Origin of the sequence: Rhodococcus sp. WS3 (assembly GCF_003797085.1) — a bacterium.
Classification (GTDB): domain Bacteria; phylum Actinomycetota; class Actinomycetes; order Mycobacteriales; family Mycobacteriaceae; genus Rhodococcus_F; species Rhodococcus_F globerula.
The window spans coordinates 173,015-229,002 of the sequence record NZ_RKMA01000001.1 but is presented as its reverse complement, the minus strand read 5'-3'; the positions used below and the strand labels follow the sequence as shown (position 1 = coordinate 229,002).

Here is a 55,988-nt window from a genome sequence, read left to right as displayed (position 1 = left end):
GACTTCATACCTTTCTGGACCGCAGCCATGTTCACGAAGTCTTGTGGCAGGACGGTTCGCCAGGCCGGATCCTCCGGCGGGGTGAACTCCCATTCGGTTTCCGGTTCCTCGCCTGCGGGGAAGAGTTCGTAGACAGCGGCCTCGAAGATGCACTTGTTCGGATCGTCGCCGTATGGCCGGGCGCTGTAGCAGAGCATGTTGTTCAGGGCGTGCCCGATCTGGAAGTTCGGGAAGATCTGCCACGCCGTGCCACTTGCGGCGACAACCTGTGGGTCGACGGTCGGCCAGATCACGCCACGCGCTTCGTCGTCGCGCCTGGCCGAATCCAGCCAGTGACGCAGAACCTGATCCGATGGGGTGCCCTCGGGGAGTTCGTCGATCAGTCGCTGGGCCGCATCGACGAGGGTCCGAGTTGTATTGGTGTTTGCATTTTCCCACGTGAAGTTCTGCATTTCGATGGTCGACTTACGGGGGTCCGCGCCGCTGCCGATGCGCAGTTTTGCCTGGTTTTCTTCCATGCCCTTCGGTGCGTCGTAGCCGATGTTGCTGTGCTTACCTTGGGCGCGCGACCAACCGAGAAAATTCCCGAAGTTCATGAACTCCGGGTGGGTGTACGGAACATGGTAGGTCTCCATGAACGCTTCGAGCGCAACCTTCCAGTTGCAGTCGAAGACAAGCCATTTGCGCCAGCGGTACCGCATGTTCTCGAGGTGGAAATGATCGAGAAGAGAAGCCGCGGGCTCGAGATAGTCACGTAGAGGTTCGCAGCCCGGATCCATGTTGATCCAGATCCATCCACCCCAGGTGTCCACTGTGACACCACGCAGCTTCGTTGATTCCTCGGTCAACCCACACGGCCAGTCCTGACGTTCGGCGGCGAAGGTGTTCTTGCCGTCGAGGTCGTACCGCCAGCCGTGAAACCCGCAGATGAATTGCCTTGCCTGGCCGCGGGCTTCGTGGGCACCGGGCGGCGTGTCGACGAGTCGGCGACCGCGGTGGGAGCAGACGTTGTGGTAAGCACTGATCGTGTCCGGGGTCGAGCGCACGATGATGACCGATTCATCGAGAATTTCGTAGGTGAGAAAGTCGCCGACCTTGGGAATTTCCTCCACCCGACCGACCTGCTGCCATACTTTCGACCACAGCTTGTCGCCCTCGGCGCGGGCATACGTCTGCGAAATGTATGCCTCCACACCGATGGTGAGTGGTGTGGAATGTGACTCGGTTACAGTCGATTCCGGAATGCTCTCGGCGGTGTCGGTCATGGTGTCTCCTCTTCACATCGGTTCTGTGTCAGTGCGTTATCGCGTCGCGGAACGATTCGTCCTTGAGAAAAAGTGACGTGTGATCTGGGCCCATGTGCGTCCACTTGAGATTCAGTCCGCCGTCCACGAGCAATGTCTGTCCGGTGATGTAGGTCGAGAGATCCGACAGCAGGAAGAGAATTGCACCGGCTTGCTCCTCAGGGCGGCCGCGTCGACCCATCGTGATGGCGCGGCGATCACGCTCGGGATCGTCGTCGACGTAGGTGGAGGACGCAGGGGTGGCGGTCACGCCGGGAGCGATGGCGTTCACTCGAATACCGACTTCGGCGAGTTCCACGGCCATCGTGCGGGTTGCCGCGACCAAGGCGGCTTTTGCGCTGCCGTAACCGATATGAAAAGGCGCGGTGTTCATTCCGCTGATCGACGAGATCGACACGATGGAACCCGGACGGCTCTGCGCCTTCAATTCCGACGCGACCATCTGGCTCATGAAGAACATCGTTTCGAGATTTGCCGTGAACAATTCACGCCAGTCCGCTCGGGTGACGCGAGTGGACGGCATCCAGGTTGCAGGGGCAGCGCCGCCGGCGACGTTGACCAATCCGTGCAGTTTGCCGTCGGTGCGTCGAATCTGCTCCCGCACGATGGCAATACCGTCGTCGGTGGACGCATCGGCCGCGAGTGGGATGATCGAAAGACCCTGCGCGATAAGTGGTGCGATGTGGGTGTCGAGGTTTTCCTTGGAACGGCTCACGGCGATCACGGTTGCTCCGGCGCGGGCAAGCATGCTCGTTACCGACGTGCCGATCCCGCCGCCTGCTGCGCCCGAGACAACCACGATGCGTCCGTCCAGACCGACAAAGCTGTCGCCAACTTGGCTGTTGCTCATGGCGCGGCTCACACTGCCTTGCGTAGTGCCAGGACGCTGCCCTCTGCATCTGCGGAGACGTAGATTGTTCCGTCCGGTCCGGCCGCGATGCCGGCGAACGGGCCCTGAGGACCGGAGAACGGCGCTAGTCCCAGCAGCGGCTTGGGGGTGACACCCTCGGGTGCGCCCACCGGCAGATTGCCGGCAACTCGCTGCTGAATCTTGGTCGACAGATCGAAGCTGATCAGGGCTTTTGTTCCGACATCGACGATGTAGAGCACGCCGCCCCGAACAAGAATTCCCTGCGGGTTCTCGAGTCCGTCGACGATCGTGTCGACGCTGGAGCCGTTGATCGCGACGATTCGTCCGGCGCCGGCTTCGGAGACCAGGCAGGTACCGTCCGCGGTGAAGGCCACGCCCATCGGGTCGTGCAGTCCCGAGGCCAATTCTTCAACCTGCCCGCTCGACCCGACGGCAACAACTTTGCCTGCTCCCAGGTCGGCAACCGCGATGGTTCCGTTCGCGGAGACCGCGACACCGTAGAGTTGGTCGAGTCCTTCGGCGAGGACCTCACTTTCAGCGGTGACGGCGTTGTAGCGCGAAACGGTTCCGTTGCCCGCGACGATGAATTCGCCGTCGCCGACGGCCGTCATTCCGCGGATGTAACCGGGGTATCCTGGGCTGAAAAGCATTCCGAGAGTGCGGAGTTCGCCGCTCGGTTCGAGTGCGAGCAAGAAGGTGCCATCGGCGATGTACAACGTGCCGTCCGGGCCAACGGTCAAATCCAGGGGCCAAGTCAAACCGTCGGCCAAGGCGGTGCGGGTTCGGCCACCATCGAGGATCTCCGTGATCTGGCCGGTGAAACTCGATACGAACAGTCGATCACCTACGAAGGTGAGGTTGTCGAGTCCGGGATTGAGGCTTGCCAGTACGGTGCGATCGCCGTTGCGGGGATTGATCCGCAGCACTTCGCCCGACGCCACCTGGGTGGAGACGATGAAGCCCTCGGAGTCGAACTTGACTGCGTCCGGGACGCCGAGATCTGCTGCGACGCGTTCGGGTTCACCGTTGCCGTCGGGGTCGATGCGCCAGATTTCGTTGGTCCCGAGCACCGGGTAGTACAGCTTCCCGTCGGGACCGACCTCCATGCCGTTGGGCATCGGGAGGTTTTCGAGAAGTATCCGGGGTGCGCCGCCGTCGAGGCTCAGTTCCATCAACCGGCCACCGATGCGGCACTCGTTGACGAACAGTCGCCCCTGGTGGAACGTGATTCCGTTGACTCCGGGGAGGTCGTCGCGCAAAAGCCGCGTGCTGCCGCTTGATTCGCGCACGCTGACCCGGCCGTCGTAGTACTCGGTGATGTACAGGTCACCGGTGGGATCGAAGGCGACGTCGTCGGGCGCAACGATGTCGCTGCCCATGGCGCTGATGGTCTCGAGGTTGCCGGTGTTGATGTCGAGCGCGCTGATCTGGCTGCCTGCCACCTGTGCCACGTAGACGCGGCCGTCCGGTCCGGTGCGGAGTCCGTTTGCGCCGAACAGCCTGCTCGGGGGAGTGAGCCGGGTGAGATTCCAGCCCTCGGCGAGGGTGAATTGCGCTGGGCTGGTGTAGCGGGCCGCCTGTGTCAAGGAGTGCCTCCTGTGGTGAGGAGAGATTTTTGGGGGTGAGTAGACGGGCCTCGACTGACCGATTGGGTCGTGACGTGCGCCACTCTTCGTTGATCGTGAGCTAATCACGGAACCCTAAGCATTTCAAGTATTGCAATCCTTAGGAGGATGGAAGTACGATTCTCGCTATATGTGTGTCTGATTTCCGGTTTTGACGCAGCACTGATCGTGGGCAGTACTGATGACCGCCATGTGCGTATGTGCAGTACGGCGGTTTGTTCGCTGTGAGTCCGGCGCTGCTGGCCGGCGGGCAAGGGGTTTGACTGTCCTTGGTGGACAGCGACTTTCGTTCGCCCTGACCTTCGATCAATCCGGCACACTTCGGCGATATGCCAGGCGGAGGCATGATCGCGACCGTAAGTCCAGGTGCTTATCTGCCCGAAGGCGGGTTAGCGCGCGACTACCTTTGGGCCGGCCTCGGCGTCACGCGATGCGGTCACTGCATTGCCTACATCCGCGAAGGCATCCACGATTCGTGCGTGGTTGGCCCGCTCTGCGATCACTTTCCACGCTCCTCTGGACGCAACCATGGATACCGTTTATTCCGGTAACGCGATGGCGTGCAAGACTGGTGGATGAACCGCTGAGTCATCCGTTCCGGATAGGTGCCGTTTCTACGGCAATAGGGTGAAAATCGCGGCGGGTGAAAATCACAAGGGTGGCAAATGTACGAATCGAATTTGTTCTCCGACTCCAGTGCGACGGAGCCGGCCGAGATCGAAAAAACTGCAGAGGAATTGGCGTCCGAACGCACCGCATCTGTGGCGGAACGTTCCAACGCCGACACCGCTGAACAGCGCCAGTCGCAACTGTTCAGCGGGTAGTTTTTCGGCGCCGAGACGGGTCAGGATTCTTTCAGGACGGAGATCACGTTTCCGGCCGGGTCGGTAAACCAGGCGATATCGGGGCCGTTGCCTCGCATGATGCCGTTTTCCTCCTGAGGGAATCCGTCGTATTTGACGAACTCCACTCCGTAGCCGGTCAGTTCGTCGACCGTACTGTCGATATCGTCCACGAGGAAATTCAGGATCGTGTACGACGCGGGTTCGTGATTCGGCTTGGGATAGACGAGTATTTCGGTCCCACCTGCTAGGTGCAGGCGGATAATTCCCATTTCCTCGTCGGTGACCTTCAATCCAAGGGTTTCGCCATAGAATTTCTTGGCCGCGTCAATGTCGTCGACAGAGAATCCGCTGATGGCCTTTGTGCTTCCGAGTGCGCTCATTTCTTGTCCTCACTCATGGTCGACTCCATCTCTGCTCGGGCTGCCTCGCCGAACTCGATAATCTGGATGTAGTTGCCATCGGGATCGATCGCAGTGGCAAACCAACTGCCGCCGCGGTCTTCTAGCGGGGCGAACCAGGCTCCGTCGAGCGCATCGATCCGCTTCGCAATTGCGCGCGCATCGTCGGTCTCGATATTGAGGAACATTCGGCCGGGTTCTTTGTTGGTGTCGCCGATGTCGTCGCGTTTGTCGATCATCACGTAGAAACCGTTGAAGTCGAGGACGTCGTAGCCGGGTTCTCCGGGTGTTCGGTCGACTTTCGGCGCAAATGCCTGCGCATACCAGTCGCGCAGCCGATCTGGGTTGGTGCTGGAGAGCAAAATGCTCCCGATGCTGGATCCGGACATGCTTCCTCCTGCTGGTAGCCGTACGGGCGAGTCGAGAAGGACTGCCTAGATTTATAGACTGCCCACTTCCGCAAAAGTCATCGCACGATACTCAGATATGTTCGGACACCAGGATTGCCGTCGTGCCGGGTTCGAGTGCTCGGAAGATATGGTCTTCGTCGCCGGGGTAGGAGAGGTAGTCACCCGGACCCAGTTCGACGGGGTCAGTGGTCGGTCCGACTTCGGCTCGACCATGACCGATGACAACGTGTTCGGTGGTTCCGCGTGCATGTGGCGTGGATATGCGCGGTTCGCCAGGCTCGGCGACTATCCGGTAGAGGTCGCGCCGGGCATTCGGTGGGCTGGGCGCCAGAAGCGTCGCAATGTACGACGCGTTTGCAGACCCAATGGCCGGGCCGTCACCGGCGCGAATCAACTGGACAGGGTGCGACGGAGAGTCGACGAGTTGCGCGAACGGAACGCCCAGCGCGTTTCCGAGAGCCCACAACGTTTCCAGGCTGGGGTTTCCCAGGCCGGATTCGAGTTGTGAGAGTGTCGATTTGGCGATGTCGGCCCGTCGTGCGACTTCGGAGATGCTCAGTCCGGCTCGGGTGCGCTCTCGTTTGAGCGCACGCGCAACCAGTTGCTGAGGTGTGCTGTCCCCACTCACCATTGTTCGATGCTCCGATCATTCGTTCGCCTTGACGAACGGTGTCAGTTCGTTCAACATAGAATACATGCGTTCTCTATGGCGAACACTTGATCGTGACACTGTCCGGGTGGCCGCGTTGATTTGCGCGTCTGTGGCCGTGGTGGGGGTGTCCTACGGCGTCACTGCCGGGTCTGCCGGATTCTCGCTCTGGCAACTACTTGTGCTTGCGATCCTGGTGCTCGGGGCATCGTCGGAGTTTCTGTTCATCGGGATCATCGCCGTCGGCGGAAGTCCGCTCGCGGCGGTTCTTGCCGGCTTACTGATCAATTCACGAAATTTTGCCTACGGATTATCTGTCGGCTCATTCCTCGGCCAAGGCTGGCGGCGAGTGGTGGGCGCGCACCTGGTGAATGACGAATCCGTGGCGATTGCCACCGCTCAGTCCACTCTCGCGCGAAAGCGAGCGGCCTTCTGGCTGTGCGGAATCGGAATCGCGATCTGCTGGCCGCTCGGTGCGTTGACGGGCGGAATTCTCGGCTCGGTGGTCCGTGATCCGGCGACGCTCGGACTGGACGCCGCGTTTCCGGTCGTGATTCTCGCGCTGGTGTTGCCGGCATTGAAGGAGAGACTCACGTTGATTGCGGCGTCCGTCGGCGCGGTTGTAGCGGTGGGCACTTCGACCTTCTTGCCATCTGGAATGGCCCCACTTGTGGCCTTGTTGGGGATGGCTGCTGTCCTCCCGTTTCGGGAGAACGCCCGATGAGCGCACTGGGCGTGAGTGTTGCGATCATCGTATTTGCCTGTGGCACTTATGCCTTGCGGGTCAGTGGAGTTCTGCTCCGGGCTCGGGTTGCACTGTCCGCTGGGGCGCTTGCGTCGCTCGATCGCAGTATTGTGTGTCTGCTGGTTGCCGTAGCGCTGACGTCGATGCTGTTCGACGGCAACGATTTTGGTGGGCCCGCACGTGTCGTCGGCGTGAGCGCCGGCGCGATTGCTGCGTGGTTCAAAGCTCCACTGGTTGCGGTGGTGTTCGTCGCGGCGGGCGTCACCGCACTGCTGCGGTTGTCAGGAGTTGCGTAGCGCAGCGTGCGGGTTTGTCAATCGTGCGCGTATTCCGTCGATGAACAGGTCGAGGCCGAACTGGAAGCGGACGGTGGGATCGCCGGCGAGGAGATCGTCGTCGGATCCGCCGCCGATGATCTCCGGGGCGTCGGGGGAGATGGGAGCCCTGGTCAGGGCGCCGAGTTCTTCCATTTGGGCGCGAGACTGTTCGTCGACGGTATGCCCGAGGACGTAATACAGGACTGCGTAGGCTGCGAGTTCGGCATGTTCCCGTGACAGGCCTGACGTGAGTCCGGCCGTCACGAAGTTCTCGCGCACCTCGCTTGTCGTCATCCGTGACGCGAAGGTGGCGCTCACCAACTCGGCGCCGTCGCGGTGCGCGAGCAGAGCGGACCTAAGTCTGTGTGCCAGTTCGGAATAGGATTCTTCCCAGTTCTCGGCGTCGATCGGGGTGTCCACGCCCTCGAGGATCTTGTCGACCACCGCGCCGAGCAAAGTCTGCTTGTTCGGGAAATGCCAGTACAGGGCGCCGGGCTGAACGCCGAGAGACGTGGCGAGTCTGCGCATCGTGAGGTCGGCCAGGCCGAATTCGTCGAGGATCGCCATAGCGCCGTCCAGAACGTCTCCGCGTCGCAACTGCACGTGTTTGCCCCTCGTTTTCTGTGGATCGAACCGATGGCCTCATCGGAGCTTGCCTTTGACAGTATTCCACCTCGCCTCTAACGTGAACACCGTTCAACTTGTACGGTGTTCAATTTTCCAGTCTTGAAGGAGACTCCCGGTGACTCCGACCTCGGTAAGCACGGCGCCCGCTTCGATCGACATCCTCGACCTCGCCCGCGAGCAGGTCCTCGAACGCGGCGAAGGCCTGAGCGAAAGCCAGGTGCTCGACGTACTTCGATTGGGCGACGAACGCCTGGAGGACCTGCTGGCCCTCGCCCACGATGTGCGTATGAAATGGTGTGGGCCGGAAGTCGAGGTCGAAGGCATCATCAGCCTCAAGACCGGCGGTTGCCCCGAGGACTGCCATTTCTGCTCGCAGTCCGGGCTTTTCCAATCTCCCGTGCGTGCGGCGTGGCTCGATATTCCCAGCCTGGTGGAGGCCGCCAAGCAGACGGCCAAATCGGGTGCCACGGAATTCTGCATCGTTGCCGCCGTCCGTGGGCCGGACGCGAAGTTGCTGGCGCAGGTCGCGGCCGGAATCGAAGCGATCCGCAATGAGGTCGACATTCAGATCGCCTGCTCGCTCGGCATGCTGACGCAGGAGCAGGTTGATCAACTCGCCGCGATGGGAGTGCACCGCTACAACCACAACCTGGAAACCTCGAAATCGCATTTCCCGAACGTGGTCACCACTCACACGTGGGACGAGCGGTGGAACACGTTACGCATGGTTCGCGAAGCGGGCATGGAAGTGTGCTGTGGCGGAATTCTGGGAATGGGCGAGACACTGGAGCAGCGAGCGGAATTTGCCGCGAACCTCGCTGAACTCGAGCCAGACGAGGTTCCGCTCAACTTCCTCAATCCGCGTCCGGGTACGCCGTTCGGCGACCTCGAGGTCCTTCCCGCGAGCGAGGCGCTGAAGTCCGTCGCAGCATTCCGCCTCGCATTGCCGCGCACCATCCTGCGTTTCGCCGGTGGGCGTGAGATCACGCTCGGCGACCTTGGTGCCAAGCAGGGAATCCTCGGCGGCATCAATGCCGTCATCGTCGGTAACTACCTCACGACGCTCGGCCGTCCAGCCGAAAGTGACCTCGATTTGCTCATCGATCTGCAGATGCCGATCAAAGCCCTGAACGACACGCTGTGACCGAGTCGGTCACGGACGAGCGATACAACCCGTACACCGGGCGACGACTCGTCGAGGGCGTCGAAGACCTGACGCCGGCCGCTGCGTCGCTCGGACTCGAACCACCTCGGTTCTGCGAGCACTGCGGTCGGCGCATGATCGTGCAGATCAGCCCAGACGGGTGGTGGGCAAAGTGCTCACGTCACGGGGTGGTCGACTCGATCGACGCAAAGCTCAGGTAGCGCGCGCCAGGTGGCAACTCACGTCGGAGGTGTTGTCACCGGTGGGAATTTGTGTGCTTTGATCGCCCCGGTGTTCGGAGGCGGTAGGAACAGATTTCCGCGAAGGCTGCCGCGGGCAGTTCGGACTGCCACCAAGCACCACGTGCCCAATAGCCCGACGTAGGCTATGGCAGCGGCGTATCGGAAAGCCGGCAATTCGGTATGCAACGCCAATTGTGTTGTGCCAGTAACAAAAGTGCCGACCGGAAAAGTCAAACTCCACCACGTCAGGGCAAATGGCATTCCCTGGCGTGCGGTCCGGACTGTCAGCGCTGTGGCCAATCCGATCCACAACACCGCGAATCCCCACACGGGAACTCCGAACAGGATCGAAAAGATTCCCATCCCGGATGCCAACTGCGGTGAAACGGCAAGATGCGCATTCGCTCCGAGCAGGCCGACCGCGGTAATGGACTGGCCCAGCGGACCCAGGACGATCCACAGAGTCGGTACACGGGCGGTCCCGGAGGTACCGAAGTGGGCGAGGCGACTCCACACCATCGTGATGATGATGAACGACGCGAACAACGACAGGCCGAACATGGCGTAACAGCCGTAGAGCATCGTCGTGCGTCCGGTGCCGGGCGGCATATGGGGGATGAGCAGCGCGCCGGTCGCGGCGGAGACCATGGGCGGAACGACGGGCATCAGCCACCCGCCGAAGGCCGCGTCCGCTTCGACCTTGTGCTGAGTGAACATCAGATAAGGGATGGTCATTGCGGTAAATAGTCCGCCGATGGTTCCCATCGTCCACAGCGCCGCGTCGAGGCCGACAGCAGCGCGTTCCCCGATGAGAGACTTTCCGACCAAAAGCGCTCCGGCTCCCACTGTCAGAAATGCCATCGGTGCGGCGCCGTAGAAATGCGCCATCTGCGGGTTGTGCGCATGGCTGCGAGCCACCGTCGGATGGCGTACCCAATGCGCCACCACTGCGACGACTAGAACCACGAGCAAAATCGCGGCGAGTGTCCACATCACCTGTGCAAACACTTGCTGACCCCGAACTTGCACGGGGAGTGTTGCTGCTGCCGTCGCGACAATTCCGGTGCCCATGACGGACGCGAACCAGTTCGGCCCGAGATTGCCGAGGATCTGCCCGGGCGATTGCAGTGAGGAAAGTAACCACGGCTGGTGCGGTGCAACCACGATTGCTCCTCGCTCAGGGCGCCAATTGATATGAAATGGTGCGTCAGGTCAGCGTAGCGGCGCCGGCACTGATTCCGAGAGGTTCTCGACTGATGGACGGGGGAAGGTAGCGTCACACAGTGTGATTTCTCTTCGGCGGACTCGACTACGCACTGCCCTTCTCATCGGTTGCTCAACGGCAGCGGTCAGCGCACTGGTCGGAGTGCTGTGGGCGTTCCTGGCGCCGGCCGAGCATCTGTTGGTTGTCGCCGAGGGCCGCGGAATTGCGCTGACCGGGGAGAGTCTTCATCAGTTCGATGCGGTCGCGATCTTTTTCCTGCTTGCCCTGATTCTCGGTGTTCTCACCGGGGTGGCCGCGTGGCTCGCGAGACTCAGCCGAGGGCCGTACGCGCTCGGCGGGTTGATCATCGGTTCAGTGCTCGGTACTGCACTGATGGCTGCAGTGGGCGCCGGCATCGCGAAGTTGCGATTTCCGTCCGTCGACAATCCGGCGGTGGGGGAGATCATCGCGCGGGCGCCCGGCATCGGCACGATGCTGGTGCTGATCGTTCAGCCGTTGGCGGCGTGCATCACGACATTGGTTCTTGTGGCACTGAGCCCGTACGACGACCTCGGGGTTGCCGACCATGCGGACGAGGCGGACGTCGAGGCTGATGTGTTGTCGGAGCCCGCGACGCAGGAATTGTCCTGACGGTTGGTCTAGCAGACGCCTAATTGTCCGTTGTCGTTCATACTCAGCGCGTGCCTGTATTCGAAGCTGACATCGCCCGTCCGCGCGCCACAGTAACCACTCCTGAGGTGTTGCTGGGTGGTAGGGCTGCTCGCAAGGTTGTGACCCGCTCGCAACTAGCGCTGTGGAACGACGCCGAGCGAGGTCACGATTCGCTCGCAACGATACTGGCGCAGAACACGATTCGGGCGCAGGACTTGCTGCCGATCCGGCATGGCCGAATGGCGGCATCTCCGTGGACGTACTTCCGGGGCGCGGCCGCGGTCATGGCCGCCGATCTCGGATCGGCGCCGAACACAGGCATCGGGGTGCAGTTGTGTGGAGATGCCCACGTGCTGAACTTCGGGCTCTGGGCCACCCCGGAACGCAACTTGTCCTTCGATCTCCGCGACTTCGACGAAACCGTTCCAGGCCCGTTCGAGTGGGACGTCAAGAGACTCGCCGCAAGCATCGTCGTCCTCGCCCGTGAGAACGGAGTTTCCGAGGACCGTGCAGAAGCGGCGACGGTGGCAGCAATGAGGGCCTACCGAGACAAGATCGAGTCCTACGCTGCAACCCCCGAAATCGACATCTGGTACGACCGCATCGACGTCGACCGTCTACTGGGTTACTTCACCCCGGATACTGCCCTGCGCGCCGGGAAAATGATCGAAAACAAAGCTCAGCGTCGAACCAGTCGGGGAGCGTCACGCAAGCTCACGGAGATTGTCGACGGACGGCGACGTATCCGTGAAGAGCCACCGTTCCGCACCCACGTCGGCGACAGTCAGGTCGAACTTGTCACCGAGGTCGTGGCCGGTTACAGCACTTCGGTTCCGGACCATATCTGGAGTCTGCTCTCGCGATATCGGGCATCGGACGTGGTGCGGCAAGTGGTGGGTGTCGGCAGCGTCGGGATGCGTGTTTATCTTGCACTTCTCGAAGAGCGTCGGACCGGCGATCCGCTTTTCCTCCAGATCAAGCAGGCCGGGCCCTCGGTGTACGAGGGAAACGTCGAACCGAGCAGATACTCGAACTGCGGTGAGCGAGTTGTCCAAGGGCAACGCATGCTTCAGAGTGCGACTGACATGTTCGTCGGGTGGACCAGTGTTGGCGGCATGGATTTCTACGTTCGACAATTCCGCGACATGAAGGTCATTCCCGACGGCGCAACCATCGGACCGTACCTCGCCGAATTCGCAAGTGCGTGTGGGGAAGTGCTGGCTCGTGCTCATGCCCGCAGCGGTGACGCGAGCGCGATCTCCGAATATCTCGGCCAGTCGGACAAAGCCGTTGTGGCTTTGGCGAAGTTCGCGCGCCGGTACGCGGATCAGAACGAGCGCGATCACGCACAGTTGGTTGCGGCGATTGCCCGTGGATCGGTGGCGCGTGCTCCCGGTTGGTGACGGTGGACCGCGCGAGCCAGGCCGAGGACGCTCAACGGGTATTTTGCGAACTCGCTGCGAAACACGACGTGGCCTTGGTCAGTGGAAGCCAAATGCCACCGATCATTCGTCCTTCCTAGGCCGAATCCCCAGAGTTCTCACAGAATGAGCACAACGGCAGCACAAGATTGTGGGCTTACATAGGAGTCACAGTGATTGATTCCTCGAAGGAGATGCCGCAATGAGTGCTCACACAGTTGATCTCGACCGGGGAGTGGTGTTGGTGACCGATATCGGCCGCGATCACGGAACGCGTGTTGCCGCCGAGTTCCTTGCTGCCGGCTGGAATGTGGCAGTGACGGCTCGGAGCGTTACGGAACTGGTTCGGATCATGTCTGGCAAGCCGGCGCATCGGTTCTTCGCGGTTGTCGCGGATCCGACGGATCGTTGGCAGGCAGATCGTATCCTCGATCGGGTGACGGTGCGTTTCGGTACGATCAACAGAATCGTCGATCCAGCGGGCGTTGTCGCATCAGTCTGGCATATGCGGGAAAGTGTCGATGCTGTTGCCTGACAGTGATATTCGCAGTCAGCTTGGCGGTCGTAGAGCCGCAAACTCGTCCGTCACGCGCAGCGTGGAGTCGGTGAAGCGGTAGAGCGCCGGCGGACGGCCACCTGATTTCCCGGACGGCGCCGTGTTTCCGGTGGCCGTGAGCACACCGCGTCGGCAAAGGACTCGATGCAGATTGGTTGCATCCACCTGATATCCAAGTGCAGCGCAATAGATTTCACGCAGAGTTGACATCGCGAACTCGTCTGGAGCCAGGCCGAAGCCGATGTTCGTGTAGGAGAGCTTGGCGGCCAATCGGTTGCGGGCGTGCCGAACAACAGTGCCGTGGTCGAAAGACATCTCCGGCAGCTGCGACACCGGGTGCCAAGCAGTGTCGGACGGAAGTTGAGGGTCCGCGCTCAAGGGAACCAGTCCCAGGAAGGTCGACGCGATGCGGCGCCCACCCGGAACGCGCTGCGGATCGCTGAAAACGGACAGTTGTTCGAGATGTGCGACCTTACGCAGATCGACCTTGTCGGCGAGGAGTCTGCGAGCCGACGTGGTGAGGTCCTCGTCGTCACGCAGGGTGCCGCCGGGCAGTGACCATGTGCCCTTCTGTGGATCGAGCGCGCGCTGCCACAGCAGGACGGCAAGTTCTTCACGTTCATCGGTGCTGTGAGCGCCGTCACCTGCGGTGATGTCAGTGGGAAAGGCGCGAACCTGGAACACCGCTGTGAGCACTTCGTGGGTGGTGTTACTATTGGGCACGTTTTCGATCCTAAGTCGAAAACCTCGATAACGGAAATCCGGGCCAGCCCGTTCGGATTTGAACTGGGTGATGAGCCTGGGTTCACGGTGAAGGAGAACGCCATGACGACCACGACGTTGTGGGAGGGATCGACCTCGCAGATTCACGACGGCCCCGGCGGTTACGCAGGAGTCGAAGCGACCCCCGAGTGGGCTGCCGAGGTCAAACGTCTGGCTCGCGAACGCGGTGCCACGATTCTGGCGCACAATTACCAGCTTCCCGCTATTCAGGATGTCGCCGACCACGTCGGTGACTCTCTTGCCCTCTCGCGTATCGCGGCGGAGGCCCCCGAAGACACGATCGTGTTCTGCGGCGTCCACTTCATGGCCGAGACCGCCAAGATTCTGTCGCCGTCCAAGACGGTGCTGATTCCGGACGAGCGCGCCGGTTGCTCGTTGGCTGATTCCATCAACGCGGAGCAACTTCGCGAGTGGAAGGCGGACAACCCGAACGCCCTCGTCGTGTCCTATGTCAACACCACGGCCGAGGTCAAGGGCCTGACGGACATCTGCTGCACGTCGTCCAATGCAGTCGACGTGGTCAACTCCATTGATCCCGACCGAGAAGTTCTCTTCCTCCCGGACCAGTTCCTCGGAGCCCACGTCAAGCGCGTCACAGGCCGCACCAACATGCAGATCTGGGCCGGTGAATGCCACGTCCACGCGGGTATCAACGGTGACGAGTTGACGGCGAAGTCCAAGGCTCACCCCGATGCCGAGCTTTTTGTGCACCCTGAATGCGGTTGTGCCACTTCGGCTCTGTACTTGGCCGGCGAAGGTGCGGTTCCGGCGGACAAGGTCAAGATCCTCTCCACCGGTGGCATGCTCGACGCTGCCCGCGTCACGAAGAGCAAGCAGGTTCTGGTCGCCACGGAAATCGGCATGCTGCACCAGTTGCGTAAAGCCGCACCGGATGTCGACTTCCAGGCGGTGAATGACCGCGCGTCGTGCCCGTACATGAAGATGATCACTCCGGCCGCGTTGCTTCGTTGCCTCCTCGAAGGCAAGGACGAGGTTCACGTCGACCTCGAGATGGCCAAGCGTGCTCAGAAATCGGTGCAGCGCATGATCGAGATCGGTAATCCGGGCGGCGGCGAGTGACGAGCCCTGCCGGGCGCTACGCCTGGGAGGCGCATGCCGATCTTGTTGTGGTCGGCGGCGGCGTTGCGGGGCTCACAGCCGCGCGCGTCGCGTCGATGCGCGGGTTGAAGGTGCTCACTGTCAGCAAGGGCGGTCCGACCGATACGTCGACGCAGTATGCGCAGGGCGGGATTGCCGTCGTGGGCGACTTGAGTACCGATTCGGTGGATTCACATGTCGCCGATACCTGCGAAGCCGGTGTCGGACTGTGCGACGAAGCAGCGGTGTACTCCGTTGTGGAAGCCGGGCACGAGGCAGTCGCGGCACTGGCCGCGCTCGGTGCAGTGTTCGATCGTGGGCGTGACGGCGAAGTGTCCCGTACCCGCGAGGGTGGCCACAGCACCAGGCGAATCATCCACGCCGGTGGAGACGCCACCGGCGCGGAAGTGCAGCGGGCACTCAACGCCGCTGGTCTCCCGGTCCTGTTCGGCGCCGCTGCCGTGCAGGTAGTCACCAATCGGCGCGGTGTGTGTGGGCTTGTCGTGTCCTCCCCGGACGGCCTGGGCGTGATCCATGCGCCTGCTGTTCTGTTGGCGACGGGTGGTCTCGGCCAGTTGTACTCGTGCAGTACCAATCCGCCAGGTGCAACCGCTGACGGTATCGCGCTGGCGCTCGCAGCTGGTGCGTCGGTCGCCGACCTCGAATTCGTGCAGTTCCACCCGACGGTTCTGTTCACTCCCGGCGGCCTCGGTCGACGGCCGCTGATCAGTGAGGCCGTACGCGGTGAGGGTGCAATTCTTGTTGACACCAACGGTGATTCGGTGACTGCAGGAGTTCACCTCCTTGGTGATCTGGCGCCCCGTGACGTCGTCTCGCGGGCAATTGCCGCGCGTCTGCGTGACCTGGGCAGCGATCATGTGTACCTCGACGCTCGAAAACTCGACGGGTTCTCGACGCGATTCCCGAACATCACGGCCTCGTGCCTCGAGGCGGGCATAGATCCTCGGACGCAGCTGATTCCGGTTGCTCCCGCCGCCCACTACTCGTGTGGTGGTGTCGCGACGGACGTCCACGGACGTACCGGAGTTCCGGGACTCTATGCGGCGGGAGAAGTTGCCCGTACAGGTCTGCACGGTGCCAATCGCCTTGCATCCAATAGTCTTCTCGAAGGATTGGTCGTGGGGGAGCGAGCCGGGATCGCCGCCGCGGAGCGACGTGAGGTTCACGCCGAGGTTGTCAACGTCGCCAGCGCACCGCTGCCGATATTGCCCCGCGAGGCCGTTCAGACGATCATGACTACTCACGCATCGGTTGTTCGAGACGGCGCCGGCCTCGAAGCTGCACGCACCGGCCTTGCGCATGCGGAACTCACTCTTGCAGTGAATGCCGAGGAACTCGAGGACGCCGCGTTGACGGTGACTGCGACGGCACTGGTTGCGGTCGCCGCTGCACGCACCGAGAGCCGCGGGTGCCACACCCGCACCGATTACCCGGAAACCGATCCCGATCAGCGTCGCAGCATCCGCATCAAGCGCGGTGCCGATGGCGATATGGAAATACACGACATGTTGTTGACAGGAGCCCACCGATGACCGCGCAGAAGACCTTGCCGGCCCCCCTCGAGCTTGACGAAGTCCTGACGCTGGTTCGACTCGCTTTGGACGAAGATCTTCGCTACGGACCAGACGTCACCTCCGTTGCGACAGTTCCCGCTGACGCGACCGCGAAGGCGTCGGTTGTCTCGCGCGCCGAAGGGACGGTTGCGGGAATCGATGTCGGACTGCTTGTCCTCGACGAAGTGATCGGCGTGGGCAACTACGACGTTGTCGATCGTGTTGCCGACGGCACCCGTGTGGTTCCCGGCCAATCGGTGCTGACCGTCGAAGCGCCTACCCGCGGACTGCTCACGGCGGAACGGACGATGCTCAACTTGGTGTGCCACCTGTCCGGAATCGCCACGGCTACAGCGGCTTGGGTTGATGCCGTTGCCGGCACCGATGCAAAGATCCGCGATAGCCGCAAGACCCTTCCCGGTCTGCGCGCGCTGCAGAAGTACGCCGTCCAGGTCGGTGGGGGAGTCAATCACCGCATGGGTCTCGGTGATGCGGCTTTGATCAAGGACAATCACGTTGCTGCCGCTGGATCTGTCGTCGCAGCACTGCGGGCTGTGCGTGAACTTGCGCCGGACATCGAGTGCGAGGTCGAGGTAGACACCCTCGAGCAGCTTGATCTGGTGCTTGCCGAAAATGTCGAACTTATTCTGCTGGACAACTTCCCGCTGTGGCAGACCCAGATCGCGGTGCAGCGACGTAACACCGCGTCGCCCACGACCAAGCTCGAATCTTCCGGCGGTCTGAGTCTCGACGTTGCCGCCGAGTACGCGGGTACCGGAGTCGATTATCTGGCAGTCGGTGCCCTCACGCACTCTGTGACGGTTCTGGATCTCGGTCTGGATATGTGACTCTCATGGCCGCCGCCTGTTCGGGGGCGGCCATGAGAGCATGTGTGGGTTCGGCCGTCAGGTCGTCAGGCGAAGCTGGATCAAAACGTGGTCGGTCTCGGCATCGGTGTAGCGTCCCGTTTCCTCGAAACCCATGATGTCGTAGAAGCGTCGTGCCGATCCGTTGAGTTCGTAAACCTCGAGCGTTACCGCTCCGTGCAGTGTCGTTGCATGCTCGACGAGCAGCCGCCCGATTCCGAGTCGTTGAGCCTGAGGTGACACGAACAGGCCGCCGATCTCTGCTCCCAGTAGGCCGAGCAGGCCTACAACCTGCTCGTCGGTTTCGGCAACCCAGTTGTCTGCCTTCACGAGGTAGATGTCGCGCATCTTCGCCTCACGTGCACCTTCGCCCTCGCCGTCGATAAAGGGGTGTGCGAGTTTTGATGCCTGCGACCACAATTCGATGACGGCATCCTCGTCGGAGGGCCGATAGGGTCGAATCTTCACGATGTTGGCGCCTGTTGAGTCCACGGCATCACCCTAGGTCATCTCGAGTTCACAGGAATCTCGCAGCCACTGTGCAGTGGTGTCGCGGGTCCGCGCGCGAAGGTAGTGAATATCACCACCTGTGAAGGGACTCATGATGACCGCAGTTCTGAATCCGGCGCCGCCGCGGCCGCCGGCGCCCCCTGTCCATCACGGCGACCCGTCACAGTCGTGGATTGGTACCCGCGGCGCCGCATCGGCCTTGACTGCGCTTCTCGTAGGCACCGCAGTTCTCTACCTGTGGAACCTGAGCGCAAGTGGTTATGCCAACACCTTCTATGCGGCAGCGGCTCAGGCAGGTTCGCAGGACTGGAAAGCTTGGTTCTTCGGATCGCTGGACACGTCCAACTTCATCACCGTCGACAAACCACCCGCGTCGCTGTGGGTAATGGGGTTGTCAGGACGAATCTTCGGATTCTCGAGCCTGAGTCTGCTTGTGCCGCAGGCGTTGATGGGAGTTGGTTCGGTTGCGCTCGTCTACGCGGCAGTGAAACGCGTCGCGACTCCGACAGCGGGGCTCATTGCGGGCGCCGTTCTCGCGGCAACACCCGCGGCTGCGCTCATGTTCAGGTTCGACAATCCCGATGCCTTGTTAGTGCTCCTGATGACACTGGCGGGTTACTGGGTGGTTCGAGCAGTCGAGACGTCGGTGGGCCGACGCGCCGCGATGTGGATTGCTCTCACCGGCGTTGCTCTCGGCTTTGCATTTCTCACCAAGATGCTGCAGGGCCTGATGGTGCTGCCCGCGTTCGGCCTGGCGTATCTGGTTGCCGGACAGGCCAGGTTGCGCGCCCGAGTTCTGCACCTTGCGATCGGTGTTGGTGCGGTGATCCTGGCGGCCGGGTGGTGGGTGCTGGCCGTGTGGCTCTGGCCCGCAGATTCGAGGCCGTACATCGGGGGCTCGACCAACAACAGCGTCATGGATCTTGTCCTCGGGTACAACGGGCTCGGTCGGATCTTCGGGAATTCCGGTGGCGGTAGCGGCGGAATGAGTGGCGGCGCTGCAGGTTCGAGCTTCGGCGGGACCACGGGCCTCGATCGGTTGTTCGGAAGTGAGATGGGAATTCAGATCTCGTGGCTGATCCCCGCTGCGCTGATCGCACTTGTTCTCGGACTGATAGCGCGTGGTCGTGCCCCGAGAACCGATCTGTTGCGGGCGTCGATGATCGTCTGGGGCGGCTGGTTCCTGGTGACGGGGCTGATCTTCAGCTACATGTCCGGCACCATCCATCCCTACTACACCGTGGCGTTGGCTCCCGCGATTGCCGGAATGATCGCAGCCGGCGGCTACGCATTGTGGTTGGAACGGTCGCGGTGGATCGGGCGACTCGGCCTGGCATCAATGATGCTTGCTGCGGGAATCTGGAGTTGGGTTCTCCTGCATCGCAATTCCGACTGGCTACCGGCTCTCGAATGGATCGTACTGGCAGGGACTGTCGTCGGCGCGGCACTGATTCTCCTCGGCGCCAGGAATCGGTTCCGGAAGTTGGTGATCGCGGGGCTGGTCGTCGGATCGTTGGCCGGCATCGGAGGCTCCGCCTCGTACTCAATCGCCACCGCAGCAACAGCTCACGGTGGATCTATTCCCACGGCCGGCCCGGCCGGTGCCGTCTCAATTGCGCCGACCCCATCGGCCGGTACGGGTGCCAACAGTTCCGAGCTGACAGCCATGCTGATCGGCGCAGGCACCCGCTGGTCCGCGGCAACCAACGGGTCGCAGAGTGCCGCGACGTACGAGTTGGCGAGCAATACTGCCGTGATGGCGACCGGTGGTTGGAGTTCGGACCCAGCACCCACGTTGGACCAGTTCATCTCCTATGTCACGAACGGCGATGTCCACTATTACGTCGCTGGTGGTCAGGGCGGTGGCCGCGGCGGCGGTGACAGTACGTCGAGTGCAATCCAAGCCTGGGTGGAAGCCAATTTCGAAGGCACAACCGTCGGGAATGCAACGGTTTACGACCTCAGTGGCTACGCCGACTAGGCAGGGCAGGTGCCCGGTCGCCGGACACTGTCGGTCATGATCGAACAATGCCTGGAACCGAGGAGCGTCTGCCGAAGGATCGGCGTCAACGATGGACGTGGCGCGACACCGCGTTTATCGCGGTTGTCGTGTTGCTGGGCGCCGGTGCGGCGCGCCTGACGCAGGACGACGGCCCGGCTGCGATTCCCGGTTGTGAATCCGTCGAAGCGGCCGGGGAGTTGGAGAGTTTTCTGGTCGCCACGATCGGGGGTGACGACCCCGGGTACAACGATCCCGACTATCCGTGGTTCTCCAAGTCGAAAGCAGACGCGATGCGTAGGGCGGTGACTGAGGCACTACCGGTGGACGCCAGACTTGAAGATCCAGGATTCGCCTTCATATTTCCGCCAGTGCGCAACTTCGGCGAGGCCCGGTCGCCCGAATCGGCGGAGGGATTGACCCTCGGTGGTTCGACCACTGCACTTGGTGACATAGCCCGCGGTGATGCGCGAGCAACGGTCTCGGTGGATGTTCGAGAATGGACAGGACCGATTCCATCGTGTGTCGAAGGTTCCGTAGATCGGCGTGAAGTGCGTGCCGACGGAACAGTTCTCGACTTCTACGAGGCGAAAGACGCTGCCAGTCCATATGCTCAGGACTTTGTCGTAGTCTACGTCCCCGGTGTCAGTCGCGTCTTCGCCTCGGTAACCGGATTTGACGGATCGGACGCGCAAGTCCTGTCGACGGACGAGTTGGTCGACGTCGCGCTCGCGCCAGGTTTTGCTGTGACAGAAGATATTCCGCCGATGACATTCTGTGGCATTCTCACTGTGATGGAGGAAGGCGGGGTGGACAACAACGTTGTGTCGAGGCTCAACACTGTGCTCGACGAGCGATGGCGGTGGCTCGGAACAACCGGCCTCAGGCTCGACCGTCCGTTGGGTTCGCTGGTGCCAGACGACTCGGGTAGCGGCCTGTGCGCGGACGTTGTCGTGAGCGCGCCGGGTGCGGCAGCGAACCTGCAAATCTCGATTACCCGGAACGGATTCCGCTTGCTCGAGAACGCCGTAATCCTGCCCGACGATACGTTGATCAGTCGCACCGAGAACCCCGGCACAAGTTCGGTGGCCGTCCAGCATCCGTCCGGCGAGACTGTTGTTGTGCGAACGGTGACGCACACTGTGTCGCCGCTGGTAATCGAGCAACTCGAGTTGATTGCGACGTCACCCGGTCTCGAAATTGCGCCGAGCTAGGGAAGGTTCGATGGAACTGGCAGAATCAGAGGGTATTTGCCGCTTCGACTAGCTGGAGGCAACAAAAAATGGGCGACGTCAGCCCGGCGCGGGGTGGGGACTTTTCCGCGTGGTTCATCGACCAGTTTGCGACGTATTGGCAGTCGGGCGGTGGTGCTCGTATCGAGGGCCGGATCGCCGGCTATCTGCTCATCAGTGAATCTCCGGGAGTCAGTGCCGAGGAGTTGGCCATTGCTCTCGACACCAGTCGTGGATCTGTCTCCAACTACATTCGACGGCTTAGCGATCGGGGATTTGTGAAGCTCGTTCGTAAGCCTCGCGATCGAACTCATTATTACGTCATGGATTCCGACGTGTGGGGCGGCTTCCTCGAGAACGAGCACCAGTACCTCGAGAATCAGCGCACACTCGCGACCGAGGCACTCCAGTATGCAAACCCCAACGGCCCCGCCTACATTCGTGTGCTGAACATGCGCGACTACATGGGCTGGATCATCGACAATCGCATGCTGGGCAGTGAATGGGCTCGATTCAAGGAAGTGCGGGACGGGGCAGTTCAGGACGAGGCAGTTTGGGACGAGGCAGGACAAGATAGAGCAGGGCCCGCACCTGAATAAGGTACGGGCCCTGCGGGTCTCGACGGATTTATTTGTTCAGTTTTGCGACTGCCTCGTCGATCATCGGTGCGTAGCGCTCGAGTGACCACGGGACGGTCAAGGGATTGATCATCGATGATCCCGTCACAAAAGGCTGGTCCGTCGGGGCGATGATAGTTCCTCGTGCGACGGCCGGAATCTGCTGATAGGCGGGCTGCGCTTCGATTTCGGCCCGGTTCGCGGGATCGGAGTAGAAGGTGAACAGCAGATCCGAATTGTTCAGGAGGTGGGCATTCTCGAGGCCGATCACTGCAGAATCGGTACCTTCGGACTCGGTCAGCGTGTTCACGACGGGATCAACCTGCAAGCCCAGTCCGCGAACCATGGCAACACGCTGCTCTTCGGCGAAGAACACGCCGAGTGTTCCTGGGCCGGTGTTGTAGATGAACGAGAAGCTTACGTCTGCGTAATCGGGATGTGCTGCAGACGATTTCGCGAACTGGTCTTTGATCTTGTCGATCTCGGCGGTGGCTTTCCCGGTTTCGCCCATGGCCTTTCCGATCACGTTGATCTGCTCTTCCCATGTGATGGTCCACGGGCTTTCCTCGTACGCAACGGTGGGTGCAAAGGCGTTGAGGGAGTCGAACTGCTGCTGGGTGATACCGGACCATGGTGCGAGGATCAGATCGGGATCAAGAGCGATGATCGCTTCGATGTTCAGATCGGCTCCGCCGGTGAACTGCTCGGGGAGTTCACCGCCTTGTTCGGTGACTGCCTCGTGAACCCAGGGGAGGTAGCCGGATTCGTCACTGCCCCATGAATATTTCTCGACGCCGACGGGAATGGTACCCAGCGCGATGACTGTCTCGGCGGAACCCATGCCGAGCGTGACGATCCGCTCCGGCTTCTCGGTGATGACTGCCTTGCCGAGAGCATGCTCGATAGTGACGGTCTCGAAGTTGCCGGTATTGGTGTCGGTGGTGTCGCTGCTACTGGTACTGCAACCGCCGATTGCCAGGGCGGCGATGACAAGTCCACTCAGGAGCGCAGACCGGCGGAGGGATCGCACGGGGGCGTATCGCATGAAGAGCCTTTCGGTGTCGAGGCGCCGGAGTGCTCTTGTGGCTCTCGTGGATCGCCGAGCAAGATGGACTAGCGCACAGGAAGCATAGGCTAGCCTTCCCTGAACTTTCAAGTCAATTGAAAGTTCAGACCGCCTGCACGGGTTGTTCAGTCCGTCGGCATGGATCCCAGGCGGGCCAGGAGTGGCGCCGCGTCGACAAGTTTGGCCGCGTCGTCGGGATCCATTCCCGCCAAGAGGCTTCGAATGCCGTCGGCCCACATCTGGTCGATCTTCTGGTTGTTGCGGGTGGCCACTGGGGTTTGGTGCAGGCGGAACGAGCGTCCGTCGCTGGGATCGGATCGCTTTTCGAGTAGGCCTTGGTCCACCAGTCGGCGAACCGTTGTGCTGACGTTGCTGCTTTGCAAGTTCAAGGCGCGCGCGATCTCCGACACCGTACTGCCGGGATGTTCCTCGATTACGCGGAGGACTTCGATCTCGGAATGGGGGAGTCGGGACAAGCCCGCCTCCTTCTCGCCGAAGCGCCGCAATGCCCACACCACCGAACGCGCCGTATGTGCCAAGCGCTGGACATCGTCATCTGTTGCAACCGATTTGTTGGACACGAACCCAGTCTAGACGTTAAGATATATATAAATCTATATCTATTTCTAGATATAGCCGTAGTGCAAAACTGGATGAAGGATCAATGTGAAACAGCACGTGCAGGAAGCAGACACCATGGTGGAGTCCGACCCGGTGTCTGTGTCGGACGCGGGACACGCGACACATCTACCCGCCAAGATCATCGCCACATTGGCTCTGTTGGCGGCTGTGGCACCACTGGCCATCGACATGTATCTGCCGGCATTCCCTGAGATGTCGGTGGAGTTCGATACCAGTGCATCAGCCGTACAGCTGACACTCACGACCTTCCTGGTCGGCCTTGCCCTTGGGCAACTTGTGTTCGGCCCGCTCTCCGATCGGTACGGTCGACGGCCACTACTTCTCATCGGGACTGCGGCTTGCGCCGTCTTCAGTGCCGGCGCCGCACTGGCGCCGAGCATCGAACTTCTGGCCGCAGCGCGCTTTGTGCAGGGCTTTGCCGGGGCGGCGGGAATTGTCCTGGGCCGCGCGGTGATCTCCGATCGTGCCCGCGGTGCCGCTGCGGCAAAATTGTTCAGCCTGCTCGTGGTGATCAACGCAGTAGCACCGGTAATCGCGCCGCTACTCGGCGGTGTTGTTGTCACTAATTTCGGGTGGCGTGGCGTGTTCTGGGTTCTGACAGTGCTGTCCGCGTTGATGTTCGTGTGCGTCCTTGCATTGGTATCGGAAACGCTCCCGAAGGAATTGCGCACCACCGGCGGCGCTGCCGCGATGCTGGGTGAGGCTCGAAACGTTCTGCGGAACCGCCGGTACGTCGGGTTCACCCTCGCGTACGCCTTCGCTTTTGGTGTCATGTTTGCGTACATCTCTGCGTCACCGTTTGTCCTGCAGAATGTGCACGGACTCTCCACTGCTTGGTACACAGTTGTTTTCACCGTCAACGCGGTCGGTCTTGTGATCTTCAGCGTCGCCAACGGCGGGGTTGTCGCGAAACTAGGTGACCGGGTGACGTTGCGGATCGGTCTCACGTTGCTCGCGGTGTTTTCGGCAGGCATGCTGATCAATGCGCTTGCCGGGCCCGTTCTGTGGATCACTCTGATCGCGTTGTGGTGCACGATGGCCAGCCTCGGCCTTGTCATCGCCAACGCCACAACCTTGGCGCTCGGTGAGGCACGGCAGGCCGCCGGTACCGGATCGGCAGTGCTTGGTGCGCTGCAGTTCCTGCTCGCTGCTGCGATTTCCCCGCTCGTCGGGATCGGCGGGGAGGGCACCGCCCTGCCTATGGCCATCGCAATGGTCGTCAGTGCGCTCATCGCGCTGTCGGCGCTTGCCCTGACGAGAGGGAAGGCTTCAGCAGACGCGCAGTAATCTGTGCCGAACTCGCCACAGCCGACCCGGGACACCACCAGTCCCGGGTCGGTTTTCACGTGGAAGGAGTCGAAATATCACCCTCAGCGGGTGATGTCCGACCGCCAGTGGCCGGATACATTTCAGCTACCCGTTTCCTCGAAGTAGAGGTGCGCGAAGTAGAAGTGCGCGAGAGAACAGTGCAGGTTGAAGCAAGGCGGTCAGCGGATTTTGCTCAATTCACCGACGGATAAACGGACATATAGGAAAGATTGCGCGAAAGCGTCGTGTTCGGTTCGCGGAGTACGCCTAGCTGAAAGGGCTTTGCCTCATGCTCATCATCGGAATGATCTTGTTCGGAACCGTCATCGGAGCGGGTGCCCAGTTGATCCTCGGTGGCAACACTCGACGATTGGACTGGCCCTTCGCTTTTATCGCGGGCATTGGTGGATCGCTGGTCGGTGGCTTGCTCGTGAGTCTGATTGCGGGTGACGGACTTTCATTGCGTCCCAGTGGAATCATCGGCTCGCTGGTCGGAGCTGTCCTGATCACCGCAGGCTGGCAGTGGTACCGCCGGACTTCGAGCAACGCTGCGCATTCCACCGATCGCTAACTTTCATCGTCGACATCTCCTTCTGCGAGAGGCAAGAATATGACCGACACATCGTCACCGTCACACGCTCATCCGGTGCGCAGTGGCATCGCGACCGGCACAAATTTTGCAGCAGCAGCCCTTCTCTTCATTGTCGGCATCATTTCTCTCCTTCAAGGGATTTCGGCTGTCGCGAACGACGACCTTTTTGTTGTCGGGGTCAACTACGTCTACGAATTCGATGTGACGACGTGGGGTTGGATTCACATAGCCCTGGGCGTCGTTGGCCTCGCGATTGCCATCGGAATGATGATGGCTGCCACGTGGGCGCGTATTGCGGCGATCCTGATTGCAGCGCTCTCGATCATCGCGAACTTCCTGTGGCTTCCGCATTATCCGCTCTGGTCGATCCTGATCATCGCGCTCGATGTCATTGTTATCTGGGCCGTAGCCACCTGGGATGCCGAGGACTGACCGAGCGAGGCTCGAAGCGTCTCGGCAGAAGGTGCCTCGAGGTGTTTTCCGAGTTATTCGTGTCTCCCGGCTTTTGCTCTTGAGGATGCACGTCGCCATCTAGTGTGTGATTGGTGACCACAGAAAAGCCCATACAGGGCAGCGGACGCCGCGCGGGCGGACGGTTGTCGCGGGGGGTTGTTGCCGCCTACGCCGCGGGAAGTGTCGGGACGGGTGGTTTTGGCGTTCTGCCAGGATTGGTACTGGCGTACTACCTCACCGACACCTTGGGCGTCGCGGCTGGTTTGGCGTCGCTGGTAGTAATTGTTCCCAAGATTGCGGACGTACTTGTCGATCCGCTGATCGGCACGGTCAGCGATCGAAGTTCGCATCGAACGGGCACGCGCGTACCCCTGATGTTGGCGGGTTCGCTTGCCCTTCCGTTGCTCTTCGTACTCACCTTTGCTGCACCGGTGTCAGCCGGCCCGGGTGTCGGCGCGGTGTGGGTACTGGTGTTTTTCCTGCTGGCAGCGAGCGCCTACAGCCTGTTCCAAGTGCCGTACATCGCCCTGCCTACGGAACTGACGGGCGACTATCACGAGCGAACTCGATTGGTGTCCGTCCGAATAGCGGTACTGGCCTTGGCAATTCTTGTGATCGGTGGCGGGGGACCAGCGCTTCGCAACGCTACTGGAGGTGGGGCTGCGGGCTATCTGGTGATGGCCGTGGGCGTGTCGGCGTTGATGTGCGGGGCAATGCTCTGGGCGGTATTCGGCGCGGCGCGGCGCACGGTGACACGCGCCGATGCCCCGGTGGGTTCATTGCTCTCGCAGTACCGCGACGGATTCGACGCAGTTCGCAGTACTCGATCGTTCCGTTTGCTCGTGATCGTGTTTGTCCTGCAAGCCCTCGCGACGGCCGTGATGTTGGGCGGTGCCCAGTATCTCGCGACGTATGTCATGGGGAACGAAGACGCCATCACGGGGCTGTTCGCGGCGTTGGTCGGTCCGGCGCTGGTCATCATGCCGCTGTGGTACCGCTATTCCCATCGCCACGGCAAGCTTCGCGGATACGTTGTCGCATCGACGGTTTTTGTTGTCGCCACACTGCTTTTGGCGTTCGCTGCAGTTGACGCCGGAGCGTGGATCTACGGTGCGGTCGGACTGGCGGGCGTCGGCTACGCCGGAATGCAGGTATTTCCGTTGGCCATGCTTCCCGACGTAATCGAAGACGATGCCCGCATCGGCGGACGCCAACGAGGCGGCTCGCTCAGCGGGATCTGGACGGCAGCAGAGACTGCTGGTCTTGCACTCGGACCAGCAGTGTTCCTGCTGTTTCTGGCGTCGACAGGCTTTGTGTCCTCGCAGGCAGGGGAGACGGTTGACCAGCCGGACTCCGCAATCACCGGCATCGCCCTCGGATTCTCTCTGGCCCCGGCCGCTCTGGTCGCGATCAGCCTTGTCGTCTTACGCGCATACAGCAGTGAACAGGAGCACGATGACCGCCAGTGACATCAACTCTTTTCTTGGTAATACCTCGATCGAGCAACGGTCTGCGGAAGTGCTGGAGAGACTCCGCAGCCTGCGTGAACAGGACGCCCCCACCCACGGTGGGCGAGTTCTGTCTTACGTGTACGACAGCGGACTGGCCGCGCTTGATCAGTTGGCCACGGACGCAGCGCAATTAGTACAACCCGTCAACGGGCTTGATCCCACGGTGTTTCCGTCCACCGCGGTGATGGAACGAGAACTCGTCGGGTTCGTCCGCGGATTCCTCCACGGAGATGGCGATGTTATCGGCAACGTCACCAGCGGTGGCACCGAAAGCTGTGTGCTGGCCGTCAAAGCCGCCCGCGACCTGCGCGGACTTCCGCCGGGAGAGGGATCGATAGTCCTGCCTACTACCGCTCATGCTGCTTTCCACAAGGCGGCGCACCTACTCGGACTCGAACTGATCCTCGTCGCTGTCGATCCAAATTCCGGTCGTGTGCGCGCCGCCGACATTGGATCGGCTCTGCGGAGCGACACGGTGCTGATCGTGGCGTCGGCACCGAGCTATCCGTTTGCTGCTCTAGACCCGATCGTCGAGATCGCGGAAATTGCTCGCACACAGTCGGTTCCGTTTCACGTCGATGCCTGCATCGGAGGGTTTGCCCTGCCCTGGTGGGGTGAACTGCCGGCCTGGGACTTCCAGGTTCCCGGTGTCACCAGTATCTCGGCCGATGTACACAAGTACGGCTACTCGCCAAAAGGTGCGTCGGTTCTTCTGTACCGGGGGCGCGATCTGCACCGTAAGCAGTACTTCGGTCTTACAGCGTGGCCCGGATATCCCGTGGTCAATCCGACCTTGATGGGGTCGAAATCCGTTGCCGCCCTGGCCGGAGCCTGGTCCATCACTCAGGTGCTGGGCGAATCGGGTTACGCCGACCTGGTTGCGCGCGCTCACCGGGCAACTGCCTCACTCGTGGACACGATTGGCGGCATCGACGGTTTGCGCGTCGTCGGAACGCCGGTCGGCCCACTCTTCGCAGTAGCGGCGGATGGGGGAGTGCCGCCGGACCGGCAGGTCGATCCGCATCGCTGGGCCACCGCCGTCGGAGTTCGAGGGTTTGTGCTCCAGGGGCAACCTGCGTCGACGCAACACGACGGAACTGCATTGCCGCGAACCACCCATCTCACGATCACGCCCGTGACGGACAGTGTGCTGAGTGAGCTGACCAGTGCGTTGGTGTTGGGGGCCGACGATGTTCGGGGCCTTCCCGCGGCCGGGCCGCCCCCCGCGCTGGCCGAGCTGGCCGGCGCGTTCGAGCGCGGTGACGTGAGTGTCGACGACGTTCGCGCATTGCCCAGTGAGGCTGTTGCGGCAGCGCTCGTGTCGGCGGGGCTGGATCCGAAGGGCGCGGGCGACTCGCCCCTCGACATGGCTGCGGTCCTCGCCGCCGTCGAGTCCTTGCCCCGCGAGGTCACGACGCGACTGCTGGTGGAGTTCCTGGCTGGACTCGTGGAACCCTGATTCGAACGGCTTGCGTCGCATCAAAACCTCACATATGCCGCGAAATTTCGCTGTCCCGGGCGTAGATTTCGAGTATCGGAGGCTGTCGTTTCGGGGAAGGGACGAATGGGTGACTGGTGCCGCAACCAAGGTTCTGACACTGTTCGAGGAATTGGTGGGGATCGAACTCCCAATCCAGGTGCGCTGTTGGGACGGTTCCCAAGCCGGCCCTCCCGACGCAGCGGCCCGGGTCTTTTTCCGGAACCGACGCGCGCTGCGGAGGGTTCTCTATTCGCCGAACGAATTGGGTTTGGCGCGGGCGTACGTCTCCGGAGACTTGGACGTCGACGGAGACATCTTTGCGCTGCTGGATGTTCCGGATCTTGTTTCGCGGATTGGTGAGCATCGCCTGGCCGGGATGTCGGCACGCACGATTGCCCGGTCGGTGGTGACTTTTGTCGGCTTGGGCGCGGTCGGGCTTCCGCCGTCGCCGCCCGAGATCGAGATGCGCTCCAAACGGGGAAAGCGCCACAGCAAGTCTCGTGATTCGGCGACTGTCTCTCACCACTATGACGTCGGAAATCGTTTCTACGAGCTGTTTCTCGGACCGAGCATGGTCTATTCGTGCGGGTACTGGCCGGACGGCACTGTGTCACTCGAGGACGCGCAGCGAGAGAAACTTGATCTGATCTGCCGGAAGCTGGATTTGAAGCCGGGAATGCGCCTGCTCGACGTCGGGTGTGGGTGGGGATCGATGGCACTGCATGCGGCGCAGAATTACGGCGTCGACGTTGTCGGTGTTTCGCTCAGCCGCGAACAGGTGGAGTACGCCAAGGCTCGGGTAGCGGACGCGGGATTGACCGAACATATCGAGGTTCGGGTGCAAGATTACCGCGACGTGGATGACGGCCCGTACGACGCTATTTCGAGCATCGGTATGTCGGAACACGTGGGTTTGGCGAACCTGCCGGTCTATGCGGCACACCTGCACGGGTTGCTGAAGCCGGAGGGACGCTTTCTCAATCACGCCATTGCTTCGGTGAAGTCGTTGCCGGACAAGGTTGTCGGCGCTCCTGGTTTCATCGACAGATACATCTTCCCGGACGGTGAGATCCTTCCGTTGAGTAAAACGGTTGACGCTCTGGAGCGTTCAGGATTCGAGACTCGGGACAGTGATGCGCTGCGCGAACACTATGCGCTGACACTGCGTGCGTGGGTGGCGAATCTGCGGGAGAACTGGGACGCTGCTGTTGCCGAGGTCGGCGACGCGCGGGTCCGTACGTGGTTGTTGTACCTTGCGGCCAGCGCTCTCGGCTTCGAGGAGGCGCATCGACTGACCATTCATCAAGTGCTGGCGGTGAAACCCGGTGAACGAGGATCAAGTGGCATGCCGCGATCGCGGCGCAACTGGTATCGCTGAGCCGGATCGCGGGCGCGTTCGATGCGTCGATGGTTGACTGAGCGGGTGAACGAGCCATTGCAGGATTTGCCGATTCCGGGAAACCAGAGCGGCTTGGGTGCCGGGCCCGCACTGCGAGTCACCGCGGGACTGGTGCTCGGCATTGTCGCGGGAATTGTCATGTGGATAGTGGGCTTTCCGCGGTTCTCCTTTCTGATCGGCTGGAATGTGGCGGCGCTGGTGTTCACGGTCTGGACGTGGATCCTGGTGTGGCCGTTCGACGCTGTGACGACGGCCAGTCACGCGACTCGTGAGGAACCGGCACGCAATGTCGCACACCTTCTCGTTCTCGCTGCAGCGGTGGCCAGCCTGGTCGGTATCGCGCTCCTGCTTGTTGCCTCACCTGACGGCCGTCGATACCAAGTTGTCGCCGCGTCGGTTGCGGTTGTCAGCGTTGTCATTTCGTGGATAGCTGTGCACACGCTGTTCGCTCTGGGATACGCCCGGTTGTACTACACAGGTCCGGACGGTGGGATCGACTTCAATCAGGAAGAACCGCCGCGGTACAGCGATTTTGCCTATGTCGCCTATACCGTGGGTATGAGCTTCGCGATCTCGGACACCAATTTGCAGTCGTCGGACATGCGGGCAATGGCGCTCGGCCACGCGTTGCTGTCTTATCTGTTCGGCTCGGTCATCGTCGCGTCGGTAGTCAATTTGATCGCCGGATTATGAGCTGCCACCGGTAAGTCAGGCCGCGGCGCGGCCGATGCTCGACAGGAAGCCTGCCGCCCCGAAGAACAGTCCGGCAAAAACACGGTTGGTGATTCTCTGCTGTTTCGGTGACCGCATGAGCCGCAGGACCCGAGCCGCAAGTCCGGTGTATCCGGTCATCACGACGACATCGACCGCGCACATGGTCGCCGCGATGATCAGGTACTGCGGTACCAGTGGCGCGTTCGGATCGAGGAACTGCGGAAGAACTGCGAGCATGAACACCACGGCTTTGGGATTGCTGGCATTTACCAGGAACCCACGCACCATCATCATCGGACCGGAGCGCCGCGCGGCTTCGGAGTCGGTGGTTATCTCGCTGGGAGCGGACCGCCACTGCCGCACTCCGAGATACACCAGGTAGGCGACGCCCAGCCATTTGATGATCGAGAACGCCGCCGTCGAGTTGGCGAGGATCGCGCCGACGCCGGCCGCGACGATTCCGATCTGCAGGAGAAGTCCGAGTTGCAATCCGAGAATGTTCCAGTAGCCGCGACGGAGTCCGACGGCCAGACCGGAGGACATCGAGGCGATTGCCCCGGCGCCGGGGGACAGACTGATCACCCAGCTTGCGCCGAAGAACGCCAACCAGACGTGCCAACTCATACTTTTGCCTTTCGGCTGGGAAGGTATGCGGCCCGTGATGGTGACGGGACTCCGAAGAAGTGTAGTTGTACGTGTTGGTGGGTTCGGAGTGGTACCGACCGTTCCGGCACGGTACATTCGTTCTTGTTGTCTGAATATTTGCCAGGCGGGGGATCGGCGTGATGAATTTTGGCGGTGACGCAGGACCGCGTTCGTTGATTCGTAATCAGATCGAGGTTTCCGAAACCCGTATGCGTTACGGGATCGCCGTGCTGGTTCCCGTTTTTGCTCTTGTCGGGGTGTGTGCTGCGTTTTCCGATGAAGGTCAGAACAATGCGTTCCGGAGAATTGTTGCGGTGCTGGTCATCGTCAGTACTCTTCCGGCAGCGTATCTGGTCAGTCGAATTCGATTCGGCATCATCTGGTGGAACCGGGATATGGGGCATCATTCCGTTCCACGGGCGAGCACGTACTTCGTTCTCTATGCAGATTTGGGTGTGACCGTAGTACTGGCGACGTTCGCCAATCACGAATTGGCGCTGTACGGGACAGCTCTGTTTGCGGTGATCAGTGTGTACGTGGCGCATTTTGTCCGGTGGGCAGAGACCGTGGTGCACATGGTCTTCACGAGTTGTGTGATCGCCGTTTTTGCCGTTCTCACGTGGCGTCAGGGATACCACGATATTGCGGGAATTCTTGCGAGGGCGGCAACGTCGGTGATCGCTGTCAATGCGACGCTTGTCCTACTCAGGTCGTTCTCGGCGGGCATGCTGACGTCGTACCGCACTCAATTTGCGAATGCCAATCGTGATCCGTTGACCGGACTCCTCAACCGGCGAGGCTTCGAATTGTGGATGCAGATTGCGGAAGAGCGTGGGCCTGGTCGATCCGGCGTGCTACTGCTCGACATCGACAACTTCAAGGCGGTCAACGACGGGTCCGGTCACGACGGCGGTGACACGGTGTTGCGGTTGCTTTCGCGCAGACTCGAACGAGTCGTCGGCGTGGACGCGGCAGTAGCTCGAACAGGTGGCGATGAGTTTGCTATCGCGGTGCGCGGCGATATAGCAGGGCTCACGCGACTTGCAGAAGCGATTCGGGGGGAGGTCGCCGTGCGTTCCGACGACGTTCCGATCACGGTCAGTATCGGTGTTGCACAACTCGCGTCGGGCGCGCACGGGAAACTGACGGGGCAGGAACAGATCAAGGAGGCTTTGTCTCGTGCAGACAAAGCGATGTACGAGGCGAAGTCGGACGGTCGCAACCGCGTCGTGGCTGATGTGTCAGCGCAGTAGTCCACACTGAGCCACATTTCCAGCGCCGCTCGTCCCGTCGATGCGATGATCGATTGATGAGTGAATTTCCGGTTCTGGACCTGACGCCCGACGAATTGTTGACGACAACGCGCACGGTACGAAAGCGCTTGGACCTGACAAGGCCCGTTCCTCTGGATCTGATCAAGGAATGCCTGGAGATCGCGTTGCAAGCTCCGTCGGGATCGAACCGCCAGGGATGGCAATGGGTGGTGGTGACCGACCCCGAACTGCGTCGACAGATCGGCGACATTTACAAAGACGTCACGGAGAGCTATTTGGCGTCGCAGGGGGCTCCGGCGCAGTTGTTCAGTGACGATCCGGATCGGGCTGCAGTCCAAGCGCGTGTCGGAAGTAGTGCCGAGTGGCTCGGCCAACACATGGGTGAAGTTCCGGTGCTGATGATTCCGTGCATCAAGGCGGAGCGGACCTTGCCTGCCGGTAATCAGGCGGGACTCTGGGGATCGTTACTTCCCGCGGCGTGGAGTTACGCATTGGCGGCGCGCGCCCGCGGATTGGGAACGGCGTGGACAACACTGCACCTTGCGCGCGAAGCCGAAGTCGCAGAAATCCTGGGAATCCCGGCGGGCTTCCACCAGGGCGCGCTGGTACCCACCGCGTACTTCACGGGAGAGACCTTCAAACCGGCGGCACGCGAGCCGATCGACAACATTCTGCACCTTGACCGATGGTGAACCTCGAGTACTCGGCGATCTGCTCGCTCGACGGCTATGTCGCCGACGAGGAGGGGAACTTCGACTGGGCAATGCCGGACGCCGAGGTACACGGCTTTGCCAACAACCTCGAACGCGACGTGGGCACGCAGCTGTACGGGCGCCGGATGTACGAGATCATGGCGGCGTGGGAAACGATGGCGGATCCCGACCCGATTGCCGAAGACTTCGCTCGGATCTGGCGCCGAGCGGACAAAGTTGTGTACTCGACGACGCTGGCGGAGCCGTCGACTCAGCGAACCCGTATCGAGCGGACCTTTGACTCCGAAGCCGTGCGGGCGATGAAAGCAAGGGCGACGCAGGATATTTCGATCGGTGGTCCCACACTGGCAGCTCATGCGCTGGCCGCCGGTCTGGTCGACGAGATTCACCTGTTCCTTTGCCCCGTGATCGTCGGTAGCGGACTGCGCGCATTGTCTGCCGACGTTCATGTCGACCTCGAACTGATGGAGCAGAAGGCGTTTCGGAGCGGAGTTGTCTATCTGCGATACAGAGTGAGGTAGGGACTGAGTCAGGACAGCGATACGGGCATGATATCTGCCACGATGACGTGAATGAGGCCGTCGCGAATCTCGAATGTCTCCCGGATCTCGACCGTCATCAAGCGTGTGTCGGCAACGCCGGCGTCGAGGAGATAGACGGCGGTCACGACGTCCCCCTCTTCGGTCATTCGAAGATCACGCACGGACTGAATCACGGTGTACTGCACACCGTGATCGAGGTCGGCGCTCAACTGAGGGCCCGAGAACCCGGTTTGGATGCCTGCTTCGACGCGCGTGGCGTCCGGCGCGAAGTGCACGTCGGTGACGTCGTGAGAGACCAACGCGTCGATGTAGGCCCGGGCTTCTGCCTCACGGGGTGAGTCCGGTGCGGCTTGGGCAAGTGAAGCACCGGTAAAAATCATTGCTGCAGAGATGGCTGCAGTGGCGACGGTCTTTCCGAACGTGGACATGAGTTCCTATCGCGTGGTGTTGGTGCAACTGAGTGGGGGATCGACAAGCGAGCAGAATGCGGGCGCTTTCACGGGTACGTATTCCGGCCCGACGCCGTTGTTTTCGATGATGTTCCGGTACGTCTCCACGCCGTCGGTGGGGGTACGGGTGAGGGTGGGATCGGTCAGGACGTCGACGGTGTACAGACCGAAACGTGGCCGGTACGAACCCCATTCGTAGTTGTCGGTGATGGACCAGTAGTTGTATCCGATAACGTCGGCGCCGTCCTCGCGGGCGCGTTCCATCCAATAGACGTGGTCGCTCAGATGATTCGAGCGCGTGTACCCGTCGAGGCGAGGATTTCCGTTGTCCGTGGGCATTCCGTTCTCGACGATGTAGAGGGGGAGTGCCGGGTACTTGCGCGAATAGCGCATCAGTGCGTCGTACAAACCCTCGGGCTGTGGTGTGACGTTGTAGAACTCGTCGATCGCGGCGTAGGCCGCGGTCGGGTTGTCCAGTGCCACACCGTAGTAGTAGTCGATACCGAGGAAATCGAGCTTGTCGTTGACCCGATCGGTGAACACGGAGTCGATTGCCTCCGAGACACCCGGAATGAACGCGAAGTTGCTGCTGACACGAGCGCCCGGGTCGAGGACGTTGATGCGGTCGTAGATCGATCGGTGCACTCGAACAAGTGCGTCGAACATCAAGGGTGCCTGGGGGAGCGTGATTCCGCCGTACGTCAACTCACGCTGCACGTACACCGTCGGTTCGTTGATCGTGATCCACAATGCGCCGACCCCGGAGTATCGCGCGACCACCTTCTCGGCGTTGGTCAGCCAGTCGGCTTCGGTTTTCGGGTTTGTCCACCCACCTTGATCGACGACCCAACCCGGATATACCCAGTGATCGAGAGTGATCATCGGCGTCATTCCGCGGGCCAGGATATGCGCGACAACATCGTCGTAGTATCCGAATTCGGTCTCGTTCCACGTTCCGGGTGAGGGTTGCACCCGCGCCCATTCGACGCCGAAGCGGAACACCTGCGCGCCCAGATCTGCCGCGCGGTCGATGTCCTCGGTGAAGCGGTGCCGGAAGTCGACCGAGTCGCCGATGATGTCGTGGGTGCGACCCGATGCGGAGTACCTCGACCAGTTGCTGTCTGGGGAGGAACCCTCCGACTGAAAACCGGAAGTGGCAACGCCCCATAGGAACTCCTCCGACGGGGTTCCCGATGCCTGCGCCGGCGATGCCGCCACCCCGATCACGAGGGCGAGTAGGGCGGCGGCAATCGACCGTGACGTGACTCCCATGATGGGAGGTTAGGTCATACAGGTGTCCAGAAAGGTGGCTTTTGCAGGATCAGAATTCAATCGTCATCGGACCGGGAGTCCACATACCCGAACGTTGCACGCGGGATTCGTCGAGTTCCGCGGGTACCGCCGCAGGATCCAGTCGAGTGTATTTCTCGATCGAACCCCAGTCGCGACCCCAGTCGTTGTCGAGATACGACGGTATGGTCTGCGCACTGACGAGGAGATCGATCCACCCGAGCGGACCACCACCGAAGTGGTCCTGCCACGCTGTGGTCACGAGTGCGCCGCTGTGATCGGGCAGGATGCGGTACTCGGGAACCTCGGCAACGCCGACGCGATGGTCGAACGGGCGCTGGCACGGAAAGGCCAGACCCACAGCCCAATCCAACATCACGGGAGCGTCGGAACCGACAACGTCCTGCAGTTTCTGTGTTTGCGGTACACGCGGCGGAGTAACCGCTACCCATTGATCGTCCTTGCTGTCGAGATCGCTGACAACAAGACGAATAGTGTTGGCTTCCACAGGAATCTGGTCGAGAGGAACGCGAAGGTTGCGCCACGACGGCGACGGGCCGATGTCGAGAGGTGCGATTCGGCCACCGATTTCGACGTCATCGGCACCTCGCGCGGTGCCGTATTCGACCTCGACGTTCTGCCCGTACGTGACGATGCCGTCAGTGTCGACGGATCGGACGCGTCCGGCTGCGGCGATGGAAATGATGTCGCCGCGGGTGCCGCTGTCGCTGAGGTCGGGAAGTTGGTACCACCCACTGGTCAGGGTGCCCGGTGCGGCTTGGCCGTAGCTGCCCATCACCGGAGTTGTGGCGGGATCGAGGCCGAACGGCAACGCGACCGAACTGCCGTTGACGCCGGTCACTCCAGCACCACCACCGGTTCCGGCGGAGTTTCCGGCCGTGGTCTCGTCGCTGTCGACAGTGTTGGCACCACCGGTGGCGGTCGCTTCCTCGTCGGCGCTGAGGTCGCCGGCAACACCGTTCGGATCAAATCCGGTGGCGCCGCCGGCTGAAAGTGCGGTTGCGATGTCGCCGGACAACGGAGCCAGCATCGATGCGTTCGGATCTGTTTCGAGCAGGACGTCGTTGGCTAGTCCACAGGGTTGTCCGAGCACCGCGTCGACGTTCGCGCGACCCACCGAATAGGCCGGGTACTGGCTGATCACGCCCTTGGACATCGAGAGAACTTCGAAGAGAACCATGGCACCGGCCGCGACGGTCAGCGGTGAGATGGCCAGCAGGCGAGCCTGACGCGGCGACATCTCCTTGCCGACGGTGTACGGCTCACGGAAGAAGAACCACGTGGCGACCCCGAGCATCAGCACGGTCAGCCCGAGGAGAACGGTGCTCGCGCCGAGCCCACTGATCGATACGGGTTTGTCCCACCAGGGAACGCTGTAGCTCGAGACGTAGTAGTAGCTGTTGCTGCCGGTGAACGCCACTGCGAGCAGGAACAGCACGCCTGCGGCGAACAGCGCGCGATTGCGCGGGGAACGCAGAAGGGTGGTTCCGACCGCAACTGCCGTCATCATTGCGAGCACTGCTGTCAGCCCTGCGAAGATTCCGAAGTGGTGCGTCCACTTGGTGGGCGAGAACATCAGCAGCGGCAGCGCGCCGATGGTGAGACCGACAATTCGCCGCGGCGGGCCGGCGGCCAATCCGGGGATGCGGCCGCCTTTGCGGAGCATCATCGCGGTGCAGACTCCAAGGCACAGGAACATGACAAAAACGCCGAAGCGCCGTGTCAGTGATCCGTCGACGGAGATGTTGAGCAGGTACTGGTAGCGCAGATATTCGTCGAACCACGGAGCGTTCGGTGAGATCGAGTGAACGCGCTGCATTTCGATGACGGCGGCCAGGCTCTGATCGCCGAAGGCGGGGATGAGAATCGACAGTCCTGCAGCAAGAAGCGGTCCGACGGCAGCGAGGTAACCGGTGGTCCGAGCGCGTTCGACGATGATGCCGATGACGGGACGGATGCCGGCGATCAGCGCGGCGAAGCAGATCAGTCCGGACGGACCTGCCGTCAACGTGAACCCGGCAATCAGAATTGCGACGGCAACCGGCAGGAGTCGACGTGTCGCGATGGCGCGTTCGATCGAGCACCACGTCAGGAGAACGCCGAGTGCAACAATCGGTTCGGGGCGCAATCCGTTGTTGAACGGGAGCCAGAATGCGAGAAAAACGAGCGCGCCGGTCCAGAGAGCAAGACGGTTTCCGCGGATTGCTGCGCCGAGGCGCGGGGCGACCTCACGACTGATGACAAGCCACGCGACGACGCCGGCCACCAGTGCTGGGAGCCGGACCCACGGGCTTGCCGGACTGATGTGCGCGAGCAGTCCGAGGATGTTGTAGTAGGGAGTTCCGAACGGTGTTTCCGGGACGGCGAACCAGCGGAAGTAGTTCGACATGTACCCGGATTGCTCAGCTGCCCTGGCCATCGTGAACTGGTAGCCGTCGTCGGTTGTCGTGGCTCCGATGAAGTGCCACAGCACCAATGTTCCGATGACAACACCGTCGACGCGGGTGAATTTCCACCACCTCGTCGGCAGAAATTTGCGGCTGTGACGGCCGTCGAGATTATCGAGGCGGTGCAACGCGACGAGCGAGATGATCGCGGTCAGCGCACCGAGAATCAGGGCGAGCGTTTTGATCGTCGACGGGCTCGACGTGAATCGGGAGTCGGAGACTATCGAGACGTCCAATCCGGCGGCAGCGGTGTTCAGGTCGCTGAACACGCCGACAACTTGCGGCCGGTGGTCACCATCGAGAATCCGTGGCTCTGACCCGGTGACGGAGACCGTCGTCCGGGTGGGCTCGGCGAGCACCGTCAGCGCGCAACCGCCGGGGAGTTCGTCAAGCGGTCCCGAGAACACAACCTCGTCCCGCAGGATCGCGTCGACGCGTGCGGGTGCGTCTGCCGATGCGGGCGACACCGTAGCGACAAACCCGTAGCGACGCGCATCGGCGGCGCTTGCGGGCGCGGTAGATACGAGGGTTCCACCCGTTGCTGCCAGCTCGTTTATCGACGCGCACGGAATGGAGGCCTCGAACCGCTGCGGTGTGTACGAGACGAGGGGGGATTCGACGCTGGTCGTCGAACCGGCCTGTGGCCAGTTGATGCCGGCCGTGTCCTGCTGGATAGGCAGGAACGGTATGGATACACACGCGAGGATTCCGAGAACGGAGGCAACGATTGCCACCATCCTTGCGTGCGACTGCCGTGCGGCGCGCTGCGGAATCGGCGGGTTGGGAGGTGCGGCCACGGCCACGTCACTGTCTGTCACGACTTTCGACCCTAGCGGTGCGTGACGCGTTTGTTATAAACACAGCGACCTTCGAAATGTCGGATGTGGAATTTGCCTAAATCCCGCGACGCCGATCGACAGTGACCGCCGCCACTGGCGGCGATGGCGGGTGGTCGCTGAGCGCCGCAGGTGGACCGGTGCTTAACAGGGTGCGACTATCCTGAATAATTGACGTCAGTTCTGTGTTCTCTCCGCGAGACACAGGTCCCCCGTTTGCGTACGAGAGGAACTCTCATGCTTGCCCGCACCGACCTGCGTGGTCGTACCCCATCCACGGCCGAACTTCGTGCCGCGCTTCCGCGAGGTGGAGTGGATGTGGATGCGGTGCTGCATCAGGTTCGCCCGATGGTCGAGGCCGTTCGCGATCGCGGCGCAGAAGCTGCTCTCGAGTTCGGCGAGAAGTTCGACGGCGTGCGCCCGTCTTCGGTCCGCGTTCCGGCAGCTGAGCTCGAACGCGCACTGCGCGAACTCGACCCCGCAGTCAAGGAAGCCCTCGAGGTTGCGATCGAGCGCACTCGCAAGGTGCACGCCGATCAGCGTCGCAAGGACACCGTCACAGAGGTCGTTCCGGGTGGCACGGTCACCGAGCGTTGGGTTCCGGTCGAGCGTGTTGGTCTCTATGTTCCCGGCGGCAACGCCGTGTATCCGTCGAGCGTTGTCATGAACGTCGTCCCGGCTCAGACCGCCGGCGTCGGATCGTTGGTTGTCGCTTCGCCTCCACAAGCTGACTTCGGCGGATTGCCGCACCCCACCATTCTTGCCGCCGCAGCCATGCTCGGCGTCGACGAGGTGTGGGCCGTCGGCGGCGGGCAGGGCGTTGCCCTCCTGACCTACGGCGGAACCGACACCGACGGAACCGAGCTTGTCCCGGTCGACCTCATCACCGGTCCCGGCAACATTTATGTCACTGCCGCAAAGCGTCTGTGCCGCGGACTGGTCGGCATCGACGCAGAAGCCGGTCCCACCGAGATCGCGATCCTCGCCGACCACACCGCTGACCCGGTCCACGTTGCCGCCGACCTCATCAGCCAGGCCGAGCACGACGTGATGGCCGCCAGCGTCCTTGTCACGACCAGCGTTGAATTGGCCGACGCGGTCGACAAGGCTCTGGCCGCGCAACTCGAGATCACCAAGCACCGCGAGCGCGTCACCACCGCCCTCACCGGAAGCCAGTCCGGAACCGTTCTGGTCTCGGACGTCGCAGCTGGTCTCCGCGTAGTCAACGCCTACGCAGCCGAGCACCTCGAGATTCAGACCGAAGATGCCACCGGTGTCGCAGCTCAGGTCACCAGCGCCGGAGCGGTTTTTGTCGGTCCGTGGGCGCCGGTCAGCCTCGGCGACTACTGCGCCGGCTCCAACCACGTTCTGCCGACGGCCGGCTGTGCACGTCACTCGTCCGGACTGAGTGTGCAGACGTTCCTGCGCGGCATCCACGTGATCGACTACTCCGAATCGGCATTGAAAGATGTTGCCGGACATGTCATCACGCTGGCCAATGCTGAAGACCTGCCGGCTCACGGTGAGGCTGTGCGTCTGCGGTTCGAGGCTCTGCGATGAGTGCCGCTCCCGGAGCGTCGATTTCGGTCGACGCGCTCCCGATTCGCGAGAACCTGCGCGGTAAGTCCGCGTACGGCGCTCCGCAGTTGACGGTTCCCGTACAGCTCAACACCAATGAGAACCCGCATCCGCCGACGCAGGCGCTCATCGATGACGTCGCCGAATCCGTGCGTGAAGCGGCCAAGGAACTGCACCGTTACCCCGACCGCGACGCTGTGGCGCTGCGGACGGATCTTGCTGCGTACCTGTCGAAGCAGACGGGTGTACCGGTCACCGTCGACAACCTCTGGGCGGCCAACGGATCGAATGAAATCCTGCAGCAACTACTCCAGGCCTTTGCCGGTCCTGGACGCAGCGCGATGGGATTTGTGCCCTCGTACTCGATGCACCCGATCATCGCGGACGGCACCGATACCGAGTGGGTCGAGGTCTTCCGTCGGGATGACTTCGCATTGGACGTGGATGCTGCCGTCACCGTGATCGCGGAACGTCGACCGGATGTCGTGTTCGTGACCAGTCCCAACAACCCGACCGGCCACAGTGTCGGCATCGCGGAACTGCGACGCATCCTCGAGGTGGCGCCGGGCATCGTGATCGTCGACGAGGCTTACGCCGAGTTCTCCGCCGCCCCCAGTGCGATGACGCTCATCGACGAGTTCCCCACCAAGATCGTGGTCACGCGCACGATGAGCAAGGCGTTTGCGTTTGCCGGTGGCCGACTCGGCTATCTGGCTGCCGCCCCCGCGTTCATCGATGCATTGTTGTTGGTGCGCTTGCCGTATCACCTCTCGGTGGTCACGCAGGCTGCCGCGCGCGCTGCGCTGCGTCACGCCGACGAGACCCTCGCCAGCGTTCACGCATTGTCAGCCGAGCGTGATCGGGTATCGAAGGCATTGGCGGACACCGGTTTCCGAGTGATTCCCAGTGACGCGAACTTCATCTTGTTCGGTCAATTCACCGACAGTGCGCAGGCGTGGCAGGCCTACCTCGATCGAGGTGTCCTCATTCGCGACATCGGTATCCCCGGATATCTGCGGGCGACGGTCGGACTCGAAGCCGAGAACGACGCGTTCATCACAGCCAGTGACGAGATCGCCGGTACAGAACTCATCAACGCAGGAGAAACGGCATGAGCGATCGCATTGCGCGGATCGAACGAACGACGCGAGAATCCAGCATCGTCGTCGAATTGAACCTGGACGGGACCGGCATTGTCGACGTTTCCACCGGCGTCCCGTTCTTCGACCACATGCTCACCGCGTTGGGTACGCACGCCAGCTTCGACTTGAGTGTTCAGGCGAAAGGTGACGTCGAAATCGACGCTCACCATACCGTCGAGGACACCGCCATCGTTCTCGGTCAGGCGTTGGGTCAGGCATTGGGGGACAAGAAGGGTATTCGCCGATTCGGTGATTCCTTCATCCCGATGGACGAAACCCTCGCGCACGCGTCCGTCGACGTGTCCGGCCGTCCGTACTGCGTGCATACCGGGGAACCGGATTACATGGTGCATTCCGTCATCGGCGGGTACCCCGGCGTTCCGTACCACGCGGTGATCAACCGCCACGTCTTCGAGTCGATCGCGCTCAATGCTCGTATCGCCCTGCATGTTCGGGTTCTGTACGGACGCGATCAGCACCACATCACGGAGGCCGAGTTCAAGGCTGTTGCTCGCGCTCTGCGTGAGGCCGTCGAGCCGGATCCGCGCGTGAGCGGCGTGCCTTCGACGAAGGGCACTCTGTGAGCGTCCTCTTTACCTATCTGTTGTTCATCGGCGCGGGAATCGCTGTGGGCGGGGCCTACTCGATGTTCAAGGTGAACAAATTGGCGTCGGGAATCCTTCTGGCACTGGCAATTCTTGCAGCGGTAGCCGGCGCGCTGCGCATCTGATGGTCGAACGCACATCATCCCCGGGGTTACTCCGAACCCCGGGGATGATCAGTGTCCTGGTCATGGCTGCTGCCGCATTTGGTGGCTGGTCGTTACTGCTTCCGGTTGTTCCGTTGGTGGTGGCGCAGTCGGGTGGCTCCGACGCCTTGGCCGGGGCCGTGACGGGCGTCTTCATGGCGGCTACTGTGCTGACACAGTTGCTGGTGCCGCGCTTGTTGAGGACTCGCGGCTATCGTCCTGTACTCACTGCGGGGTGCCTGTTGCTCGGGCCACCGTCGCTGGTGCTGTTGATGTCTTCCGATTCGATTGCGGCGTTGTCGGTGTCGGCAGTGCGCGGTGTCGGATTCGGTTTGCTCACGGTCGCCGGCGGCGCACTGGTCGCGGAATTGGCGCCCAGGCGGATACTGGGCCGAGCTACCGGAGCCCAGGGCATCGCGATTGCAGCCTCTCAAATGGCAGGGTTGCCAATGGGTTTGGCGATAGCGGCACGATGGTCGGCCACACCGGTCTTCGTTTTGGGCGCCGTGGTTCCGGCGCTCGCGGTAATCGCCATCACCCGCTTGCCGAAATTGCGCGCTCAGCCAACCGGCACGTCTGCGCGAGTGAGTGTGTTCACGGTGATCGTCCCCGTGGTCGCGCTTGCGTGCGTGTCAGCGTCGTTCGGCGGCTTGTCCTCGCTGTTGCCCATCGCGATTTCGGATCGTGCCGCGATCGCCGGCGTGGTGCTGGCGACGGCCAGTGGGTCCATGCTGGTGGGTCGATACTCAGCGGGATTGATCTCCGATCGATTCGGTAGCGGCAAGATGCTCGCACCGGCCTTGGTGTCGGCGACAGTCGGTCTACTCCTGTTCGCCCTGAGTGTCGACGACGGTGCGAATGTGGTGTTGATCGGCGCTGCAGTGCTTTTCGGGTTCGGATTCGGTGCTGTGCAGAATGAATCCTTGGTCATGGCTTTTTCGGCTGCAGGTCCGAAACGCATCGGATCGGCCAGCGCGATCTGGAACATCGCATACGACGCCGGAACTGGAATCGGCGCGATTGCGCTGGGATTTGTGGCATCGGCGTCGGGATACACGTGGGTATTCATCGTCTCGGCAAGTGTCGTCGCGTTGATCCCGGCACTCGCTGTGGCCGGCACATCGATCGGCCGGCGGGGCGATCCGAAACCGGACAACCACACGGCAGGTTCTAAGATCCGGAGTTATGACAACCTTTGACGACACGGTTATCGCCGGTGTGACCGCTCATATGAATGCGGATCACACGAGCGACAATCTGATGATCGTTCGGGCTTTCGCGGAGCCGACCGCGACCAGCGCGCGAATGGTGGGACTCGATTCGGTTGCGGGCGAGTGGGTTGCCGAGGTCGACGGGACGGAAAAGCTCGTGAAGGTTCCGTGGCCCGAGCCGGCAGTGGACCGCGCCGCCATCCGGACGCAAGTGGTTGCTCTGTGTATGGACGCGTACAACAAACTTGGTGTTGCGAGGCCCGAGCACTGATCGCAGTAGCGTCAGACGTGCCCGATAGAGTTGGGGCATGAGCGCTTCCACGATTGCCGTCCTCGACTACGGCTCCGGCAACCTGCATTCGGCCACCCGCGCATTGGCGCGCACCGGCGCACAGGTGGAGGTAACCAGCGATCCCAAGGTGGCGCTGGCCGCAGACGGCCTGGTCGTTCCCGGCGTCGGCGCTTTTGCTGCGTGCATGGAGGGCCTGCGTGAGGTTCGGGGTGAGCGGATCATCGGTCAGCGCCTCGCGGGCGGACGGCCGGTTCTGGGCATCTGTGTCGGTATGCAGATCCTGTTCGAGCGCGGCGTCGAATTCGGCGTCGAAGCCGAAGGGTGCGGCGAATGGCCCGGCACTGTCGAGCGCTTGAAGGCCGATGTGTTGCCGCACATGGGATGGAACACCGTCGAAGCACCCGAGTCCAGCACGCTGTTCAAGGGCATCGACGCGGACACCCGTTTCTACTTCGTCCACTCGTACGGTGTGCAGAACTGGGAACTGCCGCCGTCCGAGCACATCGCTGCTCCCAAACTGACGTGGGCCGATCACGGCGGAAAGTTCCTCGCTGCCGTCGAGAACGGTGCGCTGTCCGCAACGCAGTTCCACCCCGAGAAGTCGGGCGATGCGGGTGCTGAGTTGCTGAGCAACTGGGTGCAGAGTTTGTGACCGGACCTTCCGGCAAGTACAGCGGAGACAACTTCTCGTTGGCTCGTCTTGCGCTGTTCTCGCTCGGCGCCGCCGTGGCTGTTCTGGCAGTCACGACGGTGATCGTCGTTCTGGTGGATCCGACGCCCGTCGTGGGGCTCGTGATCGGCCTCGTCGGGGTTGGCGCGGCCATCGCGGCGATGGGCGTCGTGTCGAAGCGGATGACGCGAAATGCCTTCGGCGACGGTGATCAAGACCCGACACACGGTTCAAGGTCCTGACCGACTAGGGTTATCGCACGTGAGCCTGGTCCTTTTGCCTGCTGTGGATGTTGTCAACGGTGAAGCTGTTCGCCTCGTGCAAGGAGAGGCGGGAAGTGAGACCGGTTACGGGTCGCCCCGCGACGCCGCCCTTGCGTGGCAGAACGACGGTGCCGAATGGGTACATCTTGTCGACCTCGACGCCGCCTTCGGGCGCGGATCCAACAGCGAACTGCTGGCAGGCGTCATCGGTGACCTGACGGTCAAGGTCGAACTGTCCGGTGGAATCCGTGACGACGCCTCCCTCGAAGCTGCACTGGCCACCGGCTGTGCTCGCGTCAACCTCGGCACCGCTGCCATCGAAGATCCCGAGTGGTGCGCTCGTGCATTGGCCAAGTACGGCGACAGGATTGCCGTCGGCCTCGATGTGCGTCTGGTCGACGGCCAGTACCGTACCCGCGGGCGCGGCTGGGTCACCGACGGCGGAGACCTCTGGGAAACCCTCGCTCGTCTGGACCGTGACGGCTGCACGCGTTACGTCGTCACCGACGTATCCAAGGACGGAACCCTCACCGGTCCCAATCTCGAACTTCTGAGCCAGGTGTGCGCCGTGACCGACGCCCACGTTGTTGCATCCGGTGGTGTTTCAACCATCGACGATCTGCTGGCCATCTCCAGCCTCGTTGATCAGGGCGTCGAAGGCGCGATTGTCGGCAAGGCGCTGTACGCCGGCCGCTTCACCCTTCCTGAAGCACTTGCTGCAGTTTCCGGTTAGATTCGCTTGATGAACCCGCCGCGTGACCTCGACGAACTCCTCGCGATTGCCGGTGGGCTGCTTGACGGCGTTCACGATCAGTTTGTTGCCGGTGTGGGTTCGCCGAGCGCAGTCCGTAAGGGTTGGGCCGATTTTGCCACCGAGGTGGACCTCGCGCTCGAGAAGCGGTTGTCGTCGGAGTTGTTCGATCGCACCGGGATTGAAGTGCACGGCGAGGAATTCGGCGGGCCCGACATCGAGTCCGGGCTCGTCTGGGTTCTCGATCCCGTCGACGGCACGTTCAACTACTCGGCCGGGCTCCCGCAGGCCGGCACTCTGCTGGCATTGCTCGACGACGGCGTTCCGGTCCTGGGGTTGACCTGGTTGCCGTTGATCGGACATACCTACGCGGCAAAAGCGGGCGGCCCGTTGCTGGTGAACGGCAGCGCCGTACCACCCTTGGCATCCACTGATCTGGCGTCGTCGATCGTTGCGCTGGGTGCGCTCAACGCGAAGAGTCGCGGACGAATTCCCGGCAGCTATCGGCTGGAAGTACTGGCCGAAATCAGCAAGGTGTCTTCCCGTATCCGTATCCACGGCAGCACGGGAGTTGATCTGGCCTTCACCGCGGCAGGCATTTTGGGCGGCGCAATCGTCTATGGGCACAATGCGTGGGACAACGCGGCGGGCGTTGCCCTTGTCCGCGCGGCAGGTGGGGTAGTCACCGACCTCGCCGGTAACCCGTGGACCGTAGAATCGGGTTCGGTACTTGCTGCCGCTCCCGGTGTTCACGGTGAAATTCTCGACATCCTTACATCGCTCGGTGATCCGCGCGCTTCGTCCCCAGGAGGACCAACGTCATGACCCTCGCAGTTCGTGTGATCCCGTGCCTCGACGTCGATGCCGGACGAGTGGTCAAGGGTGTCAACTTCGAGAACCTTCGCGACGCGGGCGATCCGGTCGAACTGGCCGCAGCGTACGACGCCCAAGGCGCCGACGAGCTGACCTTCCTGGACGTGACCGCGTCGACGTCTGATCGTGGCACGATGCTCGACGTCGTAAGTCGTACTGCCGAGCAGGTTTTCATTCCGCTGACGGTGGGCGGCGGTGTACGCACGGTCGAGGACGTCGACCGCCTGCTGCGCGCCGGAGCCGACAAGGTCAGCGTCAACACCGCAGCCATCGCACGTCCTGAACTGCTCAAGGAATTGAGTGAGCGTTTCGGTTCGCAGTGCATCGTCTTGTCCGTCGACGCAAGGACGGTTCCGCAGGGCCAGCCGGACACGCCGTCCGGCTGGGAGGTCACGACGCACGGTGGCAAGCGCGGAACCGGCATCGACGCGGTCGAGTGGGCCGAGCGCGGCGCAGAGTTGGGGGTCGGAGAGATCCTGCTCAACTCCATGGACGCCGACGGCACCAAGGCCGGTTTTGATCTGCTGATGATCCGCGCGGTCCGCGCCGCCGTTCACGTTCCGGTGATTGCCAGCGGCGGCGCCGGTCTGGTCGAACATTTTGCGCCTGCCGTCGAAGCAGGCGCCGACGCAGTCCTCGCGGCGAGTGTCTTCCACTTCGGTGACCTGAGCATCCCGCAGGTCAAGGACGCCATGCGCGCCGAAGGGATTGTTGTCCGCTAGGTGTTTTCTGCTCGGATTCCGTCGAACATCATCCGGGTGATCGCCTGATTGAGGGCGGTGCAGTCCACGGACGACTCGGCTCGCAGTCCCTGTATGCCGCTGGCCAGCATCATGCCGTTGACGGCCTGGGCCGTATTCGCGATGTCGAGGTCGGCGCGAAGGTATCCGCATTCGACGCCGTGACGGAGATATCCGGCAGTCAGTGCGGCGGCCTGGTCGAGTAGGTCGAGCATCCGGCCCGTCAGGTCGGCGTCGACCCCCGTTGTCTCGAAGAGCAGCACCCGCGGGATCCGTGGGTCGTCGAAAAAGATACGGGGGAGTACATCCGCGATGCGGGCTACCTGAGCTCGGTACTCGTCCAAGGTGTTGGCTGCGTCCGGCGCATTGTCGGTGGCCAGTGCGTCGATGATCTTGGCAATCAGATCGTCGATAACGTGATCGATGATGTCGCGTTTGTTCTCGAAGTATCGGTAGAACGTGCCGTGGCCGATACCGAGAGTTGTTGCAATATCAGCGATTCCGGTGGCGTGATAGCCCCGTTGGGCAAAACACTCGAACGATGCGTCGATGATCTCGCGGCGTAGTTCCGCCTTTTTTCGCTCCGCTCGGGTTATGGCCTTCGTCACGCTGAAGATGATACCGTTTTCCATAACGGAATGACGTGTCAGTTTCTGATGTGCGGTTCACGAGGGGATTTCAACTGATGGCAGTGCAGTACGACGCAGTAGTGGTCGGGGCGGGCTTTGGCGGAATGGGCGCAGCCATTCAACTCAAGCGGTTGGGCCTGAACAACCTGGCGATCCTCGAACGCGAGGATGATCTGGGTGGAACGTGGCACGTCAATCGCTATCCGGGATTGGCGGTCGACATCGCGTCGGTCACCTACTCGTATTCGTTCGAGCCCAATCCGCACTGGTCGAGGCTCTTTGCGCCAGGTGCGGAATTGAAGAAGTATGCCGACCATGTCGCGGACAAGTACGACCTACGACGCCATATGACATTCGGCGCCGTCGTGAACGGCGCGCGGTGGGACGAGGACGAGGCGCACTGGGTGGTGTCCGTGGACGGGCAGCCTGAGATCACCGCGACCTATCTACTGACGGCGACGGGCTTTCTCTCTCAGCCGCATCGGCCGGATATCTCCGGCATCGACGAATTTGCGGGCAAGATCATTCACACCACGGCGTGGGACGATTCGTACGATCTTGCCGGTACGAAGACGGCAATCATCGGAACCGGCGCTACTGCAGTGCAACTCATTCCCGAAGTTGCGCGCCAAGCCGCGGATCTGACCGTGTACCAACGCACGCCAATCTGGGTTGTTCCCAAGCTCGACGTCCCCATTCCGTCGGCCGTCCAGAAGCTCTTCTCTCGAATTCCGTTGACCCAGCGGATCGCGCGAGCTGTCAGTTCCGGAATTCTGGAAATGATCATGGTGAGCGCTGTCTTGCACTACAAGCAGGTGAAGTTGCTCAACAAGGGCGCCGCAGCAGCATCGCGTGCCTTCCTGCGGTCGCAGGTCCGCGACGCGGCGCTGCGTAAGCAGCTCACTCCCGACTACGATTTCGGATGCAAGCGACCTACCTTCTCCAACAGCTACTTCCGTACATTCACCAAACGAAACGTTCACCTCGAGACCACGTCGATCGACCACATTGCCGCCGACGGTATCGTCACGGTTGACGGTCGTAAGACCGAGATCGACACTCTGGTGCTGGCTACTGGGTTCAATCTGTGGGACGTCAACTTCCCGGCCATCGAGGTTATCGGCCGAGAGGGCAGAAATCTCGGAAAGTGGTGGCGTGACAACCGTTTCCAGGCGTATGAGGGAGTGTCCGTCCCGCATTTCCCTAACTTTCTCACCCTCGCGAGTCCCTATTCGTACAGCGGGCTGTCCTACTTCACGACCATCGAATCGCAGATGCAGCACATCGAGCGACTGTTCGGTGAACTGAAGCGGCGAGGAGCCGACACCTTCGAGGTCACCGAGGCCGCCAATACCGAGTTTCTCGACCGAATGACCGAAAACCTGGCGGACTCCGTTTTCTACGGCGGCAGTTGCCAGACCGCGCGAAGCTATTACTTCAATCAGCACGGTGAGGCGGCTATCCTGCGGCCAACATCGACGCGCAACGCATTTGTCGAGGCGAAGCGCTTCCCTCTCGAGGCCTATTCGATCTCCTGAGCTTTCCTGCGCTTGTTTCCTGGCAAAGGGCGACGGTGCGCTGCGGCAAAAAGGGATATCCTGATTTTGGGCTTCTCGAGATCAGTGCCAGCGAATCTTCGGGGAGGGTTGGTTGGTGCAAGGTTGATGTCGGAAATCGATCCGTTTGGTACGCAGCGTGCTGATCCGTTCAGCACGGCGCACGATACGTCGAACGTCGTCTCCGAACTGGAGATGTCGGGGCTGGAGGACGCCCGAGAGATCGGGCGTGGAGGCTTCGGCGTCGTCTATTGCTGTTCGCAGCCGCGCTTGGATCGCATCGTTGCTGTCAAGGTCCTGACCGCGAGCGTTGAACAGGAAAACGATGCTCGCTTCGTCCGTGAACAACACGTGATGGGGAGGCTGACCGGTCACCCGAACATCGTCAACGTTTTGCACGTCGGCACCACTGCAAGCGGTCACCCGTACATCGTGATGCCGTATCACCCGAGAGGATCTCTGGAAACAAGAATTCGTTCGACGGGTCCGCTGTCGCTGAACGAGACTCTTAGGCTCGGAGTGAAAATTGCCGGCGCCCTCGAAAGTGCTCATCGACTCGGGATCCTCCACCGGGACGTCAAACCTGCGAACATCCTGTTCACCGACTATGGCGAGCCGGCGATCACGGATTTCGGTATCGCGCACATCGTGGGCGGATTCGAGACGTCCACCGGTACCGTGACGGGATCGCCGGCGTTCACGGCACCCGAAATTCTCAGCGGAGAGCCGCCCAGCGTTGCGGGAGATATCTACGGTCTCGGTGCAACATTGTTCTGCGCTGTGTCCGGGCACGCGGCATTCCAACGTCGCAGCGGCGAGGAATTGATCGCGCAGTTCTTGCGCATCACGACCGAGCCGATTCCCGACCTCCGTGAACTGGGAATCCCGGAAGGGATGTCCGCGGCGATCGAGCACGCGATGTATGGCGACCCACTTCGGCGGACTGCTTCTGCCCGCGAATTCGGCGAAGACCTTCGGAAGATCCAGTCGGTTAAAGGTTTTCCCGTTACCGATATGGCGCTGCTGGCAACTGAAGCGGGTGAGGAAAGTCAGCAGAACTCCGGAGCGTCAGATGGCAATGTCCTCGTCAGATACGCAGGCTCGTCTGCGACAACCACGTCCCCGCCCCCTTCCGGCAATTTGCCGTTGGAACTGACCAGCTTCATCGGTCGGCGGCGAGAGTTGACCGAAACCAAAGCGAAGATTCTCGAATCGCGGCTGGTCACATTGACGGGTATCGGTGGCGTAGGAAAGACTCGGCTGGCGGTGAGAGTCGCAGCGGATCTGCGACAGAAATTTGACGACGGAGTGTCCGTAGCCGAACTGGGCGAACTCCAGGACGCGTCTTTGCTTGCCGAACTTGTTGCGTCCTCGCTCGGGATCAGAGACCGAACCGGCCCCCTCGACGACGTATTGGCTGACTTTCTTGCCAATCGGAACGTTCTGCTTTTGCTGGACAACTGCGAACACCTGGTTGATGCAGTAGCCGATCTGGTCACGTTTCTTCTGCGTGTGTGTCCGGACCTTCGCATTCTCGCAACCAGTCGTGAACCGCTCGGTATCGGTGGCGAGACTGTCCTTCGGGTGCCGCCGTTGTCCGTGCCCGCCCCCGACCGCGAAACGTCGATTCACGGTCTGTCCAGATTCGACGCGATCACGCTGTTCACTGATCGCGCCGCCGCGGCATTGCCTGGATTCGAGCTGACTGAGGGAAACAAGGTCACGGTTGCGCGGATTTGTCAGCGGCTCGACGGATTGCCCCTACCCATCGAATTGGCTGCAGCCCGATTGCGTTCGATGTCCGTCGAACAGATCCTGGATCGGTTGACCGACCGGTTCAAGCTTCTCACACTCGGTAGTCGTAATGCGCCGTCCCGTCAACAGACCTCGAGGTTGTGCATGGACTGGAGTTACGACCTCTGCACCAGGTGGGAACAGCAGTTGTGGGCGCGGCTGTCCGTTTTTGCCGGTGGCTTCGAACTCGATGCAGTGGAAAGCATTTGCTGCGGCGATCACAGTGCGGACGAGTTGCTCGACGGAATGGCCTCGCTGGTCGACAAGTCGATCCTGATCCGCGAAGAATCGGAAACGGTCGTGCGTTTCCGGATGCTCGATACGCTCCACGACTACGGCCGCGAGAAGGCAGAGGAATCCGGCGACTACGGTTTGTTGCGGCGGCAACATCGCGACTGGTATCGAAAGATGGTGCTGGAAGCGGAAACCGAATGGATCAGTGCCCGGCAGAAAGACTGGATTGATCGATTGGGGAGAGAACAATCAAATCTCCGCGACGCGATGGACTACGCGGAGTCGACGCACAGTGACGACCGCCTCGGGCTGCAGATCGCCGGCGCACTCTTCCCATTCTGGCTCTCGCGTGGACTTTTCAGCGAGGGGCGCTATTGGCTCGATCACCTCCTGGACATCGATGTCGAGCATCCGACCGTCGACAGAATCAAAGCGCTATGTGCCAGTGGCGTTCTCGCCGAAATCCAGGGTGCGCTCGATGTCGCGGCGGCGCGTGTTGCCGAAGCGGTCGAGCTGTCCCAAAAGCTGGATGTGTTCGATCACCTGGACTTGTCCGAGCATCTCGACGAGTGGACCTCGCAGGCTAGGGTGATCCAAGCGCAAGGCTGCCTCGAACTGTTTCTCGGCGACACTGCGCGCGCGTGTGACTACCTCCGGAAGGCGTTGGACCTGGTCGGCACCGGCGATGATCTCGCCTTGCGGGTGTGGATTCTGAACACGCTCGGGATGGCGTACGAAGCCAACGGCGAGACGGACCAGTCGATCTCCTGCCATGAGCAGGTTCTTGCGATCACGCAGCGCACCGGCGAATCGGTATACCGGTCCTACTCGCTGTGGTCGATGGGCGTCGCGGTCTGGCGTCAAGGAGATCTCGCTTACGCAGCGGACCTTGTCAAACAGGCATTGCGTATCGCCGAACGCGTCGAGGAACCGCTCACAGCGACGGTGTGCCTGGACGCGCTTGCATGGATTGCCGGCGCCGAACACGACGAACGTCGCGCCGTGGTCTTGATGGGCGCCGCCGAGGCGATCGTCGACATGGTGAACAGTTCTCCGGTTCTGTTTCCGAGCTTGGGAAACTATCGGCAGCGATGCGAGCAGGAAACGCTTCGTGCGCTTGGCAGCCAGGCTTTTCGCAGTGCCCGGAATCAAGGGCACGCCCTGGACTTTCACGAGTCCGTAGCCTTTGCGCTGCAAGAGAATCCGTCGGCTACAGGCCAGGAGGCCGGATTGAGTGCGCGCGAACAACAGGTTGCCGACCTCGTCGCTGTCGGCCTGGATAACAAAGCCATCGCGGATAACCTGGCAATCTCGGTTCGGACCACGCAACGGCATATCGAGCACATTCTGACAAAGCTCGGTTTCACCTCGCGCACACAACTCGCGGCGTGGGAGTTGGAGCAGCCCTCGTAGCGCTGGGGATCATGACTTGTCGCAATGGATGCAGTCGGGCGGAACCGTGCGGTACTCCCGTGCGTCCAACTGGGTGAAGCCAATGGACAAGGGGGAGTGCTGTGAGGCCGTGGGGCGCTTGTCTGTCGGTTTCTGTGGTCGCTCTACTTGGGGGATGTTCCTCGACGGTCGAGGGTGAGGCTTACCCGGTCGATTCGATCGGAATGTTCGATCCGTGCGCGGTTCTGAGTCACGATGACCTGTTGAACCTGGGTGTTGACCCCGGCACGCAGCGTGTGGACCTCCTAAACACCCACATCGATGGATTCAACGTGTGTAGCTGGGAGGGCTCGTGGTTCTATCTCGGACTTACGTCAGCGGATCGTTCACTCGATGCTGTGGAAAAAAATTCCACGATTCGAGATTTGCGTCGAGACGAAATCGCGGGACGAAGCATTCTTGTGTACCAGGAACAGGGCGATGACGGGGATTTGGCATGCAACGTAGCCTTCGCGACAGCTCGGTCAACCGCGATGGTTCGTGTGGGTGCAAAGTTTAGTATCGACCGGCCTGAAACGCCATGCGCACTAGTAGAGCGGGCGGCGCAAACTATCGTTCCGCTGCTGTCCTGAAGGGGTGGGATTTTGTCTTGACCGAAAATCGAGTTATTGAGAGTGAGTGTGAGATCAGTGTCAAATTCGGATCAGGTATTCGGCGTTGACCCGAATGTTGCAAAACCGCTGGCGATTGCATGTGAGGTACTGATCGCCGAGTATCGATCGTTAGTAAACGATGCCCAACACATCAAGCAGTTTGGAGGTTTCGGTACTCTGAACTCCGGTCTTGCTCTCCAAGGAAAATTTCAAGAAAAGACATTTGGTAGTCCAGACTCATTGGTGAATGCGTTGGAAAGTCACATCGCCGCAGTCGATGGCATGCGCGCGTACTTTCAGAAGTGCATCGACAATGCAGTAACACAAGACCAAACCAATGTTGACTCTCTCAGGGGTGTGGGTCAGACCAACTGAATTATGTTCATTATCGGACGGATTGACACATATTGCCATACTATGTTCAACAGCTATCAATTGCATTTCCTGTTGAACGAATTGTCAATGGTGATTCCGAAGAACGAGCAAGAAGAACAATCGATCGCCGATCTGAAAACTGCGGCGAAATCTGCAATCCGTCGGCATGGATATCTCTGTTTCGTTGGAGATTGAGTGTGGTCGCGCCCTGTTCGATACGAGAAGTTACGACCCGCGCAATCGTCGGGCGGGAGCAGTCGGTCTGAAGGGAAGCGAACCTGACAGTGCAATATTGCCGGCGATAGTTACGTCGACTTATGCGTCCATGTCCTCGACTTCACCCCGGCGGGAACCATGACAATCGGGTATCTGTTCTGGCGGTCCAGGCGCGAGGCGACAGAACTGTGCAGCAACTGACTCATCGCGGAAATCGGACCTCGTCGCGGCGCCCCGATCACGATGGTGAACGCGTCGTACTTCTCCGCCGTCGACACGATGAGATCTGCCGGGTCATCGTGCTTGCAGTCGTATGTCCACTTGCCGGGGTGAGATGTCAAAGCAGAGAGTGCGCGTTCACGTTGAGTGATCATCGCGGAATTGAGGCGTTTCTCGAACCGAGGTGAATCGGTTTCCACGGGTTGGTCCTCGGCATCGATGCAGTGAACGACATGAAGTGATGCATCTTCCGCGGTGGCCAGCGAGAGGGCAAAGTCCAGTACGTCACCGCCCGACGGTTCGCTGCCGATGCCCACCACGACATGGCGTGGATTGACGATGCCTTTTGCTGGGCTCTCGAGGTGGAAGGTGTGCTCGGGGTGTGGTCCGTCATGATGCTTCTTCATCGCGAGTTCTCCTTAACCAGGCGAACGAATCTACGAATTCGGAACTTTGACAACTACTTTACGGCTGTCGCCACTGAGTTTCCGGAGGCGGATTCCGCAGGAGAGGCCGTGGGACGGTATAAACGTCCTATGAGTCTTGACCCCGCGATTGCAGCAAAACTGAAGCGAAATGACGCCGGACTGTTCAGCGCAGTCGCGCAGGAAAAGTCCACAGGCGATGTGTTGATGGTCGCGTGGATGGACGACGAAGCACTCGCTCGCACTTTGGAAACCCGTAAGGGAACGTACTATTCGCGTTCACGTCAGCAGTACTGGGTCAAGGGGGAGACGTCGGGCCACACCCAGTATGTCCACGAAGTTCGCCTCGACTGTGACGGCGATTCAGTCCTTCTGATCGTCGATCAGGAAGGCGCTGCGTGCCACACCGGCACACACACCTGCTTCGATACCGACGTACTGCTCGCTGCAGAGTAGGAAAACTTCACCGAAGGGGAGCATTATGGCCGCGACGAAGACTCCGCAACCGCTCGACTATTCGTTTACCTCTCCGATCGAGAAGGACGGCGCGTTTGCGACGTATCTGACCGTGCCGGGGTCGGCGGACCGGCTCGGTACCCGGCGAGCAGTCAAGGTTGTTGGCACGCTGGACGGTGAGCACCCCTTCGAAGCGACCTTGATGCCCTCAGGCGACGGACCGCATTGGTTGCCACTGCGGGTAGCGCTGTGCAAAGCGATCGGTAAGAGCGCGGCAGGCGAAGAAGTGTCGGTTCACCTGCAGCAGCGTTTGAGCTGACTTTTGCCTTGATGAAGGAGCGTCATGGTCGCTGAAGCAGTTGACTCTTTGTCATTGGTAACCCGGCACCTGAGCGGGGTCAGTGGCGACGAGGGGAAAACGCGATCGCTCCACATGTCGCGTGAACTCGCGGCTCCGATCACGACGGTGTGGTCGGCAATAGCCGACTTGGATCGCATTCCACAGTGGTTCATGCCTGTTTCAGGCGACGCCCGACTCGGTAGTCGCTATCAACTCGACGGCAATGCCGGTGGTGAGATTCTGGCGTGCACCGCGCCGCACACACTGAAGATCACCTGGGAATACGGCGGTGACGTCAGCTACGTGACGATCAAATTGATCGAAACCTCCAGCGGGGAAA

At 61.4% G+C, this 55,988-nt stretch carries 61 protein-coding genes (2 of these 61 running past the window's edge); 42 read left to right on the top strand and 19 right to left on the bottom strand.

Features of this window, described 5'->3' with window-relative positions:
- The 4 genes from EEB13_RS00970 to EEB13_RS31340 all read right to left on the bottom strand — a co-directional run.
- Positions 1-1,265 carry the 5' portion of an aromatic ring-hydroxylating oxygenase subunit alpha gene (locus tag EEB13_RS00970; protein ID WP_095886472.1) on the bottom strand. It extends 112 nt beyond the left edge of the window, so the window shows 1,265 of its 1,377 coding nt (coding positions 1-1,265); the start codon lies at positions 1,263-1,265; the stop codon falls past the left edge of the window.
- Positions 1,266-1,293: 28 nt separating this feature from the next.
- Entirely contained in the window at positions 1,294-2,154 is an 861-nt protein-coding gene (locus EEB13_RS00965; RefSeq protein WP_033230943.1) for an SDR family NAD(P)-dependent oxidoreductase, read from the bottom strand.
- An 8-nt stretch (positions 2,155-2,162) separates the two neighbouring features.
- Complete coding sequence (locus EEB13_RS00960; protein WP_239654795.1) at positions 2,163-3,761, bottom strand: SMP-30/gluconolactonase/LRE family protein; 1,599 nt, start codon at positions 3,759-3,761, stop codon at positions 2,163-2,165.
- A 428-nt stretch (positions 3,762-4,189) separates the two neighbouring features.
- The gene (locus EEB13_RS31340; RefSeq protein WP_187328468.1) at positions 4,190-4,330 is read right to left on the bottom strand and encodes a hypothetical protein; all 141 of its coding nucleotides are present in this window, start codon (positions 4,328-4,330) and stop codon (positions 4,190-4,192) included.
- A gap of 135 nt (positions 4,331-4,465) precedes the next feature.
- Here EEB13_RS31340 and EEB13_RS31335 point away from each other — a divergent pair, with 135 nt between their 5' ends.
- The gene (locus EEB13_RS31335; protein WP_172936148.1) at positions 4,466-4,624 is read left to right on the top strand and encodes a hypothetical protein; all 159 of its coding nucleotides are present in this window, start codon (positions 4,466-4,468) and stop codon (positions 4,622-4,624) included.
- A 20-nt stretch (positions 4,625-4,644) separates the two neighbouring features.
- Here the strand turns inward: EEB13_RS31335 and EEB13_RS00955 are convergent, their stop codons facing one another.
- The 3 genes from EEB13_RS00955 to EEB13_RS00945 all read right to left on the bottom strand — a co-directional run bounded on the left by EEB13_RS00955 (position 4,645) and on the right by EEB13_RS00945 (position 6,084).
- Positions 4,645-5,025 carry a VOC family protein gene (locus EEB13_RS00955; protein WP_141484432.1) on the bottom strand — a complete coding sequence of 127 codons (381 nt, stop codon included), beginning with the start codon at positions 5,023-5,025 and terminating at the stop codon, positions 4,645-4,647.
- On the bottom strand, positions 5,022-5,432 hold the full coding sequence (locus EEB13_RS00950; RefSeq protein WP_141484431.1) for a VOC family protein: 411 nt from the start codon (positions 5,430-5,432) through the stop codon (positions 5,022-5,024). Before EEB13_RS00950 ends, EEB13_RS00955 begins: the two co-directional genes overlap by 4 nt.
- Positions 5,433-5,523: 91 nt before the next feature.
- Positions 5,524-6,084: a helix-turn-helix domain-containing protein gene (locus EEB13_RS00945; protein ID WP_116101420.1), complete on the bottom strand. Its 561-nt coding sequence runs from the start codon at positions 6,082-6,084 to the stop codon at positions 5,524-5,526.
- A 64-nt stretch (positions 6,085-6,148) separates the two neighbouring features.
- Between EEB13_RS00945 and EEB13_RS00940 the strand changes: the two genes are divergently transcribed.
- A complete protein-coding gene (locus tag EEB13_RS00940; RefSeq protein WP_222839780.1) occupies positions 6,149-6,826 on the top strand; it encodes an AzlC family ABC transporter permease in 678 nt (225 codons plus the stop codon).
- The gene (locus EEB13_RS00935; RefSeq protein WP_141484429.1) at positions 6,823-7,143 is read left to right on the top strand and encodes an AzlD domain-containing protein; all 321 of its coding nucleotides are present in this window, start codon (positions 6,823-6,825) and stop codon (positions 7,141-7,143) included. Before EEB13_RS00940 ends, EEB13_RS00935 begins: the two co-directional genes overlap by 4 nt.
- Here the strand turns inward: EEB13_RS00935 and EEB13_RS00930 are convergent.
- Positions 7,129-7,767 (bottom strand): TetR/AcrR family transcriptional regulator C-terminal domain-containing protein, encoded by a 639-nt coding sequence (locus tag EEB13_RS00930; protein ID WP_045070205.1) that lies wholly within the window; start codon positions 7,765-7,767, stop codon positions 7,129-7,131. The two genes, EEB13_RS00935 and EEB13_RS00930, sit on opposite strands and share 15 nt — an antisense overlap.
- A gap of 139 nt (positions 7,768-7,906) precedes the next feature.
- Between EEB13_RS00930 and bioB the strand changes: the two genes are divergently transcribed.
- Both bioB and EEB13_RS00920 read left to right on the top strand, forming a co-directional pair.
- Positions 7,907-8,935 carry a biotin synthase BioB gene (gene bioB / locus EEB13_RS00925; RefSeq protein ID WP_033230938.1) on the top strand — a complete coding sequence of 343 codons (1,029 nt, stop codon included), beginning with the start codon at positions 7,907-7,909 and terminating at the stop codon, positions 8,933-8,935.
- Positions 8,932-9,156 (top strand): hypothetical protein, encoded by a 225-nt coding sequence (locus tag EEB13_RS00920; protein WP_141484428.1) that lies wholly within the window; start codon positions 8,932-8,934, stop codon positions 9,154-9,156. Before bioB ends, EEB13_RS00920 begins: the two co-directional genes overlap by 4 nt.
- An 18-nt stretch (positions 9,157-9,174) precedes the next feature.
- On the opposite strand, the gene EEB13_RS00915 is transcribed toward EEB13_RS00920, so the two are convergent.
- Entirely contained in the window at positions 9,175-10,341 is a 1,167-nt protein-coding gene (locus EEB13_RS00915) for a TDT family transporter (protein WP_257013047.1), read from the bottom strand.
- A 121-nt stretch (positions 10,342-10,462) separates the two neighbouring features.
- Here EEB13_RS00915 and EEB13_RS00910 point away from each other — a divergent pair, with 121 nt between their 5' ends.
- The 3 genes from EEB13_RS00910 to EEB13_RS00900 all read left to right on the top strand — a co-directional run bounded on the left by EEB13_RS00910 (position 10,463) and on the right by EEB13_RS00900 (position 13,009).
- A complete protein-coding gene (locus EEB13_RS00910) occupies positions 10,463-11,032 on the top strand; it encodes a DUF2567 domain-containing protein (protein ID WP_141484427.1) in 570 nt (189 codons plus the stop codon).
- Positions 11,033-11,082: 50 nt separating this feature from the next.
- Positions 11,083-12,456 (top strand): DUF2252 domain-containing protein, encoded by a 1,374-nt coding sequence (locus tag EEB13_RS00905; RefSeq protein WP_410055739.1) that lies wholly within the window; start codon positions 11,083-11,085, stop codon positions 12,454-12,456.
- A gap of 220 nt (positions 12,457-12,676) precedes the next feature.
- On the top strand, positions 12,677-13,009 hold the full coding sequence (locus EEB13_RS00900; RefSeq protein WP_141484426.1) for an SDR family NAD(P)-dependent oxidoreductase: 333 nt from the start codon (positions 12,677-12,679) through the stop codon (positions 13,007-13,009).
- 15 nt (positions 13,010-13,024) lie between these two features.
- On the opposite strand, the gene EEB13_RS00895 is transcribed toward EEB13_RS00900, so the two are convergent.
- Entirely contained in the window at positions 13,025-13,753 is a 729-nt protein-coding gene (locus EEB13_RS00895; RefSeq protein ID WP_033230933.1) for an NUDIX hydrolase, read from the bottom strand.
- 102 nt (positions 13,754-13,855) lie between these two features.
- Here EEB13_RS00895 and nadA point away from each other — a divergent pair, with 102 nt between their 5' ends.
- The 3 genes from nadA to nadC are packed head-to-tail and all read left to right on the top strand — an operon-like array spanning position 13,856 to position 17,333.
- The gene (gene nadA / locus EEB13_RS00890; protein ID WP_033230932.1) at positions 13,856-14,893 is read left to right on the top strand and encodes a quinolinate synthase NadA; all 1,038 of its coding nucleotides are present in this window, start codon (positions 13,856-13,858) and stop codon (positions 14,891-14,893) included.
- Positions 14,890-16,464, top strand: coding sequence for an L-aspartate oxidase (locus EEB13_RS00885; RefSeq protein WP_141484425.1), 1,575 nt, complete (start codon positions 14,890-14,892; stop codon positions 16,462-16,464). The genes nadA and EEB13_RS00885 overlap by 4 nt, the downstream gene beginning before the upstream one ends.
- Positions 16,461-17,333 carry a carboxylating nicotinate-nucleotide diphosphorylase gene (nadC, locus tag EEB13_RS00880; RefSeq protein ID WP_141484424.1) on the top strand — a complete coding sequence of 291 codons (873 nt, stop codon included), beginning with the start codon at positions 16,461-16,463 and terminating at the stop codon, positions 17,331-17,333. The genes EEB13_RS00885 and nadC overlap by 4 nt, the downstream gene beginning before the upstream one ends.
- A 57-nt stretch (positions 17,334-17,390) precedes the next feature.
- On the opposite strand, the gene EEB13_RS00875 is transcribed toward nadC, so the two are convergent.
- Positions 17,391-17,843, bottom strand: coding sequence for a GNAT family N-acetyltransferase (locus tag EEB13_RS00875; RefSeq protein ID WP_033230929.1), 453 nt, complete (start codon positions 17,841-17,843; stop codon positions 17,391-17,393).
- A gap of 112 nt (positions 17,844-17,955) precedes the next feature.
- Here EEB13_RS00875 and EEB13_RS00870 point away from each other — a divergent pair, with 112 nt between their 5' ends.
- The 3 genes from EEB13_RS00870 to EEB13_RS00860 all read left to right on the top strand — a co-directional run bounded on the left by EEB13_RS00870 (position 17,956) and on the right by EEB13_RS00860 (position 21,691).
- Complete coding sequence (locus EEB13_RS00870; protein WP_141484423.1) at positions 17,956-19,842, top strand: glycosyltransferase family 39 protein; 1,887 nt, start codon at positions 17,956-17,958, stop codon at positions 19,840-19,842.
- 47 nt (positions 19,843-19,889) lie between these two features.
- The gene (locus EEB13_RS00865) at positions 19,890-21,074 is read left to right on the top strand and encodes a hypothetical protein (protein ID WP_141484422.1); all 1,185 of its coding nucleotides are present in this window, start codon (positions 19,890-19,892) and stop codon (positions 21,072-21,074) included.
- 68 nt (positions 21,075-21,142) lie between these two features.
- Complete coding sequence (locus EEB13_RS00860; RefSeq protein ID WP_141484421.1) at positions 21,143-21,691, top strand: GbsR/MarR family transcriptional regulator; 549 nt, start codon at positions 21,143-21,145, stop codon at positions 21,689-21,691.
- 28 nt (positions 21,692-21,719) lie between these two features.
- Here EEB13_RS00860 and EEB13_RS00855 read toward each other — a convergent pair whose 3' ends face one another.
- Positions 21,720-22,754 (bottom strand): iron-siderophore ABC transporter substrate-binding protein, encoded by a 1,035-nt coding sequence (locus EEB13_RS00855; RefSeq protein ID WP_045070188.1) that lies wholly within the window; start codon positions 22,752-22,754, stop codon positions 21,720-21,722.
- Between the two features lie 146 nt (positions 22,755-22,900).
- The gene (locus tag EEB13_RS00850) at positions 22,901-23,356 is read right to left on the bottom strand and encodes a MarR family winged helix-turn-helix transcriptional regulator (protein ID WP_084703018.1); all 456 of its coding nucleotides are present in this window, start codon (positions 23,354-23,356) and stop codon (positions 22,901-22,903) included.
- An 85-nt stretch (positions 23,357-23,441) separates the two neighbouring features.
- Here EEB13_RS00850 and EEB13_RS00845 point away from each other — a divergent pair, with 85 nt between their 5' ends.
- From EEB13_RS00845 to EEB13_RS00815, 7 genes are all read left to right on the top strand, one after another.
- The gene (locus EEB13_RS00845) at positions 23,442-24,704 is read left to right on the top strand and encodes a multidrug effflux MFS transporter (protein WP_308191100.1); all 1,263 of its coding nucleotides are present in this window, start codon (positions 23,442-23,444) and stop codon (positions 24,702-24,704) included.
- 310 nt (positions 24,705-25,014) lie between these two features.
- Positions 25,015-25,296, top strand: coding sequence for a hypothetical protein (locus EEB13_RS00840; protein WP_033230926.1), 282 nt, complete (start codon positions 25,015-25,017; stop codon positions 25,294-25,296).
- Positions 25,297-25,335: 39 nt separating this feature from the next.
- Positions 25,336-25,749: a hypothetical protein gene (locus EEB13_RS00835; protein ID WP_033230925.1), complete on the top strand. Its 414-nt coding sequence runs from the start codon at positions 25,336-25,338 to the stop codon at positions 25,747-25,749.
- A 113-nt stretch (positions 25,750-25,862) separates the two neighbouring features.
- Complete coding sequence (locus EEB13_RS00830) at positions 25,863-27,239, top strand: MFS transporter (RefSeq protein WP_315985005.1); 1,377 nt, start codon at positions 25,863-25,865, stop codon at positions 27,237-27,239.
- Positions 27,226-28,740 (top strand): pyridoxal phosphate-dependent decarboxylase family protein, encoded by a 1,515-nt coding sequence (locus tag EEB13_RS00825; RefSeq protein ID WP_141484420.1) that lies wholly within the window; start codon positions 27,226-27,228, stop codon positions 28,738-28,740. Before EEB13_RS00830 ends, EEB13_RS00825 begins: the two co-directional genes overlap by 14 nt.
- 109 nt (positions 28,741-28,849) lie before the next feature.
- On the top strand, positions 28,850-30,139 hold the full coding sequence (locus tag EEB13_RS00820; protein WP_033230924.1) for an SAM-dependent methyltransferase: 1,290 nt from the start codon (positions 28,850-28,852) through the stop codon (positions 30,137-30,139).
- 21 nt (positions 30,140-30,160) lie between these two features.
- On the top strand, positions 30,161-30,853 hold the full coding sequence (locus EEB13_RS00815; RefSeq protein ID WP_267951774.1) for a DUF1345 domain-containing protein: 693 nt from the start codon (positions 30,161-30,163) through the stop codon (positions 30,851-30,853).
- Positions 30,854-30,868: 15 nt separating this feature from the next.
- Here EEB13_RS00815 and EEB13_RS00810 read toward each other — a convergent pair whose 3' ends face one another.
- Positions 30,869-31,498, bottom strand: coding sequence for a LysE family transporter (locus tag EEB13_RS00810; RefSeq protein ID WP_033230922.1), 630 nt, complete (start codon positions 31,496-31,498; stop codon positions 30,869-30,871).
- A 161-nt stretch (positions 31,499-31,659) separates the two neighbouring features.
- Between EEB13_RS00810 and EEB13_RS00805 the strand changes: the two genes are divergently transcribed.
- The 3 genes from EEB13_RS00805 to EEB13_RS00795 are packed head-to-tail and all read left to right on the top strand — an operon-like array spanning position 31,660 to position 34,027.
- Complete coding sequence (locus tag EEB13_RS00805; protein ID WP_141484419.1) at positions 31,660-32,772, top strand: sensor domain-containing diguanylate cyclase; 1,113 nt, start codon at positions 31,660-31,662, stop codon at positions 32,770-32,772.
- Positions 32,773-32,828: 56 nt separating this feature from the next.
- Entirely contained in the window at positions 32,829-33,485 is a 657-nt protein-coding gene (locus EEB13_RS00800; RefSeq protein ID WP_033230921.1) for a nitroreductase family protein, read from the top strand.
- A complete protein-coding gene (locus EEB13_RS00795) occupies positions 33,479-34,027 on the top strand; it encodes a dihydrofolate reductase family protein (RefSeq protein ID WP_033230920.1) in 549 nt (182 codons plus the stop codon). Before EEB13_RS00800 ends, EEB13_RS00795 begins: the two co-directional genes overlap by 7 nt.
- A gap of 8 nt (positions 34,028-34,035) precedes the next feature.
- Here the strand turns inward: EEB13_RS00795 and EEB13_RS00790 are convergent, their stop codons facing one another.
- Genes EEB13_RS00790 through EEB13_RS00780 form a run of 3 tightly spaced genes read right to left on the bottom strand, consistent with a single transcriptional unit; the run spans position 34,036 to position 38,992 of the window.
- The gene (locus tag EEB13_RS00790; protein ID WP_033230919.1) at positions 34,036-34,476 is read right to left on the bottom strand and encodes a hypothetical protein; all 441 of its coding nucleotides are present in this window, start codon (positions 34,474-34,476) and stop codon (positions 34,036-34,038) included.
- A gap of 6 nt (positions 34,477-34,482) precedes the next feature.
- Positions 34,483-35,769, bottom strand: coding sequence for a glycoside hydrolase family 1 protein (locus tag EEB13_RS00785; RefSeq protein ID WP_141484418.1), 1,287 nt, complete (start codon positions 35,767-35,769; stop codon positions 34,483-34,485).
- A gap of 49 nt (positions 35,770-35,818) precedes the next feature.
- Positions 35,819-38,992 carry an arabinosyltransferase domain-containing protein gene (locus tag EEB13_RS00780; protein WP_261984525.1) on the bottom strand — a complete coding sequence of 1,058 codons (3,174 nt, stop codon included), beginning with the start codon at positions 38,990-38,992 and terminating at the stop codon, positions 35,819-35,821.
- Positions 38,993-39,328: 336 nt separating this feature from the next.
- Here EEB13_RS00780 and hisD point away from each other — a divergent pair, with 336 nt between their 5' ends.
- The 11 genes from hisD to hisF all read left to right on the top strand — a co-directional run bounded on the left by hisD (position 39,329) and on the right by hisF (position 47,341).
- A complete protein-coding gene (hisD, locus tag EEB13_RS00775) occupies positions 39,329-40,651 on the top strand; it encodes a histidinol dehydrogenase (protein ID WP_092800465.1) in 1,323 nt (440 codons plus the stop codon).
- Positions 40,648-41,784, top strand: a complete 1,137-nt coding sequence (locus tag EEB13_RS00770) for a histidinol-phosphate transaminase (protein WP_095886457.1) — start codon at positions 40,648-40,650, stop codon at positions 41,782-41,784. Before hisD ends, EEB13_RS00770 begins: the two co-directional genes overlap by 4 nt.
- Positions 41,781-42,395 (top strand): imidazoleglycerol-phosphate dehydratase HisB, encoded by a 615-nt coding sequence (gene hisB / locus EEB13_RS00765; protein ID WP_033230915.1) that lies wholly within the window; start codon positions 41,781-41,783, stop codon positions 42,393-42,395. The genes EEB13_RS00770 and hisB overlap by 4 nt, the downstream gene beginning before the upstream one ends.
- Entirely contained in the window at positions 42,392-42,541 is a 150-nt protein-coding gene (locus tag EEB13_RS31330) for a hypothetical protein (RefSeq protein ID WP_033230914.1), read from the top strand. The genes hisB and EEB13_RS31330 overlap by 4 nt, the downstream gene beginning before the upstream one ends.
- A gap of 62 nt (positions 42,542-42,603) precedes the next feature.
- Positions 42,604-43,758, top strand: coding sequence for an MFS transporter (locus EEB13_RS00760; RefSeq protein WP_261984420.1), 1,155 nt, complete (start codon positions 42,604-42,606; stop codon positions 43,756-43,758).
- Positions 43,745-44,041, top strand: a complete 297-nt coding sequence (locus tag EEB13_RS00755; protein ID WP_033230913.1) for a DUF2470 domain-containing protein — start codon at positions 43,745-43,747, stop codon at positions 44,039-44,041. The genes EEB13_RS00760 and EEB13_RS00755 overlap by 14 nt, the downstream gene beginning before the upstream one ends.
- 37 nt (positions 44,042-44,078) lie before the next feature.
- Entirely contained in the window at positions 44,079-44,714 is a 636-nt protein-coding gene (gene hisH, locus EEB13_RS00750) for an imidazole glycerol phosphate synthase subunit HisH (RefSeq protein WP_033230912.1), read from the top strand.
- A complete protein-coding gene (locus EEB13_RS00745; protein ID WP_033230911.1) occupies positions 44,711-44,974 on the top strand; it encodes a membrane protein in 264 nt (87 codons plus the stop codon). Before hisH ends, EEB13_RS00745 begins: the two co-directional genes overlap by 4 nt.
- Positions 44,975-44,993: 19 nt before the next feature.
- The gene (gene priA / locus EEB13_RS00740; protein ID WP_033230910.1) at positions 44,994-45,728 is read left to right on the top strand and encodes a bifunctional 1-(5-phosphoribosyl)-5-((5-phosphoribosylamino)methylideneamino)imidazole-4-carboxamide isomerase/phosphoribosylanthranilate isomerase PriA; all 735 of its coding nucleotides are present in this window, start codon (positions 44,994-44,996) and stop codon (positions 45,726-45,728) included.
- A gap of 9 nt (positions 45,729-45,737) precedes the next feature.
- On the top strand, positions 45,738-46,571 hold the full coding sequence (locus EEB13_RS00735; RefSeq protein ID WP_141484416.1) for an inositol monophosphatase family protein: 834 nt from the start codon (positions 45,738-45,740) through the stop codon (positions 46,569-46,571).
- Entirely contained in the window at positions 46,568-47,341 is a 774-nt protein-coding gene (gene hisF, locus EEB13_RS00730; RefSeq protein WP_033230908.1) for an imidazole glycerol phosphate synthase subunit HisF, read from the top strand. The genes EEB13_RS00735 and hisF overlap by 4 nt, the downstream gene beginning before the upstream one ends.
- Here hisF and EEB13_RS00725 read toward each other — a convergent pair.
- Positions 47,338-47,967, bottom strand: coding sequence for a TetR/AcrR family transcriptional regulator (locus EEB13_RS00725; RefSeq protein ID WP_033231415.1), 630 nt, complete (start codon positions 47,965-47,967; stop codon positions 47,338-47,340). The genes hisF and EEB13_RS00725 overlap by 4 nt on opposite strands.
- A gap of 77 nt (positions 47,968-48,044) precedes the next feature.
- On the opposite strand from EEB13_RS00725, the gene EEB13_RS00720 reads away from it, so the two are divergent.
- The 4 genes from EEB13_RS00720 to EEB13_RS00705 all read left to right on the top strand — a co-directional run bounded on the left by EEB13_RS00720 (position 48,045) and on the right by EEB13_RS00705 (position 53,992).
- The gene (locus tag EEB13_RS00720; protein ID WP_033230907.1) at positions 48,045-49,526 is read left to right on the top strand and encodes a flavin-containing monooxygenase; all 1,482 of its coding nucleotides are present in this window, start codon (positions 48,045-48,047) and stop codon (positions 49,524-49,526) included.
- Between the two features lie 126 nt (positions 49,527-49,652).
- Complete coding sequence (locus tag EEB13_RS00715; protein ID WP_141484415.1) at positions 49,653-52,985, top strand: protein kinase domain-containing protein; 3,333 nt, start codon at positions 49,653-49,655, stop codon at positions 52,983-52,985.
- A gap of 101 nt (positions 52,986-53,086) precedes the next feature.
- The gene (locus tag EEB13_RS00710; RefSeq protein WP_315985004.1) at positions 53,087-53,596 is read left to right on the top strand and encodes a DUF3558 domain-containing protein; all 510 of its coding nucleotides are present in this window, start codon (positions 53,087-53,089) and stop codon (positions 53,594-53,596) included.
- A 57-nt stretch (positions 53,597-53,653) separates the two neighbouring features.
- Positions 53,654-53,992 carry a hypothetical protein gene (locus tag EEB13_RS00705; protein ID WP_141484414.1) on the top strand — a complete coding sequence of 113 codons (339 nt, stop codon included), beginning with the start codon at positions 53,654-53,656 and terminating at the stop codon, positions 53,990-53,992.
- A 305-nt stretch (positions 53,993-54,297) separates the two neighbouring features.
- Here EEB13_RS00705 and EEB13_RS00700 read toward each other — a convergent pair whose 3' ends face one another.
- Positions 54,298-54,834 (bottom strand): universal stress protein, encoded by a 537-nt coding sequence (locus tag EEB13_RS00700; protein WP_141484413.1) that lies wholly within the window; start codon positions 54,832-54,834, stop codon positions 54,298-54,300.
- A 129-nt stretch (positions 54,835-54,963) separates the two neighbouring features.
- Here EEB13_RS00700 and hisI point away from each other — a divergent pair, with 129 nt between their 5' ends.
- The 3 genes in view from hisI to EEB13_RS00685 are tightly spaced (at most 25 nt apart) and all read left to right on the top strand, a layout consistent with a single transcriptional unit that may run on beyond the window.
- Positions 54,964-55,308, top strand: a complete 345-nt coding sequence (gene hisI, locus EEB13_RS00695; RefSeq protein WP_033230902.1) for a phosphoribosyl-AMP cyclohydrolase — start codon at positions 54,964-54,966, stop codon at positions 55,306-55,308.
- A 25-nt stretch (positions 55,309-55,333) separates the two neighbouring features.
- Positions 55,334-55,627 (top strand): DUF1905 domain-containing protein, encoded by a 294-nt coding sequence (locus EEB13_RS00690; RefSeq protein ID WP_141484412.1) that lies wholly within the window; start codon positions 55,334-55,336, stop codon positions 55,625-55,627.
- Positions 55,628-55,651: 24 nt separating this feature from the next.
- Positions 55,652-55,988: the 5' portion of an SRPBCC family protein gene (locus EEB13_RS00685; protein ID WP_141484411.1), read on the top strand. The gene runs 290 nt beyond the window's last position; the window shows 337 of its 627 coding nt (coding positions 1-337); its start codon is at positions 55,652-55,654; its stop codon lies off the right edge, out of view.

Coding starts and splice junctions, on each gene's coding strand:
- EEB13_RS00965 (WP_033230943.1), bottom strand. CDS start 2,154: ATGAGCAACAGCCAAGTTGGCGACAGCTTTGTCGGTCTGGACGGACGC.
- EEB13_RS31340 (WP_187328468.1), bottom strand. CDS start 4,330: ATGGTTGCGTCCAGAGGAGCGTGGAAAGTGATCGCAGAGCGGGCCAAC.
- EEB13_RS31335 (WP_172936148.1), top strand. CDS start 4,466: ATGTACGAATCGAATTTGTTCTCCGACTCCAGTGCGACGGAGCCGGCC.
- EEB13_RS00955 (WP_141484432.1), bottom strand. CDS start 5,025: ATGAGCGCACTCGGAAGCACAAAGGCCATCAGCGGATTCTCTGTCGAC.
- EEB13_RS00950 (WP_141484431.1), bottom strand. CDS start 5,432: ATGTCCGGATCCAGCATCGGGAGCATTTTGCTCTCCAGCACCAACCCA.
- EEB13_RS00945 (WP_116101420.1), bottom strand. CDS start 6,084: ATGGTGAGTGGGGACAGCACACCTCAGCAACTGGTTGCGCGTGCGCTC.
- EEB13_RS00940 (WP_222839780.1), top strand. CDS start 6,149: ATGCGTTCTCTATGGCGAACACTTGATCGTGACACTGTCCGGGTGGCC.
- EEB13_RS00935 (WP_141484429.1), top strand. CDS start 6,823: ATGAGCGCACTGGGCGTGAGTGTTGCGATCATCGTATTTGCCTGTGGC.
- EEB13_RS00900 (WP_141484426.1), top strand. CDS start 12,677: ATGAGTGCTCACACAGTTGATCTCGACCGGGGAGTGGTGTTGGTGACC.
- nadA (WP_033230932.1), top strand. CDS start 13,856: ATGACGACCACGACGTTGTGGGAGGGATCGACCTCGCAGATTCACGAC.
- nadC (WP_141484424.1), top strand. CDS start 16,461: ATGACCGCGCAGAAGACCTTGCCGGCCCCCCTCGAGCTTGACGAAGTC.
- EEB13_RS00870 (WP_141484423.1), top strand. CDS start 17,956: ATGACCGCAGTTCTGAATCCGGCGCCGCCGCGGCCGCCGGCGCCCCCT.
- EEB13_RS00865 (WP_141484422.1), top strand. CDS start 19,890: ATGCCTGGAACCGAGGAGCGTCTGCCGAAGGATCGGCGTCAACGATGG.
- EEB13_RS00860 (WP_141484421.1), top strand. CDS start 21,143: ATGGGCGACGTCAGCCCGGCGCGGGGTGGGGACTTTTCCGCGTGGTTC.
- EEB13_RS00855 (WP_045070188.1), bottom strand. CDS start 22,754: ATGCGATACGCCCCCGTGCGATCCCTCCGCCGGTCTGCGCTCCTGAGT.
- EEB13_RS00840 (WP_033230926.1), top strand. CDS start 25,015: ATGCTCATCATCGGAATGATCTTGTTCGGAACCGTCATCGGAGCGGGT.
- EEB13_RS00835 (WP_033230925.1), top strand. CDS start 25,336: ATGACCGACACATCGTCACCGTCACACGCTCATCCGGTGCGCAGTGGC.
- EEB13_RS00825 (WP_141484420.1), top strand. CDS start 27,226: ATGACCGCCAGTGACATCAACTCTTTTCTTGGTAATACCTCGATCGAG.
- EEB13_RS00815 (WP_267951774.1), top strand. CDS start 30,161: ATGCGTCGATGGTTGACTGAGCGGGTGAACGAGCCATTGCAGGATTTG.
- EEB13_RS00810 (WP_033230922.1), bottom strand. CDS start 31,498: ATGAGTTGGCACGTCTGGTTGGCGTTCTTCGGCGCAAGCTGGGTGATC.
- EEB13_RS00805 (WP_141484419.1), top strand. CDS start 31,660: ATGAATTTTGGCGGTGACGCAGGACCGCGTTCGTTGATTCGTAATCAG.
- EEB13_RS00800 (WP_033230921.1), top strand. CDS start 32,829: ATGAGTGAATTTCCGGTTCTGGACCTGACGCCCGACGAATTGTTGACG.
- EEB13_RS00795 (WP_033230920.1), top strand. CDS start 33,479: ATGGTGAACCTCGAGTACTCGGCGATCTGCTCGCTCGACGGCTATGTC.
- EEB13_RS00790 (WP_033230919.1), bottom strand. CDS start 34,476: ATGTCCACGTTCGGAAAGACCGTCGCCACTGCAGCCATCTCTGCAGCA.
- EEB13_RS00785 (WP_141484418.1), bottom strand. CDS start 35,769: ATGGGAGTCACGTCACGGTCGATTGCCGCCGCCCTACTCGCCCTCGTG.
- EEB13_RS00780 (WP_261984525.1), bottom strand. CDS start 38,992: ATGGTGGCAATCGTTGCCTCCGTTCTCGGAATCCTCGCGTGTGTATCC.
- hisD (WP_092800465.1), top strand. CDS start 39,329: ATGCTTGCCCGCACCGACCTGCGTGGTCGTACCCCATCCACGGCCGAA.
- EEB13_RS00770 (WP_095886457.1), top strand. CDS start 40,648: ATGAGTGCCGCTCCCGGAGCGTCGATTTCGGTCGACGCGCTCCCGATT.
- hisB (WP_033230915.1), top strand. CDS start 41,781: ATGAGCGATCGCATTGCGCGGATCGAACGAACGACGCGAGAATCCAGC.
- EEB13_RS00760 (WP_261984420.1), top strand. CDS start 42,604: ATGGCTGCTGCCGCATTTGGTGGCTGGTCGTTACTGCTTCCGGTTGTT.
- EEB13_RS00755 (WP_033230913.1), top strand. CDS start 43,745: ATGACAACCTTTGACGACACGGTTATCGCCGGTGTGACCGCTCATATG.
- hisH (WP_033230912.1), top strand. CDS start 44,079: ATGAGCGCTTCCACGATTGCCGTCCTCGACTACGGCTCCGGCAACCTG.
- EEB13_RS00735 (WP_141484416.1), top strand. CDS start 45,738: ATGAACCCGCCGCGTGACCTCGACGAACTCCTCGCGATTGCCGGTGGG.
- hisF (WP_033230908.1), top strand. CDS start 46,568: ATGACCCTCGCAGTTCGTGTGATCCCGTGCCTCGACGTCGATGCCGGA.
- EEB13_RS00720 (WP_033230907.1), top strand. CDS start 48,045: ATGGCAGTGCAGTACGACGCAGTAGTGGTCGGGGCGGGCTTTGGCGGA.
- EEB13_RS00715 (WP_141484415.1), top strand. CDS start 49,653: ATGTCGGAAATCGATCCGTTTGGTACGCAGCGTGCTGATCCGTTCAGC.
- EEB13_RS00700 (WP_141484413.1), bottom strand. CDS start 54,834: ATGAAGAAGCATCATGACGGACCACACCCCGAGCACACCTTCCACCTC.
- hisI (WP_033230902.1), top strand. CDS start 54,964: ATGAGTCTTGACCCCGCGATTGCAGCAAAACTGAAGCGAAATGACGCC.
- EEB13_RS00690 (WP_141484412.1), top strand. CDS start 55,334: ATGGCCGCGACGAAGACTCCGCAACCGCTCGACTATTCGTTTACCTCT.